Origin of the sequence: Pseudonocardia oceanicola (assembly GCF_047200735.1) — a bacterium.
Classification (GTDB): Bacteria; Actinomycetota; Actinomycetes; order Mycobacteriales; family Pseudonocardiaceae; genus Pseudonocardia.
In genome coordinates this window covers 568,194-623,243 of sequence record NZ_JBJZON010000001.1, presented here as the reverse complement: position 1 = coordinate 623,243, position 55,050 = coordinate 568,194, and the positions used below count along the sequence as shown (strand labels likewise).

Below are 55,050 nucleotides of genomic sequence, written 5' to 3'. Positions count from 1 at the left end.
AACATGGCCACGACCGGCGGGAACCCGCTGCAGCGCACCCGCTGCGCGTACTTCCAGGACGTCACGACCCCGTGCAACAAGCGCGAGCCGGGCTCGGGGTGCTCCGCGATCGGCGGTGCCACGCGCCAGCACGCGCTCCTCGGTGCGTCGGAGCAGTGCATCGCCACGCACCCGTCGGACATGGCGGTGGCGCTGGCCGCGCTCGACGCCCGGGTGCAGGTGCTGGGGCCGGAGGGTGAGCGCACGATCCCCTTCGCCGACCTGCACACCCTGCCCGGGGACACCCCCGAGCGGGACACCGTGCTCGAGCACGGCGAGCTGATCACCGCGATCGACGTCCCGGACGCGCCGATCGCCACCCGCTCCCGGTACCGGAAGGTCCGCGACCGGGCGTCCTACGCCTTCGCGCTGGTGTCGGTGGCCGCGTGCCTCGACGTCGCGGACGGCGAGATCCGCGACGCCCGGATCGCGTTCGGCGGGGTCGCGCACAAGCCGTGGCGTGCACACCGGGCCGAGCAGGCGCTGCGCGGCGCCCCCGCCACCGACGAGTCCTACCGCGCCGCCGCGGAGGCCGAACTGGCCGACGCCCGCCCGCAGGAGGGCTTCGACGGCGGCAACGCGTTCAAGATCCCCCTGCTCACCGGGACGCTGGTCAGCACCCTGCGCGAGCTGGGCCGAGAGGAGGACCGGGCATGACCGCGACCCTGGAACCGCGGGCGATCGGACGCGACCTCGCCCGCCGCGACGGCGGGGCGAAGGTGCGCGGCACCGCCGTGTACGCCGACGAGACACCCGTGCCCGACCCCGTGTACTGCCGGATCGTGCAGGCCACGATCGCCCGCGGACGCGTCCGGTCGGTCGACACCACCGAGGCCGCCACCACCGACGGCGTCGTCGTGGTGCTGACCAGCGCCGACGCCGAGCGCCTGGCTTCGACCGACGACGCCGAGCTCGCCGTCCTGCAGGGCGAGGACGTGGGGTTCCGCGGCCAGATCGTGGCCGCCGTGCTCGCCGAGACCGACGAGGTCGCCCGGGAGGCCGCCGACCTCGTGCGGGTCGAGTACGACGCCGAGGAGACCGACGCGCAGCTCTCCCCCGACCGCGCCGACCTCTACACCCCCGAGTCGGTCAACCCGACCTACCCCCCGGACACCCACGACGGGGACATGGCGGCGGCGATGGCCGAGGCGCCGGTGACCCTCGAGCAGACGTACACGACGCCGATGCTGCACAACAACCCCATGGAGCCGCACGCGACCACCGCCCTCTGGGAGGCGGGCCACGGGGAGTCGGCGCAGGACGGCCACCTCACCTTGTGGGACTCCACCCAGGGCGTGCACCCCGTCCGGCAGACGATCACGCAGGTCTTCGGGCTCGAGCCCGGGCAGGTGCGGGTGGTGTGCCCCTACGTGGGCGGGGGCTTCGGCTCCAAGGGCAACCCGCACCCGAACGTGGTCATGGCCGCGATGGCGGCCCGCGCGGTGCCCGGCCGTGCGGTGCGGCTGGCCCTGACCCGTCAGCAGATGTTCTCGCTGGCCGGCTACCGCACGCCCACGATCCAGCGCATGCAGCTCGCCGCCGAGCGGGACGGGACGTTGCGCGGCATCGCGATCGACGTCGTCGAGCAGACCTCGCGGATCAAGGAGTTCGCCGAGCAGACCGGCGTGCCGACCCGGAACATGTACGCCGCCCCGAACCGGCGGACCACGCACCGGCTCGCGGCGCTCGACGTCCCGGTCCCGTCGTGGATGCGCGCGCCCGGTGAGTGCCCGGGGATGTTCGGGCCCGAGGTCGCGATGGACGAGCTCGCCGCCGAGCTGGGCCTCGACCCGATCGAGCTGCGGATCCGCAACGAGCCGGAGGTCGACCCGGAGACCGGCAAGCCGTTCTCCTCCCGCAACCTCCTCGCCTGCCTGCGGGAGGGCGCGGAGCGGTTCGGCTGGGCGGGCCGCGACCACCGCCCGGGCGTGCGCCTCGAGGACGGGTGGTGGGTCGGCACCGGTGTCGCGGCCTCGATCTACCCGACCATACGCATGCCGAAGTCCACCGCCTCGGTGACCTACGGCGGCGGCCGGTACGTCGCCCGGATCGGCGCCGCCGACCTGGGCACCGGCGCGTGGACCGTGCTGCCCCAGATCGCCGCCGATGCGCTCGGCGTCCCGGTGGAGGACGTCGACGTGCTGATCGGTGACACCGACTACCCCGAGGCCACGGTCGCGGGCGGCTCCTCGGGCACCACGACCTGGGGGTCGGCGCTGGTCGAGGCGGTCCGGGAGTTCCGGGACAAGTACGGCGACCGGCCGCACGACGGCGACGAGGCGTCGGGGTCGGTGAACCCGAACGCCGCGGAGGACGACTTCACGATGTCGGCGTTCGGGGCGCAGTTCGCCGAGGTCCGCGTGCACGCCGACACGGGCGAGGTCCGGGTGCCCCGGCTCCACGGGGTGTTCGCGGCGGGGCGCATCATCAACCCCCGCACGGCCCGCTCGCAGTTCCTCGGCGGGATGACGATGGGGCTGGGCATGGCCCTGCACGAGCACAGCCTGCTCGACCCGCGGACCGGGCACGTCGTCAACCACGACCTGGCCGAGTACCACGTGCCGGCCAACGCCGACGTGGCCGACCTGCAGGCGCACTGGCTCGACGAGGACGACCCCCACGTCAACGCCATGGGGTCGAAGGGCATCGGCGAGATCGGGATCGTCGGGACGGCCGCGGCGGTGGCCAACGCCGCCTGGCACGCCACCGGGGTCCGGGTGCGGGACCTGCCCGTCACCCTCGACCGGGTGCTGCCGGGGCGCTGACCGGCTGCGACCCGCCGTCCGGATCCGTCTCGGCGAGCGCGTCGAGCAGGATCCGGGCGGCGCGGGCCGTGTCCACCACGGGCGTCCAGCCCAGCTCGCGGCGGGCCCGGCCGGTGTCGATCACGGGGGTGTCGACGGCCAGGTCGAACCAGCCCGTCGTCGCGCCGAGGACGCCCAGCCGGTTCGCCAGGCCGAGCACGGCCCGCACCAGCGACCGGGGCACCGGCAGCGGCCGCGCGCCGGCGACCCGCGCGAGCCCGCGGGCACCGAGCGCGTCGGCGGCCACGTTGAAGGTGCCGCCGGCGCGCCGGTCGAGCGCGGCGGCGACGGCCCGGCCCAGGTCGTCGGCGTGGACCAGCTGCAGGACGAGCCCGGCCGGCAACGGCAGCAGCGGGACGCGGCCCGCCCGCAGCGCCCGCAGCAGCACCGAGGGCACGGCCGGACCGAGGAACAGCCGCCGCATCCGGGCCGCGGCGTCCGCGCGGATCACCAGTGCCGCCCGGATCCGGGTCACCGCGACTCCGGGGTGGTCGTCCGCGAACCCGTCCAGCATGGCCTCCGCGGCGACCTTGTCCCGGCTGTACGCGGAGTCCGGATGCGCCCGCACCGGCCACGACTCGTCGACGGGGCGCTCCGGCTCGCCGGGCGCGTGCGGACCGTAGACGGCCTGCGAGGACAGGAACACGAGGTGGCCCACGTCGGCGCGGTCCGCCGCGTCGAGCACCGCGGCGGTGCCGTCAAGGTCCGTGCTGCGCGGGGTCGAGGAGTCCCCGACGGGCTGGATGGCCCACGCCAGGTGGACGACGGCGGCGGCGCCCTCCAGGAGCTCCGCGAGCCGGTCGGCGGCGTCGTCGGCCAGCAGGTCCAGGGCGTGCCAGGTGGCCCGGCCGGGCGTGGAGCCGTTCGCGGGTGGGTGCCGGCACACCGCGCGGACGGCGACGCCGGGGCGTTCGGCGAGCGCCGCGAGCAGCCCCGAGCCGACGGTGCCGGAGGCACCGACGACCACGACCGTGCGCGGGACCCCGGTCATGCGGACGCGCTGCTCCGCCCCGCCTCGCCGTCGAGGCCCCTCCGCAGCTGGGCGAGCGTCCGCGACAGCAGCCGGGAGACGTGCATCTGCGAGATGCCGACGCGCTGGGCTATCTGCGTCTGGGTCATGTCGCCGAAGAAGCGCAGGGTGAGGATCAGCCGCTCGCGCTCGGGCAGCGCGTCGATCAGGGGGCGCAGCGACTCCCGGTACTCGACGTGCTCGAGCGCCTTGTCGACCTCGCCGAGGGTGTCGGCGACCGGCTGGTCGTCCGCGTCCTCGACGGCGGTGAGCGACCCCGCGTGCTGGTTCGCCTTGGCCGCCAGTGCCTCGAGGATCTCCTCGCGGTCCACGCCCAGGTGCCGGGCCAGCTCGCTGGGCCGGGGCGCGCGGCCGAGGGTGTGCGACAGCGGTCCGGAGGCCTTCCCGATGGCCACGCTGAGCTCCTTCAGCCGCCGCGGCACCCGCACCGACCAGGTGCGGTCGCGGAAGTAGCGCAGCATCTCGCCGCGCACGCACGGGATGAGGTAGCCGAGGAAGTCGTCCCCGGCGCGCTCGGGATCCCAGCGGTCGACGGCCGAGATCAACCCGATCGTGCCCACCTGGACCAGGTCCTCGATGCCGGCGCGGTAGCCGGAGCCGTGCCGCTGTGCGAGGTGGCGCACCACCGGCAGGAAGGCCAGGACGAGCTCGGACCGCAGCCGGTCGCGGTCCGGGTGGTCGGCCGGCAGCGCGGCGAAGCGCTGCAGGACGGGCATCTGGTCGGCGTACTCGCTCGGGCCCTGGGGGTTCCCGGTACCGGCGGGCTGCGCGACGGCCGGCGGGGGGTCCGGCACGGCGGTCATGGAGCCTCCTCCACGTCGGGGGACGTCAGAGGCAGCTGGCTGTACCTCGGTCGAGCGGCGCCCGGGGTCGGTCCGGGGGGCCGCCCGTTCGTCGGTCCTGCATCGGTCGTCCCCCGACCGTACAAGCGCCCGCCGGGTGCCGCAGGTCGAGTTCGTGCCGGGCGCATGGCCACCGCGCACCGGGGTATGAGGCGCGACACACGTGTCCGGTAAGACCCCGAGGGAGCAGCTGCGATGACCGCCCGATCCGTCCCCACCGCACACCCGCCCCCGGGCCCCCGGCGCGCCGGGTCGCCCGACGTGGCCGACGTGCTCGGGCCGCTCGTCGCCTGGATGGCGAGCCGCGAGCCGCACGAGGGTCTGCGTCGCCGGCAGGTCCGGGTGGTCGAGCGGTTCCTGCGGTGGGCGGCGGCCGACGGCGGGGACCCGCGGACGCGGCGGGAGCGGTTCGAGGCCGAGCCGGGCATCGCCGGCCCGGCGGAGGCGTACACGGTCTCGGCGGCCCTCGACCGGCTCGCGGAACACCGCCGCATCCTCGCCCTGCCCCCGATCCCGACGCGTGGGGAGCGGACGACGGGTATGCCGCGTGCCCCCGGGACACCACCCCTATCCTCGGCGCACCCGGCGCGTCCGGGCGTGCCGCGGCCGGTCGGCGGCGGCCGGAGAGGAGCGACGTGAACGCCGAGGCCGACCCCGCGCGGGACCCCGCCCGTCCCGGCGACGCGACCCCGGCCCACCTGCCCGCCACGCTCCCCCTGCTGCCCGATCTGCGGCTCGCCGCACTGTGGGTGCCCGCCGCCCCGCTCGGCCCCGCCACCGTCCCCTCGAGCGACGGCGCCGCACCCGCCGGCGACTGGCTCGACGTGGTGCCGCTGGCCGGCGGCCGGCTCGCGCTCGCCGTCGGCGATCTCGTGGGTCCGGCGCCGCGGCCCGGCGCCGTCACCGGGCTGCGCACCGTCCTGCGCCAGGCGCTGCACACCGCGCCGACGCTCACCGAGGCCCTCGAACAGGTCGACCGGGCCGCGAGCGTCGACGAGGCACTGCACGGCGCGGCGCTCACCGTGGTGGTCGTCGGGCCGGACGGGGAGCTCGAGCACGCGCGCGGCGCCCATCCCCCGGCCCTGGTCAGCGGCCCGGGCGGGATGACGCCGCTGCCGGGCCAGGCCTACGGGCCACTGGGGGTCGGGGCCGCGCCCCCGGTGCCCGGGACCGCCCGGCTCGCCCGGGGCGAGACCCTCGTCCTGTACTCGGACGAGCTGCTCGAGGGCCGCGGACGCGGCGGCGCGCCCGGTCGCGGCCTCGCGGTGGCCCCGGACGTCGCGCGGGACGATCCGGCCGCCCTCTGCGCGCTGCTCGCCACGCGCGCCCCCCGGGGCGGGGTCGCCGTGCTGGCCGTGCACCGGCCCGTCGTCCCCGTCGAGCCGCTCCGGCTGGTGCTGCCGGTCGACCCGCACGCGCTGAGCCCGTTGCGCGAGAGCCTCACGCGGTGGCTGGAGGCGGCGGGCGTCGCGCCGCGGACCGTGGTCGCGGCGCCGATGGTGGTCTCCGAGCTCGCCGCGAACGCCATCGAGCACGCGTATCCCGAGGGCGGGTCCGGGGAGATCCGGGTGGGGGCCGAGCTCACCGGGCAGGGCCTGCGGATCACGGTGTCCGACGACGGCGCCTGGCGGTCCGCGGAGACGGACGAGGGGGGCCCGGACCGGGACGACGGTCCCGGGTTCGGGCTCGCCGTCGTCCGGGACCTGTGTGACGACCTCGCCGTGGACCCGGGACCGGGGGGCACCACGGTCACCGCGCTGCTGGCCGTCGGCAGGCCGGTCGTCGTGGGGGAGACACCGCGCCCGGGGCCCGTGGCCGTGCCGGAGGCGTTCGCCGTACGCAGCGGCGACGCACCGGGCGTGGTGCTCGTGCGCGGCGACGTGGACCTGCCGGCCGTGGCCAGCCTGCGGGCCGCGCTGCTCGCCGCGGCCGCGTCGGGGGCGCCGTGCGAGCTGGACCTGTCCGCCGCCACGCTGTTCGCCAGCGCGGGGGTGCGGCTCCTGCACCAGCTCGACGCGGAGACCGACCTGCGCGTGGTGGCGCCGCCCGGTGCCGCCGCGCGTCCGGTCCTGGAGCTGACCGGCCTGGCCCACCTGCTGACCGACCGGGCCGACAGCGCCTGACGCGGCGCCCGTCGCCGCCGGACCCGATCAGGCCCGGACGGATCAGGCCCGCACCACAGCAGGCCCGCACCACAGCAGGCCCGCACCACAGCAGGCCCGCACCACAGCAGGCCCGCACCACAGCAGGCCCGCACCACAGCAGGCCCGGACCGGATCAGGCGCTGCCCTCGGCCGCCCGGTCGGTCCGGCCCGCCGCACGGGCCTCCCGGCGGTTCTCCACGGCCTCGGCGTAGACCTGCTCGACGGCGGCGGCGATCCGCTCGCGCCCGTAGCGGGACACCGCACGGTCCCGGCCCGCGATGCCGAAGGCCATCGGCACCGCGCCCTCCCGGAGCAGCCCGCGCAGGGCGTGCGCCAGGGTGTCGGGCCGGCGGGGCGGGACGAGCACCCCGGTGACCTGGTCGACGACCGTCTCCGCCAGCGCGCCGACGGCCGAGGCGACGACCGCGCGACCGCACGCCATGGCCTCCAGCGCGACCATGCCGAAGCCGGTCCGGTGCGGCACATGGACCAACGCGTCGGCGGAGCGGATCAGCGCCGGCAGGGACTCCCGGCGTACCGCGCCGAGGAAACGGACGCGGCGCTCGACCCGGGCCTCGCGGGCGACGGTGTGCAACCGGGCCAGCTCGCGGTCCCGGGTGAAGTCGACCTCCGGGTCGTCCGTCGGCGGCCCGCCCGCCACCAGCAGCTCGGCGTCCGGGACGGTGCGCAGCGCGCGGATCGTGTCCTGCACGCCGGCCTCGACGTCGAGCCCCGCCACGGCCAGCAGCCGCGGGTGCTCCCCGCGGCGGAGCACCGGCCCGTCCGGCTGGAAGAACGTCGTGTCGACGCCGTAGGGCACCACGCGGACCGCGGAGCGACGGGCGCCGAGCCGGACGAGGCCGAACACGTCGTCCTCCCCGCAGGCCAGCACCCGGTCGGCGCGCCCGACGAGCACGTGTTCGGCCGACGCGCGGCCCCGGCTGTCGACGGACGGGTCGACCGGTCGCCCGCCCACCCCGGGCAGGGTGACCACCAGCGGCAGGCGCAGTTCGCGGGCGGCGGCCGCGGCCGCGAGCCCGGCGGTCCACGAGTACGCGTGCACCACGTCGGGCGGCGTGGCCCGCCACCGCCGCTCCAGCTCCTCGGCCAGGACCGGCACATGGGTGACCAGACGGTCCTCGGGGAGGGGGACGGCCGGTCCCGCGTCGAGGTGCCGGACCTCCAGCCCCTCGCGCGGGCGGGCCACGGCGTCCTGGTGGGGCGAGTCCCGGCGGGCGAGGACGGTGACCTCGTGCCCCGCCTCGGCCAGGCCCGTGCCCAGCTCCGTCAGGTGCTCGCCCAGGCCGCTGTGACCTGGTCGGCCGGGGCCCGCCAGGGGGCTGCACCGGTCACAGACTATGGCGACGTGCACCGCGGCTCCCCTCGTCGACGTCGTGCGGCCGCGACGTCGGGTCGCACCCGTTACTACGCCCCGGACCGTACGGACCAGTGCTGCCACGCGCCAACGCAAGGGCGGACGGAAAGGTGGCCGTAAGGCACGGTGCGCCCACTCGGAGGGATGCGGGGAGCGGGTTCGGAGCAGCAGGCTGGGGGCAGCGGGCCGTCAGCCGCCGCGGACGCCCGGGACGGCGTCGCCCCCGGACGCGGTGTCGGGTGCGCCGGGGTCGTCGAAGCCGTCGGCCCCCGCGGCCACGTGGTCGCGCTCGACGCGGTCGTCCTCGACCCGCTCGTGCCGCCCCGCGCCGTGCCGGCCGGAGGGGCGCGGGCGCGGCTCGTCGACCTGCGCCGTCTCGGTCGGGCCGCCGTGCGGCACGCCGTAGTGATCGAAGAGCGCGGCCTCGGTCCGGGGGCTGAGCGTCCCCTCGGGCACCTCCGGGGCGGTCCGCAGCTGCTCGGCGTCGTAGGGCACGTGCACCGCGCCGTCCTCGAGCACGGCGTCGGCCAGCGGCAGCGCGGCGTGCCGGGAGTGCGACAGGCCGCCGGTGAGCACGACCCACTCCGGCTTCTGCGTCTCGTCGTCGACGTAGACGGCGTCGACCGTGCCGAGCTCGGCGCCGTCCCGGTCCCGCACCGTCAGCCCCTGCACGCGGGCGGGATCGTCGAGGTCCGCCATGGTCTCCTCCTCGGGTCCGGCCGTCCGGTCCTCCCGGTCGGCACGAGCGGGATGCCCACCACCCGACCCCGCACACTCCCCGTGCCGGCCCTCACACGCGGTGTGCCGCGCCGTGTCCTCGCCGACCGGCTCCCCGGTCGGGAATCGCAGGGCCGACGGTGTGCAGGGCCGACGGTGTGCAGGACCGACGGTGTGCAGGACCGACGGGGTGCAGGACCGACGGGGTGCAGGGCCGACGGGGTGCAGGGTGGGTACGAGCCCGTCGCGGACGAGCCTGCGGTGCACCGGCCCGCGCCCACGGCCCGGCGCACCGCGGACAAGTAGGAGCCACGACCCACCTCCGGTCCCACCGGGGTGCGTCGTGGCTCCGACGGGGTGCCGTCAGATGGGGAAGCGCAGGGTGGCGCCCAGCCCGTCGGTCAGCGCACCGTCCGCGAACAGGCCCCGCTCGGGGGCCTCCTCCCCCGCCGCGTCCGCGGCCGCCTCGGCCTGCTCCTCGGCGATGCGGGCGTCGTCGAGCCGGTCCTTGCCCCGCACCACGGCCGGGTCGTCGAGCCGGACGAGCTGGCCGCTCTGGCACGCGACGGCGCGGATCACCGCAGGCACCCCGGGCACCTCCTGCGGGTCGCCGACGTTGAGCGCCTCGAGCTCCTCGCGCTGCACGCCGAGCTGCGTCGGCTCGCCGCCCACCCACACCGCGGCGTCGGTGAGCGTGGCGGGGTCGAGGAACAACGTGTCGACGGCCTCCGCGCGCAGGGCGGCGACGACGTCGGCCAGCCCGGTCACGGCCTGCCCGTCCGGGCGTCCGGCCAGCTGCCGGTAGTGCTCCCAGGCCTGCCGGCGCTCCGCGTCGAGGACGTCCTCGACCGCGGCGGCCACGGTGTCCGGCACGTCGACCGGGGTGGCGCCGGCGGTGTGCTCGACCTCCGCGACGATCTTCGCGGACCGTTCCGGCAGGGCGTCGACGAGCCGGGAGCGCGCCGGGGAGTCGCCGAGGACCACGAGCACGCGCGCCCCGGAGGCGCGCACCCGCGCGTCCACCCGGCCGGCGACCTCGGCGGTGTTCTCCCGCCAGGTCTCCTCGACCCGCTCCTGCATGTTCAGGTGCGAGAGCCCGCCGGCCCGGACCTTGTGCACGGGGTGGTCGCGCCCGCCGACCTCCTCGGGCTCCGCGTCGCCCGGGGCGAGCACCTCACCACCGGTCTCGTCGATCCGGACGACGACCACCGGCACCTCCTCGCGCACGGCCTCGGTGACCGCGGCCAGGTCGGGCAGCGCGGACCAGGTGCTGACGGAGGTCCGGGGCGGCGCCGGCAGCACGGCGTCGACCAGGACGCCCTTGTCGGCCGCGACGAGCACCCTCCCGCCGGTCCCCTCGGGCGGTGGCGCCTCCGCCAGCGCGGCGTCGACGGCGTCGACGACGGACCCCGGCGCGCCCTGCCCCGACAGCTCCTCGCGCACACCGCGCCGCCGGAGCTCGTCCTGGCGCGCCGCGTCCTCGGTGTCGTGGGTGACGTCGAGCAGCACGGTCGCGAAAGGGCCGGGCGCGGCGCAGGCGTCGCGCAGCCAGTCGAGTCGCACGGGTTCCTCCGTTCCGGGCCCGCGTCCGCGGGCCCCGTCGAGGACGGACACGGTCGGGAGCGGCGATACCCGGTGGACCCGGTGCGAAACGGCGGGCCGCTCGCGGGAGGGCCCCGACAGCGGGCTCCTGCACCCGGGCGGGTGATGTCCGGTCCCGGCGGGTCCGCGCCACCCGGGACCGTAACGACCTGCGCGGACGTGACGAGTCCGACAACGACCAGCGGAGCGTGAACCGGGTCGTGGTCAGCCGGGCGCCGGGAGGAGCGAGGTGGGCGGTCTCTCGCTCGTCGACGGCTGGCTGCCGGTGGCGTTGCTGGTCCTCGCCGGGGTGGCGATGTTCGGCCTGCTCACCCGCTGGGGGCGCGGTGCGGCCGGCACCGCCGTCGTCGCCGTCCTCGTCGCGGCGCTGGTCCTCGTCGGGCTGAACCCGCTCGTGGTCGACGGGCTGGACCTCCTGCCCGAGCCGCTGCCGCGGCAGGTGCTGATCTGGATCGCGATCGGCCTCGGCGGCCTCGTGCTCGCGCTGGGCTCCCTGGTCGGCACCCGGCCCGGCCGGAAGGTCCTCGCGCTCGGGTGCGGGCTGCTGGTGCTCGTCGGCGCCGCCGCACAGGTCAACGTCTACTACGAGCAGTACCCGACCGTCGCCGCCCTGGCCGGGACCGGGGACGAGCGCTCCTTCACCGGCGGGCACGGCGCCCCGTCCCGGCCCATGACCACCCCGGTCGCCTCCCGCTGGCGGGGCCCGGCCACCGCGCCGTCGAGCATCGAGAGCGCGCCGATCCCCGGCACGGTCAGCGGGTTCACCGGCCGCGACGCGCAGCTCTACCTCCCGGCCGCCTACAACTCCCCGAACCCGCCGCTGCTGCCGGTCCTCGTGCTCGTCGCCGGCCAACCGGGGGGTCCCCAGGACTGGGTGGTCGGGGGCAGGCTACAGGCGCTGATGGACGACGTGGCCCGGCAGCACGGCGGGCTGGCGCCGGTGACCGTCGTCGTCGACCCGAACGGGGCGGACGGGAACAACACGATGTGCATGGACTCGGACATCGCGAAGGCCGACACCTACCTGTCGGTCGACGTGCCGCGGTGGATCGAGGCCACGCTCGGGATCGACTCCGACCACGCGCACTGGGCCTTCGGCGGCTGGTCCTTCGGCGGCACCTGCGCGTTGCAGATGGCCACCCGGCACCCGGACCTGTACCCGAACGTCGTCGACATGGCGGGCGAGCGCGAGCCCGCGATCAGCGCCGACCGCACACAGACCGTCCAGATCGCCTTCCACGGCGACACCGCGGCGTTCGACGCGCTGACGCCGCTGACCCTGCTGGCGCAGCGGACGTACCCGGGCGTGTGGGCCTACTTCGCCTGCGGCGGGGACGAACAGGAGGTGGGGACATGGCAGACCGAGGTCTCGACGGCGGCGCAGCGGGCCGGGATGACCGTCCGGACGCAGGTCGTGCCGGGTCAGGGGCACTCGTGGGCGGTGCCGCACGCGTCGCTCCCGCCGGCCCTGGGCTTCCTGGGCCCGAGGCTGGGGCTGACGGCGGGGACCGGGTCGTGAGCCCGGCGGGGGTGGGGACGTCCGGCGGACCTCCCGCCGACCCCGTCCCGTCCGCGCCCGACGCCACCGACCCCGCCCCGTCCGCGCCCGACGCCGCCGAGCCCGCCCCGCCGACGGCCGAGCGGGCGGAGCGGGAGGCCGGTGGTCCGCCGCGTGCGGCGAAGGCGCCCGGCCCGCCCCCGGCCGGCCCGGTGACCGCGGAGGCCGCCCGGTCCGCGTCGGCGCCCCTGCCGGCGGCCGCCGGGCGGACGGCACCGTTCGAGGTGTGGGCCTCCCGGCTGACCGCCGCGCTGCCCCAGGCCTGGCACCGGATCCCGTTCACGATCGCGGTGATCGCGGTGACCGTGGTCGTCGGGCTCGTCGGGCGCACGATCTGGCGGCCGCTCTGGCAGGAGGGGTGGTTCCCGCAGGTCGCCTACGGCGTGCCCGCCCTGCAGGAGGGCCGGCTCTGGACGCTGTTCACCGGCTGGTTCTTCGCCATCACGCCCGGCCAGTACGTCAGCGGGCTGCTGCTGTTCGCGGTCGTCGTGGGTGCCTGCGAGATCCGGATGGGAACGAGGGTCGTCGCGGTCACGGCCCTGGTCGGGGAGATCGGCGGGGTGCTGCTGGCGTCCCTGCTCGTCTGGGCGCTGTCGCACACGTCGTGGCCGTGGGCCGTGCACCTCGCGACCGTGCGCGACGCCGGGTTCACGACCGGCGCCCTCACCGTCCTCGCGGTCACCACCGCGGCGCTCCACTCCCCCTGGCGGCTACGGATCCGGGCCCTGCTCGGCTTCTACGTCCTGGTGGCCTTCCTGTTCGAGGGCACCCTGTCCGACGTCGCCCACCTCCTCGCCGTCGCGGTCGGGTTCGCGGTGGGCCAGCGCCTGTTCGGGGTGGAACCGGGCTTCGGGCCGCGCACCCGGCGAGAGACCCGGCTGCTGGCCTTCGCCGGGCTCCTCGCGATCGCCCTGACCGAACTCGTGGTGCTGCTCTTCCCCGGCGCCGGACCCTTCGGCGCGACGGGCGGGGCCGCGACCTCGCTGCTCGACGTGCTGATCGACGTCGTGGTCGTCGGGATCGTCGCCAACGCGCTGCGGCTCGGCAAGCGGTGGGCCTGGTGGGTCACCGTGGTCCTGGGCGGGCTCAACGCGCTGGTGGCGGTGGCCGCCGTCGTCATCCTCGTCGCGGGCGGGGTGGTGACCGACGAGGCGATCACGTTGGGCACCGGGGTGCTCTGGATCGCCGTACTGGTGGTCCTGCTGTCGAACCGGCGGGCCTTCCGGGTCCCGATCCGGCGCCGGCTCCCGGGCGGACTGGCCGCGAGCGAGGGCGACGCGCTCGAGCGGGCCCGCACCCTGCTGCAGTCCGTGGGCGGCTCGACGATGTCCTGGATGACGCTGTGGCCGGAGATGCACTTCTACTTCCTGCGCGACGGGCGCGGGTACGTCGGCTACCAGCGGCACGCGGGGATCGCGCTCGCCCTGGCCGACCCGGTCGCCCCGCCCGGCACGATCGCCGCGGCGGTCACCGAGTTCACCGAGGACGCCGAACGGGGTGGTCTCACCCCGTGCCTGTTCTCCGTCACCGACACCGCGGCCGAGGCGGCACGGTCCGCGGGCTGGCGGACGGTGCAGATCGCCGAGGACACGCTCATCGACCTGCCCGGGCTCGCCTTCACGGGCAAGAAGTGGCAGGCCGTCCGCACCGCGCTGAACAAGGCGAAGCGGGAGGGCATCGAGTTCCGGATCGTCACGCTCGCCGAGGAGTCCTTCGCCGTCCTCGCCCAGGTGCGCGCGATCTCCGAGGAGTGGGTGGGCGACAAGGGGCTGCCCGAGATGGGCTTCACCCTCGGCGGGGTCGACGAGGCGCTCGACCCCGCGGTGAAGGTCGGGCTGGCGATCGACGCCGGCGGCAGCATCCACGGCGTGACCTCCTGGCTCCCGGTCTACGCCGAGGGTGGCCGGGTCCGCGGCTGGACCCTGGACGTCATGCGGCGGCGGACGGACGGGTTCCGCTCGGCCATGGAGTTCATGATCGCGTCGGCCTGCCTCGCCTTCGGCCAGGAGGGCTACGAGTTCGTCTCCCTGTCGGGGGCGCCGCTGGCCCGGGGCGAGGGGTCGACGGATCTCGACCGCACCGACCGGCTGCTCGACAAACTCGGCGGGGCGCTCGAACCGTTCTACGGCTTCCGGTCGCTGCACGCGTTCAAGGCCAAGTTCTCGCCGCGCTACGAACCCGTGCACCTCGCATTCCGTGACGAGGCGGATCTCCCCCGTATCGGAATCGCGCTCACCCGGGCGTATCTGCCCGACGCCACGCCTCGACAGCTGATCGCGGCGGGTTTCTCCGCGGGCGGCAAGGAGCCGGAGGGCCACTGAGGAGACCGCCGGAATCTCGTTTCCTCGTCGTTGTCGATGGTTCCGGCGAAACGGGTCTTGTGGCGGAAGAAAGGGGTGCGCTACCTTTCTTCCCGCACGGGGGATGCGCACCTGGGGCGCCCTGTCAGGTTCAATTCCTGTGTCCTCCACCACCGTCCGGACGGGGGCCGATCGCCGCGCGCGATCGGCCCCCGTCCGTGTCCCGGGCGTCCCTCAGTTCGGCGGACGTGGCCGGCTGCTCCTCGGCCGGCGCCGGCCCCCTGTGGACCCGTACGCGGAGGCCGACGCGACCAGCTTCCACACGGACATGTACCGATGATCCGTGCGAACCGGGCCGCCGGGGTCAGACCGCGGCGCGCGACCGGTCCCGCTGGGCGTCCATCAGCGAGTCGAACGTGTACCGCCAGTCCTCGGCCAGCGGGTAGCCCCTGCGGCCCGCCTCCTCCAGGCTCAGCTCGATCGGCATGCCGAACGTGTCGTGCAGTTCGAACAGGTGCGCGCCCGTCACGATCTCGCCCTGCCGGTGGAGCCGGCGCAGCATCGACAGACCCTTGCGCAGGGTCCGGGCGAACTGCTTCTCCTCCTTCTGCAGCACGGCGACGATCTGTGCCTCCTGCTCGGCCACCTCGGGGTAGACGTCGGCGAACAGCGTGGCGATGATCGGGACGACGTCCACGGCGACGCCTGCGGTGAGCTCCAGGTCCAGCCCGAAGCGCAGCGCCCGTCGGACGAGCCGGCGCATCACGTATCCCTGCTTGGAGTTGCCCGGCTTCACCCCGTCCGCGGCGAGGAACGCCGCGCCGCGGAGATGGTCGGCCACGACGCGCATGGCGTGCACGACCTCGGGGGCGCCGCCGTCGTAGGACTTCCCGGAGAGCTCCTGCAGCTTCTCGACGATCGGCCACAGCAGGCTGACCCGGTAGACGTCCGGGCTGTCGATCGAGGCCGCCGCGATCCGCTCCAGCCCGCCGCCGAAGTCGACGTTGTGCCGGGGCAGCTCGGCGATGCCGCCGGTCCCGGTCCTGCGGTAGATCATGAAGACCGAGTTGCCGATCTCCATGTACTGCCCGCCGTCGGAGTTCTGGTGCGGGAACCGGCCGTAACGGGTGTCGTGCTCGACCTGCGGGAAGTGGTAGAAGACCTCGGAGTCGGGGCCGCCGGGGTCGCCGACCGGCATCTCGTCCGGCCCGCCGAACCGGCTCCACCAGTTCTTGTGGCCGTAGAACGCGATCCGCGCGCCCCGGCTGCCGTGCTCGTTGCCGTACTCCTCGGTGTCGAGGTCGATGCGCCGGCACTCGATGCCGCGCTCGGCGAACAGCCGCTCCCAGATCTGCGCGCTCTCCTCGTCGCGCGGGATGCCGTGCTCGGGATCGCCGAGGAAACACGTCACGTAGAGCCGGTCCGGGTCGAGGCCCACGACGTCGACCAGGAAATGGAACACCCGCGAGATCTGCTCGGCCTTCCCGTAGTCGCCGAGGCTCCAGTTGCCGAGCATCTCGAAGAAGGTGGTGTGCCGGTTGTCGCCGACCTCGTCCATGTCCTGGGCCCGCAGGCAGGGCTGGACGTCGACGAGTCGGGGGCCCTGCGGGTTGTCCGCGCCGAGCAGGTAGGGCAGCAGCGGCTGCATCCCCGACCCGGTGAACAGGGTGGTGGGGTCGTCGCGCAGGACGATCGGTGCGCGCGTCACCACGGCGTGGCGGTCCTGGGCGAGCATGTCCAGGAACGACCGGCGGATGTCCTGTGCGTCCATTCCGCCGACCCTGCCAGGCCGATCATCGGCACCATAAGGCCAGAATGAGGTAACGGCTCACGCGGCGACGCGGAAATGTCACTCGTGGTCGCGCAGGAAACGCGTTCGGTAGCGGGTCGCGGCCACCAGGAGGAGCAGTTCCACCACCACGGCGACCACCACGAGTTCCGCGTCGAGGTAGCCGAGGGCCACGTTCACCCCGGCCAACGCGATCACCAGACCGGCCCGGCAGAGCGTCGTCCCGGCCCGGTCCCGGCCGACCAGCAGGGCGAGGGCGGCCAGGACGAGCAGGACGCCGACCACGGCCTCCCCCGCCGAGGCGACGACGAGGGCCGGCGGCCGGGTGCCCGGGGCGACGGTCCGGTCGTCGAGCACGATCTGCACGTCCGGCGAAGCGCTGAGCAGCGCGATCAGCACGGCGAGGCCGACCAGCGAGAGCAGGCCGAGCACGGCCGCGCCCGCCGCCAGCAGCAGCCGGTGGGCCCAGCGCGGGAGGAGCACGTGCTCGAGCCGGACCAGCGCGGTCCGCACCCTCCCGACGCGGTCCGAGGGCGCCTCGACGGGCGCGGCCTCGATCACCGGGCGCACGGCGTCGGCGAAGGCGGCCAGGTCGGGGCGGGTGCGCTGACCGCCCAACGCGTCGAGATCGCGGAGGAGCGCGGTGCGCGTGCTCGGCCGCAGCGGGCCGTCGGCCAGATCCTTCAACCGGGCGGCCGCGGCATGGGCCAGCTCGCGGGGGCGGCCGCGCGGCACGCGGCGGGCCAGCACCACCACGCCGAGCACGGCCAGGAACGTGCTGTAGATGATGGGTGCGGCGAGTGGGGTGAAGTAGTCGTTGCGACGGGTGATGAACTTGCCGACCTCGTCGACGAACAGCCCCGACCCGACACCGACGCAGACCGCGGTCGCCGGGTGCACCCAGCGGTTGCTCCACAGCACCGCCACCACACCGCCGGCGAGCAGGAGTAGCCCGCCCCACAGGGCGTGGGCGAGGTGGTACTCGCCGCCGCCGATCTGCGGGTAGCCGGTGAGCGCCAGGTACAGCCGCGTCACCACCACGGTCACACCGAACGCCACCGCCAGCAGCCGCACACTCCGCACCGCGTCGGGCCGCACCACCGGACCGCGGCGGAGGGTGGCAGCCGTTCCGGGTGGGTCGTCGGGGAGCACGACACAGGCTCCCGGCACGGCCGCTGCGGGGGCGGGACCCGGAGGGGGCGGGGGTGCGGCTGTCGGTGTGGGGCCGGCCGTCGATGCGGGATTCACCGTCGCCCCGGAGCCCGTCGCCGACCCAGGACCCACCGCCCCGGGCCCCACCGCGGAGGTGGAGCCCGCCGCCGAGGTCGGGCCCACCGCCGATGTGAGGCCCGCCGCCGATGTGGGCCCCACCATCGATGTGGGGCCCGCCGCCGAGGTCGGGCCCGCCGATGTGGGGCCCGCCGATGTGGGGCCCGCCGATGTGGGGCCCGCCGATGTGGGGCCCGCCGTCGGCGCGGCGACGTCGTGAGACGCGGACGAGGCCGGCTCGACGCGCTCAGGACCGGAGTCCCCCGGCTCCGTCGTCGCCGTCATCGCACCTCCCTCGGCCTGCGGGCCGTGTGCGCGACGACGGTAGCGATCGACGGCCGGGCGCGACACCCCATCGGCGGACGTCCGAGCAGGTCACTCACCGCCCCGTGACCTGTGATCACCGACAAGGACCGACCACGGCCGCGGACGGCCGCATCCGGTCCCGTCCGGTGATCATGGATCCGGCACGACCGCGAGCTGGATCAGCGTCCCCGACGGCGGCCGCCGCGGCGCTGGTGAGCAGGACCAGGCGGTGCCGGTCCCGGACGTCGGCCAGGGTGCCGCCGAGCGTGCCGAGCGCGGCGATCGGCACACCCGTCGCGGAGCCCGACCACGCCGACGAGCGCCGGACTCGCCGTCAGCTCCCAGACCTGGGCGAGCACGGCCACCACGGCGACCTGCCCGCTGAAGGCCGACGCCGTCGACCCGATCCAGAGCCGCCGGAAGCCGGGGTGTCCGCGCAGCGGGCGGGTGTCGAGGACCCGGTCGAACGCGCTCACCGGTCCTCGGGCAGATGGGCCCGGATGCGGTCGAGGAAGGGCCGCTCGCGCAGAGCGGCGGCGGCGTCGGAGATCACCCGGGTCATCGGGTACGGCAGGGCCACGTCGAGCTCGGCGAACGCCGCCTCGGTGGCCCGCCACTCCGCTTCCAGGAAAGGCACGAGCGCGCTCCCCCGCCCGGTCAGCGCGACCTGGCGGGTGCGGGCGTCGGCGCCGGGCGTGGTCTCGACCAGCCCGGCCCTGCGCATCTCGGTGACGGTCTGGCTCATCGCCGAGTGCGTGACGTCGATCTGCGCCGCCAGCTCCTTGAGCGGCATCGGGCCGAGGTGCTGCAGCCGGATCAGCGCCATGCCGAACCGGGTGCGCACTCCCCGGACCCCGTGCTCCGCGTAGAGCTCCGCGATCGCGGCGTCCATCGTCGCGAGCAGGTCCTTGAGCGGCCGCAACCAGCTCTCGAGCGTCGGGTCGGGAGACGCCACAGCGCTGATATCACAGCGCTGTCACACGGCCCGGTTCCGTGCGGAACCGCGGCCCGCATCCTCGATCACCCGGCGGCCGAGCCGTCTCGGCCCGACCCGCGGTACCGACCGGAGCGTCGACCGCTGGGAACCCGTCTCAGCCCGCGGGCGGGGCGAAGAACTCCAGCGCGATGTTGTCGGGGTCGCGGAAGGACACTCCGGAGCCGTAGTGGGCGTCGACGATCCCGCCGTGCCGGATCCCGAGCTCGTCGAGCCGGGCCACCCAGCGCTCCAGCTCGGCCCGGTCGGCGCAGGCGAAGGCGACGTGGTCCAGACCGGTCCGGCGCTCGTCGAAGGCGCCGCCGGGCTCGCTGCCCGGGTGGGTGTGCAACCCGAAGAGATGACCGCCGCCCAGGGCGAAGACGGTGTGGTGGAAGCCCCCGGTCGTCTCGTCCTCGTCGAGCACGGGATCGGACCCGAACAGGGTGGAGTACCAGCGGGTGCTCCGCTCGAGGTCGGTCACCGTGACGGCGGCGTGGGCGAGCGGCGGGAACTGGGCCATGACGACCTCCTCGATCGGCGATGATCGCTCCCGAGCATCCCAGGGTGCGCCACCGCGGGCGTCCTTCCTGCGGACGGTTCCCTCCCGCTCGGGGATCGACCGGCGGGGACCGACCGGCAGGGACCGACCGGCGGGGAGGAGTCAGGAGCAGGCCGGGGCCGCCCGGCGGGCGGCCCGGGCCAGCGCCAGCCGCAGGACCAGGGCGGTGGCGGTGAGCGCCACGATGACCAGCGCGTAGACCTCGGCGGTGACCCGCAGGCCGAACGCGGTGCCGGCGAACCCCGCCGCCACCGCGGGGACGCTGAAGGCGAGGTAGGAGATCACGTACGCGACGGCGAACAGCGCCCCGCGCTCGTGCGGCGCGGCGATCCGGGCGAACGTCCCGAAGGTCGCCAGCGCCGCCGCCCCGAACCCGACGCCCGCGATCACGGTGCCGAGCGCGGCGACGGCGACGAGCCCGGCCGTCACGCCGCCCAGCGTCACCAGGGTGCCCAGGCCGAGCAACGCGGCGGCGGGGGCCAGCAGGCGCACCGCCGGGCGGCGGCGCAGCAGGAACGCGGTGGCCGAGCCGATGCCGCACAGCAGCGTCACCACGAACCCGCCCACCAGGTGGTTGCGCAGGTCGAACAGCCCGGCCGTGACCGACGGACCCAGCGAGAGGTACAGCCCGCCGAGCACCCAGCTGGCGATCATCACCGGCACCACCGGCACCACCTCGGCCCGCAGTCGCGCCGGCACACCCACCTTCGGGCGCAACGAGGCCAGCGCACCCGGGCTGCGGGTCGCGGTCTCGGGCATCAGTGCGACGACCACCGCCGCCAGCGCCATCCCGGCCAGCAGCAGTGCGTAGACGAACCGGGTCGGGGCGGGCCCGAACTCGACGAGCGCACCGCAGCCCAGCGCGCCCAGCGCGAGCCCGCTCGTCGGGGCGACGGAGTTCACCACACCCGCCCGGCCCCGCGCGCTCGGGGACTCCAGGTCGACCAGCGCCGCGCCGAGCGTCGTCATCGCGGCGCCGGTGGCGATCCCCTGCAGGAGGCGCGCGACCGAGAGCACGACCACGTCCCCCGCCAGCACGAACAGGACGAGCGCGACGATCTCCACCAGGATCGCGCCCAGGAGGACCGGGCGGCGGCCCACGTGGTCGGACAGCCCGCCCACGATCAGCAGCGCCGCGAGCAACCCGACCACGTACACGGCGAAGACCACCGTGAGCACGGTCGGGGTGAAGCCCCACAGCTGCTGGTAGACGACGTAGAGCGGGGACGGCGCGCTCGACGCCGCCAGGAACAGCACCACGATCGCGGCGACCGCCGCGAAGTACGGCCCCCGCAGCCGCGTGCCCACGGCCGCTCCGTCCGTCCTGACCGACATGCTCGCCTCGCAAGGTGTGCAACGATCTGTGCGTTAACTCCGACGACCGTAGCATGAACGCACAGATCACTGCGTTAGCTTGTCGCAGCGATCGGTGCCATACTCGCCGGCATGGCTGCCTCCACACCGGTCACGCGCCCCGGGGGCCCGGGTGCGGCCGCCGGGTCCCGCCCCGGGGGCCGCTCGGCCCGCGTGCGGGCGGCCGTCCACCGGGCCGTCGAGGAGCTGCTCGCCGAGGAGATCGGCGGCGGCCTGACGATCCCCGCCGTGGCCGCCCGCGCGGGCGTGCACGCGACCACCCTCTACCGCCGGTGGGGCTCCGTCGGCGAGCTGCTGGCCGACGTCGCGAGCAGCCGGTTCTCCGGCGACGTCGTCGTGCCCGACACCGGGTCCCTGCGCGAGGACCTGCAGCGCTGGGCGGCCGACGTCGCGACCGACCTCGCCGACCCGGACGTCCTCGCCCTGATGCGCGCCACGCTCGGCGCGGGCGGCGAGCCGGGCGCCTGTGCCTGCCGCGGTGACCGGGAGGAGCAGCTCGCGGCGATGCTCGACCGCGAGCAGGCGCGGGGCGGCGCGGTCCCGACGGTCGAGCGCGCCGCCGACGCGCTGCTCGGGCCGCTGTACTACCGGGCGGTCTTCACCGGCGAGCCCGGTTCACCGGACTGGGCCCGGGGGCTCGTCGAGCTGCTGCTGCCCACCTGACGCGGGCGCGCCGACCGGGGCGACCTGCTCCGTCGGCTGCGCTGAGGAGATCGAGTAGCCGTCCGCCCGGCTCGGGACGCGGACGTCGGCGCGGCAGCGGCGCGGCTGCCGCAGGCGCTCGCTCGGGCGCCCCGTGCCGCGGCTGCCGGGCCTGCGGTTCCTCCCGCCCGCGCATCCGGCCGAGCCGGGCACCCGCACCGTCCGAGGGGTGCTGGCCACACCCGGGAAGGCCCGGTGGCGCGGTCGTCGCGGGACCCCGCCCGGCGGGAGTCTTCGGTCACCGGGCCGAGCACCGCTTCCGGTGTCCGACCGACCACCGCGCAGAACACCGCGCCGACCACCGCGCCGCTCCCCCGCGGCCCGACATCCCGGGAGACCCCGATGACGACCGGCACCCCCCTCGACGCCGCCCGCCCCGCCGACCTCGCGGCCCTCGCCGCCGCCGTCGCCGGACCCGTCCTGCAGCCCGGGGAGGCCGGGTTCGCGGAGGAGGTCGCCGGCTTCAACGTCGCCTACACCCCGGCCGCCGCCGTCGTGGTGGGCGCGACGAGCACGGCCGACGTGGCCGCGGCCGTCCGCCACGCCGCCGCCACCGGTCGCAAGGTCGCCGTCCAGGCCACCGGGCACGGGCTCACCGGCGAGCTGTTCGGCACGGTCCTGGTCACGACGACGCGGATGGACGACGTGCGGATCGACCCGCTGCGCCGCCGCGCGGTCGTGGGTGCCGGGGTGCGGTGGCGCGCGGTGATCGACGCCGCCGCGCCGTACGGGCTCGCCCCGCTCAACGGCTCGTCGTCGCACGTCGGGGTGGTCGGCTACACCACCGGTGGCGGCCTCGGCCCGCTGGCCCGCCGGTACGGCTTCGCCGCCGACCACGTCCGGAGGTTCACGATCGTCACCGCCGACGGGACCGTCCGGGAGGTGTCGGAGAACAGCCAGGGCCCCGACGCGGACCTGTTCTGGGCCGTGCGGGGCGGCAAGGGCAACTTCGGGATCGTCACCGAGCTGGAGTTCGACCTGGTCCCGGTCGCACGCTTCTTCGGCGGCGCCCTGTTCTTCGGCGCCCGCGACGCGGCGGCCGTCCTGCACGCCTGGCGCGAGTGGGCCCCCGGCCTGCCCGAGGACGCCACCACGTCGGTCGCGATGCTGCGCACCCCGCCGGACCCCGCGCTGCCGGAGCCGGTGCGCGGGCGGTTCGTCGTCGCCGTCCGGTTCACCCACCTCGGCCCGGCCGAGGAGGGCGCCGCGCTGCTCGCGCCGATGCGGGCCGTGGCCGAGCCGGTGCTCGACGGCGTCGCGGAGATGCCCTACCCCGCGATCGACGCGGTGCACCGGGACCCGACCGAGCCGATGCCGATGTGGGACCGCGGCACCGCGGTGGCCGAGCTGCCCGCCGAGGCCGTCGACGCGCTCCTCGCCGTCGCCGGTCCGCAGGCCGGGGTCCCGCTGGCGATGGTGGAGATCCGGCTGCTCGGCGGCGCGATCGCGCGCGGGCCCGAGGTGCCCAACGCGGTCACCGGGCGCGACGCCGCGTTCAGCGTCTTCACCGTCGGGGTGCTCGCCGGCCCGCCCGTGGAGGTGGTCGTCGCGTCGGCCGCCGCGGTGGTCGACAGCGTCGGGCCGTGGGTGTGCGGGGGGCTCGTCAACCTCCTCGGCCAGGCCGGACCGGCGCGCGTCGGGGCCCTGTGGTCCGCCGCCGACCGCGCCCGGCTGCTCGCGACCGCCCGGCGGTTCGACCCGACCGGTGTGTTCGCGACCAACGTGGTCATCGGCTGATCGACGCCACGGCGCCCCGCAGGGCCGGAGGAGCCTCTCCCCCGGTTCCGCGGGCGTCCTGTCCGGACCCGGGTGTGAGCTGCGGCGGACGTGAATCGATCCCCCCGGAACCGGGTACAGTGGCGCATGGCCACACCGAGCGACGAACGCGCCGTAGGTCACCGGACGCACGGCAAGGACCCCGAAGCGGCCTCCCCACCCGACGTGCCCGCCGCGCGGACACCCATCCGGGGCCGTCCGGTCCTCGGGATCGGCGGCCCCAACTCCGGCAGCGGCTCGCACGACGGGCAGAGCGCGCTCAAGCTGCACCGGGGCATCTCGGTGCTGGCGTTCCTGCTCTGCGTGCTGGTCACGGTGGTCTTCCTGATGGACGGCGCGCTGATCCCCGCGATCGTGTTCGCCGTCGTCGCGCTGGGCTGCGTCGGGGTCTTCGCCTGGACCAGCGTGCAGCTGCGGCGGGCCACCGGGACACCCGACCCGAACCGGGAGCCCTACGTGACCTGACCGGTCCACCCCGTCGTCGCCCACTGCCGACGACGGGGTCCGGGCGGTTCCGCCGCCGATGCCGGCCGGCTGTGGTCGGGCGGCCTCGGCACCCCGCTGATCGCGGTGCCCGCCGGCCTGGTCGTGCGGGTCGTCGCCGGGGGTCGTCCCGGGGCGCCGCCGTCGCCGTCGTCCTGCCCTTCGTCACCGCGTCCGCCCGCGGAGGCCCTGCCGATCTCCCCTTGTCACACTGGTGGCATGGCGCCTGATCCCAGCCCCGTCCCCGGGTCCACCGACCTGCTCGTCGTCGGGGCCGGACCGGCGGGATCCGCGGCCGCCGCCTGGGCCGCCCGGCAGGGGCTGGACGTCGTCCTGGCCGACGCCGCGGTCTTCCCGCGGGACAAGACCTGCGGGGACGGGCTCACCCCGCGCGCCGTGGCGGAGCTGGACCGGCTCGGGCTGGGCACCTGGGTGCGCGGGCACGGCGCGAACCGGGGCCTGCGGGCCGCGGGGTTCGGGCAGGAGCTGCTGCTGGCCTGGCCCGGCGGGTCGCTGCCGTCGGAGGGCAGCGCGGTCGCCCGCACCGAGCTCGACGCGCGGATCCGCGAGGTCGCCCTCGAGGCCGGCGCCGTGCCGGTGCAGGGCGCGAAGGCCGTCGGGGTGGAGCGCGACGGCGAGCGGGTCTGCGGTGTCACGTTCGCGCTGGCCGAGGGCGGGAGCGCCACGATCCGCTGCGAGCGCCTGGTCGTCGCCGACGGGGCCCGCTCGACGCTCGGGCGGGTGCTCGGCCGGGAGTGGCACAAGGACACCGCCTACGGGGTGGCGGCCCGCGGCTACATCCGCTCCGGCCGGCACGACGACCCCTGGATCTCCTCCCACCTGGAGCTGCGGGGCACGCAGAACGAGGTCCTCGCGGGGTACGGCTGGGTGTTCCCGCTGCACACCGGCGAGGTCAACATCGGCGTCGGCACCCTCGCGACCGACAAGCGGCCCGCCGGCGTCCAGCTCAGATCGCTCATCGAGCACTACGCGACCCTGCGCCGCGAGGACTGGCAGCTCGACGGGCCGGTGCGGCTGGTCCGCTCCGCGCTGCTGCCCATGGGCGGGGCGGTGTCCGGGGTGGGCGGCCCGAACTGGGCGCTGATCGGCGACGCCGCGGGCTGCGTCAACCCGCTCAACGGCGAGGGCATCGACTACGGCCTGGAGACCGGGCGGCTGGTGGCCGAGCTCATGGCGACGGACAAGGACCTCGACCCGGCCTGGCCGGCCACCCTGCGCCGGCACTACGGCCAGGCATTCTCGATCGCGCGCCGGCTCGCCGGACTGCTGACGATCCCGCGGCTGCTGCCGCTCGCGGGCCCGGTCGGAATGCGCTCGACCCCGCTGATGCGGGTCGCGCTGCGGGTCATGGGAAACCTGGTGACCGACGAGGACACGGACCTGGTCGCCCGGGCCTGGCGCGCGGCGGGCCGGCTGTCGCTGCGGTTCGACGAGCGCCGGCCGTTCCCCGCGGCCGATCTCCGGGGCTAGCCTGCTCCTCGGGTCGCCGGGTCGGGGTGTCCGGCGAGCCGACGCCGGCTCAGCGCAGGGCGGCGGCGTAGAGGTCGGCGAGGGCGGCCCAGTGCCGTGTCGCGGCGTCGCTGTCGTGGGTGGGGTTGTCCGGCACCGCGAAGCCGTGGGCGGCGGGGTAGGTCTCCAGGTTGTGCCGGACGTCGGCGGCGGTGAGGGCCTCGTCGAGCAACGCGAACTGGTCCGGGCCGAAGGAGTCGTCGTCCTGGGCACCCGCCACGTACACGGTCGCCCGGATGTCCGCCGCGCGGTGGTGCGGGCTGTCCGGGTCGTCGGCGACCGCCAGCCGCCCGCCGTGGAACGACGCCGCGGCCGCCACCCGGTGGCCGAGGGCCCCCGCCGCCGTCAGCGAGGCCCGGCCGCCCATGCAGTACCCGGTGACGCCGACGGCCGCGCCGCGGACCTCGGGCCGGCCGAGCAGCGCGTCGACGTACGCGGCGGCGTCGGCTCCGATCGCCGCCGCGGTGAGCGGCCGGACCAGCTCGGCCAGCCGCGCCCGTTCGGCGGGGTCGTCGAAGAGGCTCGCGAGGTCGAAGGGCTCGAACCCGCCCGACCGGTAGTAGACGTCGGGCAGCAGCACCGCGTAGCCGAGATCCGCGAGGTGGTCGGCCATCCCGAGGAAGGTCTCGCGCACCCCGCCCGCGTCGGGGTACATCAGCACGCCCGGCCAGGGCCCCTCCCCCGCCGGGGTGTGCACGGTGGCGGCGCACGCGCCGTCGGGGGCCTGGATGGTCAGCGGGGTGCGGGGCATGCGGGCTCCGGTGTGGTCGAGCGGGACGACGGTGCCGACTCTAGGACGACTCCCGGTCGGCCACCCGCGTCTCCAGGGACCACAGACAGCTGGTCGTGGTGGCGGTGACGTCGGCGAGGAAGCGCTCGACCGTGGCCATCTCGCCGGCGCCGAAGCCGCGCGCGGCGCCGTCGGTACAAGCGCCGAGCAGGGCGTCGAACTCGAGGGCGACGTCGGCTCCGGCCGGCGTGGTCCGCAACCGCACGCGCCTCCGGTCGGACTCGTCGGGCTCCCGGACCACGTGGCCGGCACGCACCAGCCGGTCGACCAGCCCGGTGACGGCACCCGAGGTCAGCATCAGCCCCTGGGAGAGGACGCCCGGGGTCACCGGCTCGTCCTGCTCCTCCCCGCTCCGGACGGCGAGCAGCGCCTCGACGTCGCTGGCGCGCAGGCTCTTGGTGCGGGCGAACACCTCCACCAGCCTGGTGGTGTCGGCGCCCAGGCGGTGCAGCAGCTCGCTCAGCTGCGCGGTACGGACCGGGCCGTCCGGCTCACGCCGGCGAGGGGCCGGCACCGTTGCGTGGTCGGCGCGGCCGGCCGTGCCCGCGCCGTCCCACCCGTCGCCGTCCGGGAGCTCCGGTCCGCGAGCCGGATCCGCCTCACGGATCACCTGAGGTTCTCCCGGAGCACCTCCATGACCGCCGGAACCGCCTGGCGCACCGCGAGGTGCAGCCGCGCGAGGGTGGTGCCCTCGTTGCCGAACAGCACCAGGACCCCGTGCCCGGGCAGCTCCTGCACGGCCACGCAGCCGCGGGCCCCGTCGACCACGGTCGCGACCGTGTCACCCAACGTCAGCAGGTGCGCGAAGCGGATCGCGACACCGGCCGCCGCGGCGGCAAGGGCGGCGACCGCCTCGGGCTGATAGGCCGCCGGCTGGGGGGCACCGCCCCGGAGCTCGGCGGCGACGAGCATGCCGTCGGCCGTACAGACCACCGCCCCCGACACCCCGATGGCGTCGTCGAGGATCCGGCGGAGGACGGCGCGCAGGGGTTCCACCGGGGCCGCCGGACCGAGCAGGTCGTGGACCGGACCGCTCGTCACGACCGCGTCCCCGGGCCGGCGCTCCGTGCCTCGGAAACCGTGTCCCCGGCCGCGGCCGTGACCGGGCGGGCCCGCCGCCGGGCGAGGAGCGACACCACCCGCCGTTCGGGCGGCCGGATCGACGGCGGCCCGATCGTGCCGATCGCACGCTGCCCGGGGACGGTCACCGGCGGCGTGACCGGGCGTTCCGGCTCCGGCGTGGCGCACACGTCGAGCTCGAGTACACCCGCACCCGCTCCGTAGAGCGCGTCCACCACGACGCCGAAGACCGGGCGGTCGACCAGGAACGCGATGTCGCGGAGGGTCAGCCCGCCGTCGGCGAGCCCGCACACCGCCTCCTCCCCGGCAGTCAACAGAGCCCGTACGCGCGACCCGACCAACCGCGGGCGGGTCTCCTCCGGCGGCACCGCGCGCCCCGATCGGGCCACCACCGCCAGCCTCCGCCGCACCTCGGGCAGCGCCCGACCCAGGGCCAGACCGGGGCCGGGGAGGTCGTCCGGTGGCCCGGCCTCCGCGCGCACGGCGCGCACCCGACCCGCCGCCATCACATAGAGGGCGTCAGCGACCGCGGCGGCCGCCAGGGACGTGGCCGTCCGGCCGGGCCGCCGTCCCGGCGACGGGCTCGCGAGCGGGGTGCCGGACGTCCACACCCCGACGATTCGGTCCCCGTGGAGGCGGACGAGGCCGCCCGGGCGCCCCCCGACGTGTACCGCCCACGGCCCCCTCGGGGTGTCGGCGGCGCAGGCTGCGAGCGTCCCCTCGACCGTCGCCCAGTCCACCGTCGCCCAGTCCACCGTCGCCCGGTCCACCGTCGCCCGGTCCACCGTCGCCCGGTCCGGGACCTCGTCCACACGCGCCACGTGCCCGTCCGTCGACACCTCTCGCACCCCCTCCCGACGACCGGCCGGCGCCCGTCGCCCTTCTTCCCGAAAAGTGGCCCGACATCTCCTCGACCGTCGTTCCCGTGCGGTTGTCGGAGCCACCGAAACAGTCGGACCACACTCTACGACAAGGCCTCCGAATTCCCGTCGGGAGGCCCGCTCCGGCCATTTACGAGAGCCGTCGTCGTGCTAACGTCGCGCCGTCCGGAAATTCTCCCGACCACACACCCGAGGACACCGATGAACATGGAGACCGCGCTCAAGAGCGCCATGGAGATCGACGGCGCCGTGGGCGTCGCACTGGTCGACTACGAGAGCGGCATGGCGCTGGGGGCGATGGGGGGCGGACGGCACCTCGACCTGGAGCTCGCGGCGGCCGGCAACACCGAGGTGGTGCGCGCCAAGATGCGCACCGTGGCCTCGCTCCAGCTCGGTGACGAGATCGAGGACATCCTCATCACGCTGGGCAAACAGTACCACCTGATCCGCCTCCTCACCTCCGACCGCAGTGGCTCGCTGTTCCTCTACCTGGCCCTTGACCGAGGGCGCGCGAACCTCGCCCTGGCCCGCCACGAACTGCGCCGGCTCGCGGCGCAGCTCACCGTCTGAGCGGTCGCGGCGGCCGCCCGAGCGGCCGTCGCGACCCCGGCCGCCCTCAGCGCGACGCGATTCCGTGCCCCCGCGCCGCGGGCCTTCCGCGATGCGCACCCGGCACTTCCCCGCCGTTCTCCGGATACCGCGCCCGAAGGAATGGCGCAACCCGCTCCATCGCTTTTCCCTCACCCGCCGAGAATGTCTCCGGACGAGCAATTCCGATCCGTACGAGCGTGTATCCGCACACCACCGCCTCCGTGATCCCGCAGCCGGCGACCGGCGCCAGGGAACGCGGCGTCGCCGCCATTCCGAGCGCCGCCACGAAACGCCATCGGAGGCCGCTCAGGGTGACCTGCCGGGGCGCGATCCGGACCACCTTGGCGAGCCGGGTCTCCGGACCGAGCACCGGAGCCAGCGTCGTCAGCAGGGCCCGCCGCCGCGTGGCCTCCGCGACGACCCGCCGCGCATCCGTCCAGCGGCCCGCCATCGTGCCCTCCCCGGACCGGCCCTCCGGACGCTGCGCGGCGCGCCAAGGATCCGTGGTCCATCCCTGCGCCGCTCCCAGGGTCTCTCGCGGCGCGAACGCGGTCCGGGCGTCGGCGCGCCCGAGGAGCTCGGACACCGCATCGAGCAACGACTCCCGGAGGATCCGCTCCCGGGTCGCGGCGGACGGTGCCGGCGGAGCGCGCCCGCCCGCGAGGCCGGACCTCGGCTCGGCCGCCGACCCGGTCACGCCCGGGGAGACCGGACCGGCCGCGGCGCACGCGATCTCCGCCGGACCCGGTACCGGCCCCGCAATCGCGGCGGTGAGCCGGCCGGCGACGAGTGCGATGCCCTCGACCGCGCCCTCGTCCGCGCTCTCCACGAGGCGCTCCGCGGGCCCGGCCGCCGCATCGACCGGGTCCTCACCCTCTCCGGCCGACCGCCGCGAGAAGTACAGGACGCCGGTCGCGCCGGCCTGGGCGAGCGCCAGCAGCTCGTCGGCCGCGGGTGCGCGCGACCGGTTCGGATCAGCATGCACCGCGCACTCCCGCATCCCGGAGCTCGCGGAGCGCAACCGCGAGCCGGCACCGGGACCGGTCCAGCGTCACCACGAGCAGGCGCGTCTCGTCCGGGGCGGGCTCCAGCACCCGGACGAGGTGCAGGTGCCGCGCCGTCGTCACGACGACGTCCTCGACCTCGGCCTCGACGGCGAGCTGCGCGTCCATCACGGTGAGGACGTGCATCAGATCGGCCGCACCGGCGGCGAGTGCACCGAGGTCCTCGGTGCCGGACGGCGGGCGAGAGTCGAGCACGGTTCCGGACCCCGGATCCACGAGGCAGGCGGCGAGGAACCCCTCGGCGCGGGCCACGGCGGCCAGGGCCGCACCGCCGAGGCCGGTCCCGCCCCGGACGGTCGGGGCGTCGGACGAGCCGGGCTCTCGTCCCGGCAGGGTCTCCCCGTTCGCGGCGGCCGTGTCCTCGCCGGCCTGGCGGTGCGTTCCCATGGTGTTCCGGGGTGTGGTCAGAGTCCGGAGAGCGCGGTGAGGAGCCTGCGCATCGTCGGCACGTCGGGGGTCTCGAAGGGACGTCCCTCGGGGTCGAGGGCCGGCAGGCCCGGGAGGTCGAGGTGCGGGCCGGGGCTCGCCCCGGGTTCGCGGCGGGGTAGCGCGTGCGGGAGCGGCACCGGGCCCGCCGACACCCCGTGCCGGGACTGCGGGGTGCGGGGCTGCGGGGTGCAGGGCTGCGCGTTGCGAGGCTCTGCGGTGCGGGGCTCAGGGGTGCGGGGTTCTGCGGTGCGGAGCTCTGCGGTGCGGGGCTCTGCGGTGCGGGGCTCTGCGGTGCGGGGCTCTGCGGTGCGGGGCGCCGGCACGAGAGCCCCGCTGCGCGGTCCCGACCCGCGGTCGGGCACCACGCGGGTGGTTGTTCCTCTCCCACTCGCGCGCACGCCGTCCGCGAGGACACAGACGCCCGACTCGAGGAGGGGCACCACGGCGACGACAGCCTCGTGCACAGCCTGGCCGGCGCTCCGCGCCAGTGCCGCGACGGTCTTCGGCCGATCCAGGCGCGCGGCGAGCGCCCAGCCCACTCGGCCGAGGGTGATCGGACCGTGGACCGTGCCCGGCTCGACCACGGTGGCGGGCACGACGCCGTGAGCCGCTGCCGCCGCCGTCGCCGCGAGCAGGGCCACCGCTCGGTCCGTCGCGGTCCGCAGGTCCAGCCCCACCGGCATCCCCACCCGGTCCACCGTCGACGACGACCAGGTCGTGACCGTGCCCTCCGCGAGCCCGCCGGCGAGCGCGGCCAGGGCGTCGACGGTCACCGAGTCGACCACCGCGGCCAGGACGGTGGGGTCGACGGCGCCGGCCGACACCAGGGCCGCACCCACGGGCAAGCCCGTGTCCAGCGCCTCCTGCCACACCGGCGCCGGCAGCACCTCACCGTTCACCAGGCGCTCACCGAGCGACGGGACCGCCTCGGTCTCCGCGAAGGAGATCCGCCCGCCCGCCAGGTGCACCGTCACCGGCACGGTGGCGCCGCCCGCAACGCGGAGCGTGCCCCCGGGCCCGCCCACGGCGGCGAACAGTTCGGCGAGGGCCTCCCGGACGTCCCGCCGCGCCGTCATTGCGCGTCGAGCCCGCGCATGACGTGGCGCGCCTGAGCGAAGAGCATGCCGAGATTGACCTCGCGACGGCAGACGACCGCAGCGACGATCTCCGGGCTCGACCGGCTCCGCAGGAAGAGGTGGGCGAGGGTGTCACTGTGGGTGAGGATCTCCTGGAACCAGTGCACCTCGGCCTCGACGCCCAGAGCCAGCCGGCGCTCGTGCCAGAGCGACTCGATCTGGGTGACGGTGCGCCCACGGAAGAGGTCCGCCGTGGCCGCGGCCAGGATGTCGAGGATCTCCCGCGGATGGTCGTCCACCGTGTCCGCGTCGAGGAGCATGCCGGTCGACAGGTCCACGACCGCCGAGGCGAGGTACTCGGGCACCTCGGCACGAAAAGACTTCAGCGTGGTATCGACGACCTGGGTCAGATTCACGGGGACCTCGAATTGTCTCGCGCGGCGGACTGGGGAGCGTTCCGCACGGCCAACGACAGTTTCACCACACCCCACCTCCGCAGTCAAGACGGCACATCGAGAAATCGGTGCGCATTTCTTCTCGTCGCTCGACAGAATGAGCAACTGAACCTTTCATCGACTGAGAGGTTCGCGGAACCCGACCGAGCGGGGCGACCCCGGAACCCGCATCGCGCGGCCCCGACTAGTGCGGTGACCGCATAGGTTCACCGGGTCATGCGGCGGCGGGTCTGCCCCAGCGGCGGTGGTGTTCGCTGCGGACTCGGGCGCGTTCGCGGCGTTGGGCCGCGAGGACGTCGGGATGACGGGCGTTGGCGTTGCGCCAGCGCAGACAGGCCTGCAGTCGCCGGGCGGGTGTCGGGGTTCGATGCGCCCATCACGAAGTTGCGCAGGGGCCCGAACTGGGCCTCGATCGGGTTGGCCCAGGACGCGTAGGTCGGGGTGAAGCACCGCTCGACGTTGTGGGCGCGCGCCCAGGCGCGGATCTTCGGGGTCTTGTTCGCCGAGAGGTCGTCCACGATGACGCAGAACGGTGCGCCGTCCGGACACGCCGCCCGGACGCTCCGCCCGGACGCTCCCCGGGCGCGGCCAGGGTGTGATCGCCGCCCTTGCGACGCCGGTCACGCCCCACAGCTGGTCGTCGCCGAGGCTGTAGCAGCCGTGGAAGTAGCGGATGCCGTGCGTGCGGGTGTAGGTCGCCGGCAGACGGTACGGTCTCGACTCCCGCGCCCAGGTCGACCCGTGGCAGGGCCGGATCGATAGCGGCCCGACCTGGTCGAAGGCGAAGCAGCGGTCCGGGAATCGGCTGGTCACCTCCTCGGCCCGGTCGCGCTTGGTGTTCTTGCCCGGGCGGGTGCTGGCCGGCGCGACGACGAACGCGATGTCGGTGTCACTGATCAGGCGGGGACGGCCTCCCGCCCACTGAGGGTCCAGCGCGGCCAGGCCCTTCTCGTCGAACGCGTGGATCACATCGCGCACGGTGTCCTCGTCCCCGGCGACCAGCCGGGCGATCGCCGGGACCGGAGGCCCCGGCGACGAGGCCATGATGATCGTCGCTCGCCGGACCCGGATCGGGTTGCCCCGTCCGCAGCCCACGATCTGGGTCAGCCGCCGACCTTCCTCATCGGTCAACCGTCGCGCTCGTAGCCCACAACCTGGTCAAGATCGCCGCCCTCGCCGCCTGATCGAGCGCCGAACAGAGATCAACGCCCTCTCCGCGGCAGCGGCCCCCATCGCCCATCAGCGAGACGAGGCCTTCTTCAGGTCGAAGTAGCTAGAGCTGTTCCCCCGCAGTTCGCGCCTGCGGGGAGAGCAGGTAAGCGGTGAGGGCCGTCGCCAACTCGTCGAAGACCCGGTCGATGATCGCGAGCTCGTCCGGAGCGAGCGAGGTCAGGACGCCCGACGCGTGGTTCCCCAGGGTGCCCAGGAGTTCGGCGGTCACCTCGCGACCCGCCTCCCGGCAGGCCAGCCGGACCCGACGGCGGTCCGCCCCGTCGGGGTGGCGGCGGACGTGCCCGGCACGGACGAGCCGGTCGACGATGCCGGTGATCGCGCCCGTGGTCAGCCGCAGGGCCTGCGCGAGGTCGCCGGGCGTCGCCGCGTCGCCGCCGGACTCGGCGGCAGCGATGACGAGGAGCGCGTGGAGCTCGGTGGAACGCATCCGCCGCCGCCGGGCGATCACCTCGATCACCCGCTCGACACCGGCGCCGAGCAGGTGCACGCGCGCCCCCAACGCGGCAACCGCGTCGTCGCGCACCCGCAGCGTCGTCTTGCGATCATGGGCGTGGACGATCCGGGCGGCCCGTTGCTCGGGAGCACGCTCGGCACAGGAGGTGTCGCTCAACCGCGCCCACCGTCCATACGCGACCCGGCGTCGTCTCGCATTTCCCGTCCTCCTCGCGGCACCGTTCCACTCACCCATCAGGATCCTCACACAGCCGCCGGAGAAGGGCGCGTCGCCGGTTTCCGTGAATGCAGGGAAGGCTGTTATCGCCACGATAAGGAAGGGGATGATCACTTGCGGTGAGCCACGTCGTGCGCCCAGCGCAGCCGCTCGCGCACGGTCCGTACAGGGGCCGAACGGCGTTCCCGACACCCCTCGGACGCGATTCCGTTGTGGACCAGCGGTATCCTCTCCGGTGCGGCCCGAAAGGACGGGCCCGGTCCCCCACGTCGTCATCCGCCGCGCGGCCGCCCGGATTTCGTCGGCGTGAAAGTGGTCACGGAGCGCGTCCGGGGCAACGGTCCTCGTCCCTGCGGCCCTCGCCGACCCCGCACGTGATCCACGGCCGGACCAGGACGGTCGCCATCCGACCGCTCCTGTCCAGGGCCGGCGATCGCGCGCGAGGGCGAGACGGCGCCGAGGGCGTGCCGCGCCCGGTCCTCCCCGATGCGGTGCCCGCGTCCCGCCACGCCGCCGCCCGGTGGGTGCGAGGGAGTGCGCCGTCCACCGCGACCGGGTCACTCCCGGAAACCGTGGACGACGGCCGCCATGTCCTCGTCGGTGTGTCCCTGCGCGGCGGAGGCGGCGAAGCGGTCGTGGGCGGCCCGCATCACCGCGTCCGCCACGCCGGAGGAGGCGAGCGCCTCGGCGATCAGGGCGGTGTCCTTGACCGCGCCGCCGAGGGTGAACGCGGGCGGGAACTCGTCGGCGATCATCGCCTTGCCCTTGACCTGTGCGTAGCCGCAATCGAGCGGGCCGCCGGAGATCGAGTCGAGCCACAGCTGCGGGTCGACGCCCAGCGCCTGTGCCAGCGCGACGGCCTGCCCGGTCGCGGTGACGAGGGACAACACCCAGGAGTTCGCCACCAGCTTCAGCCGGTGCCCGTCGCCGGGCTTCTCGCCGACCCACACGGTGCGCGAGCCGACGGCGTCGAACACCGGCGCGACCGCCTCGCGGACCTCCTCCGGTCCGCCGGCCAGGACCACGAGCTGTCCGGCCTCGGCGGGCTGGCGGGTGCCGAGCACGGGTGCGTCGACGAAGGCGACGCCGTGCTCGCGGGCGAGCGCGGCCAGCCGCTCGGTGCCGTCGAGCCCGACGGTCGCCGTCTGCACCCAGACCGCCCGGTCCTTCGCCGCGGGGAGGGCCCGCGCCATCACGTCGGCGACCGAGTCGGCGTCGAACAGCATCGTGACGATCACGTCCGCCCCGGAGACGGCGTCGGCGGGGTCCTCCGCGACCCGGGCGCCCGTGTCGGCGAGCGGGCGGGCCTTCTCGGTGGTGCGGTTCCAGACGGTGGTGTCCAGCCCGGCCTTCGCGAGATTGGTGGCCATCCCGGCTCCCATGATCCCCGTTCCCAGCACGGTCACTGCGGTCATTCGGTCCTCCCCGGTCCTTCGGTCAGGGGGCGAGCACGCGCCACGAGTGCGGCGGGAGCACCAGCGCGTCCTCCGGCGTGCCGCCCTCGGCGTCCTCCAGCGTCTGCCCCGCGAGCTCCGCGGGGAAACGCCGGGGCTCGTCGTCGACCGAGAGGAGGGTCACCAGCTCCCCGCCCTCCCCGCGGGACCGCACCGCCATCGTGGTGTTGGTGAGGTGCTCGACGGTCGTGCGGGCGCGGACCAGCCAGGGGTGCCGGCGGCGCAGCCCGATCAGCCGCTGGTGCATCTCCTGCACCGGGGCGCCGAACGGGGCGAGCCCCTCGGGGGTGTCCGGGAAGGGCGGGCGCACCGCGTCGTCGCCGAACTCGCGCTCCTCCTTCACCCCGGTGAAGGCCTGTTCGTCCCCCGCGTACACGCTCGGCACCCCGCCGACGGTCATCAGCACCGCCACCGCGTGCCCGATGTGCTCCTGCCGGTCGAGCCGGCTCGCCAGCCGGGTGACGTCGTGGTTGCCGACGAACGTCGCGGGCGCGAACGCCTCCACCATGGTCGAGTGCCGCTCCAGCGCGTGGGCGAGCTCGAACAGGTTGCGGTCGTTCAGCGCGCTCCAGATCGCCTTCCACAGCTCGTACTGGGTGACCGAGTCCAGCCCCGACCCGGCGACGATCGCGGCGTAGTCGCCGTGGATGACCTCGCCGACGAACCAGGCCTCGGGGAACTCCCGGCGAACGTCCGGCAGGACGGCCCGCCAGAACGACGTCGGCACCTCGTACGCGGCGTCGAGGCGCCAGCCGTCCGCCCCGCGGTCGAGCCAGTGCCGCAGCACGGCGGAGACGTGGTCGCGTACCGCGGGCTCGTCGTGGTTCAGCGCCACCAGCCGGCCGTGCCCCTCGAAGGTCGCGGGCCCACCGTCCTCCCAGCGGAACCAGCGGCGGGCCTCGGCGTCGCCCTGCTCCGCGGCCCGGAACCGCTCGAACCCCCGCCCGACGTGGTTGAACACCCCGTCGAGCAGCAGCCGCACCCCGCGGGAGCGCGCGGCCGCGACCAGCGCGTCGAAGTCGCGGTCGTCGCCGAGGCGGGCGTCGATGCGGAAGTGGTCCACGGTGTCGTAGCCGTGGGTCTCGGAGGCGAAGACCGGGCCCAGCGCCAGACCCGAACAGCCGAGCTCGACGAGGTGGTCGAGCCACGGCTCGAACCGGCCGAGGCGGTGCGCGGGCGGGCTGCCCGGTGGCAGCGCGTCGCGCTCGGCACCGAGGAACCCGAGCGGGTACGCGTGCCACCAGATCGCGTGGTCGATCCACCGGTCGTGCATGCGGCCAGCCTTCCCCACCGCGGCGGAACCCGCTGGGCCGGGCGGCCGCGGGAACCTACGGTCGGGGCATGACCGGCATCGCGACGTTCACCCTGGCCGCCCTCGACACCCGGGACCCGCTGGGCCTCGCCCGGTTCTACTCCGCGCTGACCGGCTGGCCGATCCGGGCGGGTGACGAGGCGCCCGGGGGTCACTGGGTGCAGCTCGACGCCGGCGGCGGTGCCACGATCGCCTGCCAGCTCGCGCCCGGGCACACCCCGCCGGACTGGCCCGGCGACGACCGGCCGCAGCAGGTGCACCTCGACTTCGACGTGCCGGACCTCGACGAGGGCGAGACCCGGGTCCTCGCCCTCGGCGCCCGCAAGCACGAGGTGCAGCCCGGGGGGACCGCGTTCCGGGTGTACCTCGACCCGGCGGGGCACCCGTTCTGCCTGGTGCGCAACCCCTGACCGGCGCGGCGCGGGTCCGCGCATGAGCTGGGCCCGCGGGTCGCGGGCCCGTCACCGTCCGGCGCCACTCCTCCGGCACGGCCACGTCGCCCGGGTCTCCGTGATCGCCCGCTCGGTCGTCACAGCTCCTGACGGCGTACAAGCGGTCCGGTGCCGCGCGCCGCCACGGTGATCAGCGCGGGCCGGGATGGTGCCGGACGGGGCCGACGCGCAGATACGGTGTGGGCGGCGGGGTGTGCCGGCGAACCCGGACCGGGATGCCACGGCCGCCGGCGGGGCGGGTCTCGGGGCGGGTCTCGGGGCGGGTCTCGGGGCGGCGCTGATGCTCGGAGGGCCGATCAGCGAGCTGATCGCGCACGCGGCGATAGGCGGCGATGACGGCCGCGAGCCGGTCGCGGTCAGGGTGCGGCGCATCGGGGTGGCAGTCCCGTACGGCGCGTCGGTAGGCGGCCGTGACCTCCGCGGCGGTGGCGTCGGCGGTCAGCCCGAGCACGGTGTACGGCTCGGGTGGGTCATGCGGCTGTCCGGTGTTCATCCGTCCGGTCTTCGTTGCTGTCCGGTGTTCGTTGCTGTCCGGTGTTCGTAGCTGTCCGGTGTTCGTTGCTGTCCGGAACTCGTTGCTGTCCGGTGTTCACTGCGGCTGCGGGGTGGTGGCGTCTGCTCGCTCGTCGTGGTGCGGTGACGGTGCGCGAGCGTGGCCCCGCCCGGGCGTCCGTCCGCCCGGGCGGGGTCGAGCCCGGTCGGGCCCGCGTGCTCAGGCGTTGATCTGCTCAGCCTCGCTCCGCCGCTGACGGCGATCGGGCGGGGCTCGGCCCGCTCGGCGTTCTTCCGATCGCAGCGTTCTCCTGACCGTGCGTGCTCCTGATCGGTGCGTGCTCCTGATCGGTGCGTGCTCCTGAGCACGGACGACGTCCGGCGTCGGAGGGGAACGCTGCCGGCCCCCACCCCGCACCGCCCGCGCCACCTCCGTCGACCGGGCAGCGGCAGCCTCGCGGTCCGGGACGCGGCGGTCCGCTCGACGCGGCCCTGCGGCGGCCGGTCGCGGCCTGGGGAGACGCGGTGGGGGGAGACGCGGCGGGGGGACGCACGCAGAAAGGCCTTCGAAGTTCGCGGCCATGATCGCGTCGAACTCGGCGCGCAGCCAGGCCCGATCCGTGCAGACCAGCTCGACGAACTCGCTGGTCACTCTCGCGTGACTGGTGTTCGGCATGGTCGATTCACTCCCCGGCGACGTCATCGTCGGTACCAGGTCATGTTCCGCGTCCTGCTCATATCTATAGCTGTAGGTGGAGTTTCTGTCAAGCAAATGAGGGAGTCTTCCCTCTGCCGCCGGGGCCGGATCGACGCCGTGGTGTACGCGGTGGTGTTCGTGTCGTGGCCGGCGGTCCGAGTCCGCGGAGGGCATGGAGGACGGCCGCGCTCCGCCCGCCAGGACAGCCGGACCGCCCCGGGTGGGACCGGGAGAGCGGAGCTCGCGCCCCGAGCGCCGGACCCATACCGCCGAAACGTGGAACCGCCGGGCGCCGAGTGCAAGGGTGCGGCGAACGTCGGCTGCTCGGGACGGCAGGGGGAACGGATGCTCGCGCTCGTCGTCATCATGCTGATCCTGCTCGGGTGGGCGCTGGTCGCCGGCCGCCTCGCCCGGTTCAGCGTCACGATGCCCTTCGCGATGCTCGCCGCCGGGATCGTCCTCACCGCGGGCCCGGACCCGGTGTTCGTCTTCGACATCGAGTTCGAGTCCGCCGAGCACGTCGTGGAGGGGATCCTGGCGATCCTGCTGTTCACCGACGCGACGGAGGTCCCGGGCGGGATCCTCGGGCGCCAGCCCCGGCTCACCCTGCGCCTGCTCCTGATCGCCCTCCCCCTGTCGCTCGCGCTCGCCTGGCTCGCCGGCGCCGTGCTCCTCGGCGGGGCCGGTGTGTGGCTGCTCCTGGTGCTGGCCACCGTCGTGATGCCGGTCGACCTCGCACCGGCCATCGCCGTCGTCCGCGACCGGCGGATCCCCGAACGGCTGCGCCAGGTCGTGAACGCGGAGAGCGGGCTCAACGACGGCCTGGTCGCGCCGGTCTTCCTGTTCGCCCTGGCCGGCGCGACCGCGGCCGGCGGCGACGGGCTGACCGAGGCCGCGGCCAACGCGCTGCCGTCGATGGTGATCGCCATCGCGGTGGGAGCGCTGGTCGGCGTCGTGGCCGCCCGCGTCCTGCGCCGGGCGCTCGACCGCGGCTGGACCCAGCCGTCCGCCCTGCGGATCGGCGTGCTCGCCCTCCCCCTGCTGGCCTACGGGGGCGCGGCCGTCTTCGGTGCGAACGGCTTCGTCGCGGCGTTCGTCGCCGGGGTGTTCTTCGAGCCGGAGGCGCGCCGGCTGCCGCCGGGGACACTGCACCTCGTCGAGGACGTGGGCACCCTGCTCTCGCTGGCGTTGTGGTTCATCTTCGGCGCGCTCGTCAACCAGACCCTCGCACGCGGCGCGATCACCTGGCAGGTCGTGCTGTACGCCCTCGTGGCGTTGACGCTGGCCCGGATGCTGCCGGTCGCCGTGTCGCTGGTCCGCACGGACGTCGGGCGCCGGGACCGGCTGGTCCTGGGCTGGGCGGGGCCGCGCGGCATCGCCACCCTGGTGTTCGGGATGCTCGCGTTCATCGACCTGCCCGCGGGGCCGCAGCAGGAGCTCGTCCTCGCGGTCGCCGTGGTCACGATCGTCGCCAGCATCGTGATCCACGGCCTGTCGACCGGGCTGGTGGCCCGCTCCTACGGCCGCACCGTCACCCCCGCCGGGACGGACGAGGTGGGCGGGGCGAGCGAGCTCCCCGAGTCCGCCCCGCGCGGCGGGCCGGGCCCCGCCGCCGCACCGGCCGGCCGGGTCCGCGACCGGGGCCGGGGCCGGGGCCGGGGCCGGTGGCGGCGGTGACCGGCCGCCACCGGCGACGGCTCAGTGGCTCGCCGGACGGGGCTTGTCGACGAACCGGTGGAAGGCCTTCATGCCGTACCGGTCCACCGCCGTCTTGATCAGGCCGAAGATCGCGCCCTGCACGGTCGCCGCGATCAGGACCTCCTTGGTGCCGTAGTCGCGCGACAACGGCTGCGGGGTCTCCGGCTCGTCCGAGACCCGCTTCCACACCTGGTTGAACACCTGGCTGGCGATCAGGCCGCCGAGGAGACCGGAGAGGATGCCGACGGGCCGGTACGCCAGCTTGAGGGGTGCCGGCAGGTCGTCGCCCAGCTCGGCGGGCTTCGCCTTCTTCTTGCCGCTCATGCCGGCCACGTACCCGGGCGCGGCGACGGCCACACGCTCGACCGCGGCGGCGGAGGACACGGTGAGCGGGCACGGCGGGGGTGAGCACACACGACGGCGGCCCGTCCACACTGGACGGGTCGCCGGGGTCGTGCGCGTGCGCGCTCACGCGGGCGGGGTGGTCACGCGGGCGGGGCCGGTGTCTCCCCGCGCTGCGGCGTCCGGTCCACGTCGCCGCGCCAGGCGCCATCCTCGGCGCCGCGCGACTCGACGAACTCCTTGAACCGGCCCAGGTCGCCCTTCGCCTGCTTGCCGACGACGCCGAGCGCGTCCCCGGCCTTCTCGACCACACCCTCGGGCTCGAAGTCGAGCTGGAGCGTGACTCGCGTGTGCTTGTCGTCGAGCCGGTGGAAGGTGACGACCCCGGCCTGGTCCGGCCCGCTCACCGACTTCCAGGCGACCCGCTCGTCCGGGTGCTGCTCGGTGATCTCGGCGTCGAACTCACGCTTGACGCCCGCGATCTTGGTGACCCAGTGCGTCCGGGTCGCGTCGACCTGCTCGATCCGCTCGACCCCGCCCATGAACCGGGGGAACGACTCGAACTGCGTCCACTGGTTGTAGGCGGTGCTCACGGGCACCTCGACGTCGATGCTCTCCTGAACGTTGGTGGGCATGTCCGGCGGATACCTCGGCCGGTTCCCGCGAAACGGGGCGCCACTCGGGAGGGCTACGGTGCCGGGTCGGAGAGGACGGGCGCGGCGCAGGAGTCGCGGCGCAGGCCGAGCGGCACCAGCACCCAGAGCACCAGCGTGCCGCTCAGCAGCACGGTCACGCCGATGATGCTCGCCACGCGTCCGACGGCGATGTCCAGCACCAGCATCAGTCCGGCGGCCAGGGTCAGGGCCAGGAAGCCGAGCCCCGCCATGGCCAGGCAGTGCCCCGCCCGGACGAGCTCGCGCTTGCGGTTGCGCCGGAAGAGGAAGCGGTGGGCGGCCACGGGCGCGACCAGCAGCGTCGAGGTGGCCGCGGCGCCCGCCAGGGTGGTGACGAACATGCCGTGCTGGAAGTCGTCGAGCTCCTTGAACCGCTCGCTCACCGACATCGTGAGCAGGAAACCGAAGAGGACCTGCACGCCCGTGAACACCACCCGCAGCTCCTGGAGCAGCTCGGCGAAGTTCCGGTCGGCGCGGTTGAGCGGGCCCTCGGCGCGGTGCCGCGTGTTCCAGTCCTCGGTCTCGTCGGTCATCGTCGTCGGGGTGGACATCCGCCGCTCCTTCCTCCTCCGCCGCCGGATCGGGGTCGACGTCGAGTACCCGTTCCCGCACGTCTCACGCGAACGGGTGAGTACGGCGTTCGTCCGGAGCAGGGACGCGCGGTGACAAGTCGGTCTCGTCGGGTGCGTATGCCGCGGGGGGCCAGGGGGTACGCCGGATTCGACGCCGACGGCGGGAAGGGGGTGCGGGATGTTCCCGAGCGACGTGGCGACGAACGGGGACGGCACCGCCGACGACCTCGTGTGCTGGAACTACCGGCCGGCGCCCGACGTGCCCGCGTGCCTGCGCAGGCGGCTCGCCCCCCTGCTCGAGGCCTGGCACGTGGAGGGTGAGGACGCCGAGGACGTGCTGCTCGTCGTCACCGAGCTGGCGGCGAACGTGGTCGACCACGCGGGCACGCCCTTCGAGATCACGTTGCACCGCGAACCGGGGGCGCTGCACGTGTCGGTGCGGGACGAGTGCACCACCCCGCCGGTGCCGCGCGGGCAGGACCCGCACGCCTCCCGCGGGCGCGGGCTGCTCGTCGTGCAGGCGGTGAGCCGCGACTGGGGCTACGAGGTGCACGGCGGGTCCGGCACCGAGCGGCCGGGGAAGACCATCCGTGCCGAGCTCGGGGCCTGAGCCGCCCGCGGTTCGCCGCCCGTGCAGGGGGTACCCGGGGCGATGACCGAGTTCGTGCGCCCCGGCCCCCTGCGCTGGCTGGCCTACGCGTTCGGGGCCGGGCTGCCCGCCCGTCACCGGACCTGGGTGCTGCACGACGTCACCGCTCGGACCTGGGTGCTCCGGCACCTGACCCGCGCGGTCGTGCAGATCGCCCCGTTCGGCGTCGCCGTGTACCTGGTCGTCCCGGGATCGCCGGGGATACGGGTCACCGCCGTCGTGATGGGCGCGGTGATCGGCCTGGTCTACTCGGTGGCGTTCGTGGAGGCCGCCGCGGAACACCGGGCGATCAAGGCCGGGTACCCCGAGGGCACCGCGGCCGCGACCCGCCGGGAACGGCGCCGCCGGGGCACCGGCCCCCACTCCGGCCCCTCCCGCGGACCCACCCCCCGCACCCCCGCTCCCCCTCTCCGCACCCCGACGAACGGAGGCACGCGATGACAGGGCGTCCCGAGGACCCCACCGACCCGACCCGGACCGAGGAGTCCGTCGACCCGACCCGGACCGAGGAGACCGTCGACCGGCTCGAGGAGGAGGTGGTCGGGCACCGGGTGGACCAGCGCCGCGACGAGGAGGAGGACCCGCGCCCGGCCCACCGCCAGGACGTCGATCCCGGCGGCGGGGCGACCGACGGTCCCGGCGCCGAGCCGTCCGACTGACCACCCGTCGCACCGCCTTCAGGAGAGCGCGATGATCCCGACCCTGTCGGACCCCGGCAACGTCCCCGGTCGCCACGAGGACCAGGACCCGCACGCCGGTTTCCACCCCCACGACCGGCACGACGCCCTGCGCCTCGCGCCGCCGGAGGAGACGCCGGCCCCGCCGGAGGAGCCGCCGGCCGGGCCGACGGAGACGCCGGCCGCGGCGCTGGTCGTCGGGGTGGACGGCTCGCCGCAGTCCCGCGCCGCCCTGCGCTGGGCCGTGACCGAGGCCCGGACGAGTGGTGGCGCCATCGCCGTGGTCCCGCTCGCCGAGGACCGCGAGGGCTGGCTGGACGAGGCGGTCGGCGCCACGGGCGACGACGTCGAGGTGCGGGTGGTGACCGCGGGCGGCGATCCGGCCACCCTGCTGCTCGGGCAGGCGACGGCGGCCCGGCTGCTCGTGCTGGGGCACGTCGGCGGCCGGCTCGACGACGTCGCACGCCGCTGCGCCGAGCACGCACGTTGCCCGGTCGTGCTCGTCCCGGCGGCCGGTGGCTGACCCGTGGCCCGTTCCGACGCCACCGACCGCGACGCCGCGAACCACGGGTCCACCGATCACGGGGACGCGAGCCCCGACGCCCCGGAATCCGGGGCCGGGACCGACACGGACACGGGCGATGCGGGCGCGAGGTCCGGTGACACGTCCGGTTCCCCGCCCCGGCGCCGCCCGCCCCTCCCCCTGATCGCCGCGGTGGTCGTGGCGCTGCCCGGCCTCTACCTGGGGGCGGCGACGCTCCTCGGCCTCCCGCACCCCGAACTGCCGCCGGTGGCCGCCGTCGCGGTGTACGGGCTGGCGATCGTCGGGGCGGCGTTCGTGCTGTCCTGGGCGGGTGAGGCCGCGCAGGTCGACATGAGCGCCGGACTCGCCCTGGCGATCCTCGCCCTGCTGGCGGTCCTGCCCGAGTACGCCGTCGACTTCGTCTTCACCTTCCGGGCCGGCGAGGTCTTCGCCGCGCAGGGCGCGTGTGTGCCCGGGCCCGACGGCACCAACCCCTGCTCGCTGGCCCTGGCCAACATGACCGGGGCGAACCGGGTCCTGGTCGGTGTCGGGTGGCCGCTGGTCGTGCTCGTCGCGCTCCTCGCCGCCCGTCGTCGCCGCCGGCAGGACGGCGGCAGGCCGCCCGAGGACGACGGCGGGCAGCGCGCGGGCGACCGGGCCGGGGTGCGGCTGCCCCGCACGCTCTCCGCCGAGGTCGTGTTCCTCGGTATCGCCACGCTCTACTCCCTGACGCTGCCGCTGCGCAGCTCCCTGACGCTGATCGACCTGGTGGTGCTCGTCGCCGTGTTCGTCGGTTACGCGATCCGCCTCGCCCAGGGACCGGCCGAGGAGCCCGACCTGCACGGGAGCGCCCAGTGGGTCGCCGAGCGCCGGGCCCGCTCCCGGCGGTGGCTCTACGGGGTCCTCTTCGCGATCGCCGCGGTGATCATCCTCGCCACCGCGGAGCACTTCGCCGACGGCCTGGTGGAGACGGGTTCGCAACTGGGCATCGACCGGTTCGTGCTGGTCCAGTGGGTGGCGCCGCTGGCGAGCGAGGCTCCCGAGCTGATCGTCGCGTGCCTCTACGCGAAGCGCCTGCGAGCCGGCGACTCCCTCGGCACCCTGCTGTCCAGCAAGGTCAACCAGTGGACACTGCTCGTCGGCACGCTACCGCTGGTGTTCGCACTGTCCTCCGGCTCCCTGCACGGGCTGCCGCTCGACCACCAGCAGCGGGTGGAGCTGTTGCTCACCGGCGCCCAGTCCTTCTTCGCCATCAGCATCCTGATGACGCTCGCACTGAGCTGGCGCGGGGCGATCGCGCTCGTCGCGCTGTTCGCGGTCCAGTTCACGACCTCGATCACCCTGCCCACCGAGACCTCGAACACCGTGTCGCTGATCCTGTCCGGGGTGTACGGGGTGCTGGGCCTGGCGCAACTGGTGCGGCACCGCCGCGAGCTGCCGCGGCTGCTGCGCGACGGCCTGCGGACCGACCCGCACCGGCTGGCGGAGGAGCCGGCCTGAGCTCCGGACCGGGCCGATCGGCGGCCCGGTCCGTGTGCGGCCGTCCGGCGGGGGCGCCGCGTCAGGCGGTGATCTTGTGCGGGGTGCCGCGGAAGGAGCACCAGAAGGCCGCGACCTCGGGCTCCGCCGCGGGGCGCGCCTTCGCCGTCGCCGCCTTGCCCATCATCCGCTTCACCGCGCGCTCGGCCGACCGTTCCACCGCCGCGACCAGCTCCTCGGCGCACGCCCGCCGCCCGCCGCGCAGGACCGCGACGAACACGAACCGGCGCTTCTCCGCCCGGGCGGCCGGCTTCCAGGCCGGGACCCACTCCAGCTCGGCGGTGAGCGGACGATCCGTGTCCGTGCAGATCGCGCGGGTGAGCGCGGCCTCCAGCACGTGCGGGTCCACGTCGGCAGACGCCTTGACCCGCAGCACGGCCATGACGGGTTCGGTCACGGGTTCGGTCACGGTGCGCACGTCGACCCCTTCGTCGGTGGACCCACGGCTCGCGCGGGCGGCTCCTTGCGACGCTGCCTGCTCAACGCGCGTGTTCCCACCATGACATACCGCGTGAGCTCCTGTGGGGTGTAGCGACCGGCCACCGGGGTATCGCCGGTCACGGGCCGTGCCGATCCGCGGTCCGGGAAAGGAGAGCCACGATGGGTGCACTGGACGGCAAGCGCATCGCGATCCTCGCGACCGACGGCGTCGAGGAGGTCGAGCTGACCGAGCCGCGCAAGGCGGTCGAGGACGCCGGGGCCACCACCGAGATCGTGTCGATCTCCGAGGACGCCATCCAGGCGATGAACTCCGACATCTCGCCGAGCGGGACCTACCCGGTCGACAAGCTGGCGTCGCGGGTCTCGGCCTCGGACTACGACGCGCTGATCATGCCGGGCGGCACGGTCAACGCCGACCGCCTGCGCATGGACCAGGACGTCCTGACCTTCGTCAAGGACGTGTTCGCGGCCGGCAAACCGGTGGGCGTGATCTGCCACGGCCCGTGGACGCTGGTCGAGGCGGACCTGGTGAAGGGCCGCACGCTGACGTCGTTCCCGAGCCTGCGCACCGACATCCGCAACGCGGGCGGGAACCCGGTCGACGAGGAGGTCGTCACCGACCAGGGTCTGGTCAGCAGCCGCAACCCCGGCGACCTGGAGGCCTTCTGCGCGAAGATCGTCGAGGAGTTCGCCGAGGGCGAGCACTCCGTCCACCCGGAGGGCGCCACGGCGTGACCCCGGCGGGGAGCCGGGTCATGATGACCGCATGACGGCGAGCGAGGAACGGGCGGGCGTCGCGCTCTCGAGCCTGGACTCCCCCCTCGTCGACGGGGAGCCCGCCACCAAGCGGGACCTCGTCGACTACCTCGACGCCGTCGCCGACCGGATGGTCCCGGTCCTGGCCGACCGGCCGCTCTCGGTGGTCCGGGTGCGGCCGGGCCAGGAACCGTTCATGCAGAAGAACCTCCCCCGCCACACCCCGGAGTGGGTGCGCAGCACGGTCATCCGCTCGCAGACCGGCCGCGAGGTCCGCTACGCGCTCTGCGACGACCGGCGCACCCTGCTCTGGCTGGCCAACCAGCGGGCCGTCGAGTACCACCCGGCCCTGTTCACGGTCGGGGCCACACGGGCCTCCCAGCTCGTGCTCGACCTGGACCCGCCCGAGGGCGCGGGCTTCCCGGCCGTGGTCGCGGTGGCCCACCTGGTGCGCGAGGCGCTCTCCGGGGCCGGACTGCGCGGCGCGGTCAAGACGAGCGGGGCGAAGGGGGTCCACGTCGTCGTCCCGCTGGCCCCCACCCCGTTCGACGACGCCGCGGCCGCCACCCGCGCCCTGGCCGCGCGGACCGAGCGGCTCGATCCCGCCCTCGCCACCACGGCCTTCCTCCGGGAGGACCGCGAGGGGAAGGTCTTCGTCGACTCCACCCGCGCCGGCGGCGCGACCGTGGTCGCGGCCTACAGCCCGCGCATCCGCCCCGGGCTGCCGGTGTCCTTCCCGCTCGCCTGGGAGGAGCTCGACACCGCGTCCCCCACCGACTTCACCCTGTGGACCGCGCCGGGACTGCTGGCGGGGCGACCCTCCTGGACCCGGGCGCTGCCGGCCCCGCAGCGGCTCCCGGCCGGCCTCGTCGAGGAGGGGCACGCGATTCCCGTCGCCCGCGTGCAGGCGATGCACGAGGGCAAGCGGCGCAAGCGCGCGGCCCGCGAGGGCTGACCCACGCGCGGGCGCGTCCCCGCACCCGACGGGGCCGGGGCCGCGCGTCCCCGCGCGCGGGCCGGCTCCCGGTCCCCGTCCCGTCAGCCGGTGACGGGCAGGTTCTTCCGCACGATCTCCGGCCGCGGCGCCTCGCCCGGCTCCGGCTCGTACGCGTTCACCACGGGCTCGGCCTCCGGCTCGTCGGCGTGCTCGTCCTCCAGCACGCAGGTCGCGGAGCCGACCGTGATCTCCAGCAGGTCGCCCTTCGGCGAGAGGGCCGTCAGCAGGTCGTCGACCGTCCTCAGCGGGGTCCGCTGCAGGTCCGGCAGCGCGCCCCGGACCAGCCCGATCAGGTCGGGGGCGAGCTGCCTCTCCTCGTCGGTGAGGTCCCGGTGGCGGTCCTGGCCCGGCAACAGGGTGACGGTGAGCCCGGTGACCGTGATCGAGTCGTCGTCGCGGTCCTGCTGGTTCAGGGCGATCTTCACCAGCGGTGAGACGTCGACGGTCTGGTCCTCGAGCGGCGCGCTCACCGGGGTACCGAGGATCGACGCGTCGACGAGGTCGACGCCGGCGGAGCCGCCGTCCGCCCCGTCGCACCAGGTCCGCATGGTCTGCGCCCGCAGGAGGCCCAGCACGTCCACCTTCGCCACGGTGGCCTCGGCCCGGTGCCCCTCGGCCTCGGCGACCAGCGCGGACAGGCCGATACCCGGCCTGCCGTGCAGGGGGAGCGCGGTCACGTCGGCCACGCTCTGCCGGTCGTGCTCCCCGTCCCGGGACTCGGCGTAGGGGCTCGGGCTGGTCGACAGCAGGCCGTCGGTCGCGAACACGTACGCGGACGAGTCGAGGGAGGGCTCGGCGGAGGCGGCGGTGGAGCCCAGCAGCAGCACCGCCGCGGCGGTGGCCGCACCCACCGCGGCCGCACCGGCACCGGCGAACTTGGAGGTCTTCACGCGTCGGGTCCCTTCGGTGATCATGCTTCGTCGATCGTCACGAGCGTGCCCAGCGGCACCTCGGTGAGCCGGCGCAGCGCGTCCGCGGGGACGCGGATGCAGCCGTCGCTGGTGGCGGTGCCGAACACGTCGTCGGTCGGCCAGGTGTGGATGGCGACGGTGCCCGGGCCGCCGCCGAAGGTGTCGTGCGTGGGGCTGTGCGTGCCCAGCGGGAGGATCACCGGCGAGTACCGCTGCTGGTCGTCGGTGAACGCTCCGAGCAGGAAGGTCCGCCCCACGGGAGTCGGCGCCTCCGGCTTGCCGACCCCGACCGTCCACTCCGCGAGCTTCGCGCCGTCCTCGTACAGGGCGAGCGTCCGGGAGCCCAGGTGGACGGCGATGCGGTACGGCGTCGTCTTCACCTCGAGGTCGGCCAGCGGCAGCCAGCCCGTCGACGAGCTGGGCCGCGAGGGCAGCAGGACCTGCACCCAGGCACCCTGCCGGGCGATCACCGGGAGCCAGGTGTCGCCGATCTGCGTCACCGGCATGCGGGCGATCGGCGTGCCGCCGGGCGCGTCGTGCACCACGGCCTCGCGGACGGGGTGGGCGACCCGGCCGTCCGTCGTGTCCTGCGGGGCGGGGTCGGACACCGTTGCCTGCAGGGTCGTGTAGGTCGTGCTCTCCTGCAGGGACGCGGGGTCGAGGGCCGCCGCGACCGCGCCCGTGCCGGAGGACCCGCCGCCCCGGGGCGCGACCGGCGAGGGCGACCCGCCGACGAGCAGCCCCACGACCAGGGCGATCGCCAGCACGGCCACGACGCCGAAGCCGGCCCGCAGGAGGAGTCCGGAGCGCGAGGGACCGCGGCGCTCCGCGCGCCGTCCGGTCCGCGGGGGAAGGGTGTGGTTGGCCATCACGCGCCCCACGACCGGTTGACGGCGGGGACGGGGACCGGGGAGACGTCGGACGCGCTGTGCACGATCGAATGAACGAGGGCTTCCCGATCAGGTGACGGCCGTCGCCCCGGTGATCGCTCTGCGTCCAGACGGACGGAGTCGATCACGCGACGGGCGGTCGCGTCCCACCGCTCAACGACGCTCGACGCGGTGAACGGTGCCGACGCCGTGCCACGGAGGGTTACGATCGCTCGGGCAGATATGACGGAGCGTGACAGGAGACGACGTGCTGCTGGCGGACGAGCGGGTGCGGATCGTGGAGTGCTGCCGGCGGATGGCCGCGGCGGGGCTCACGGTCGGCACCTCGGGCAACGTGAGCGAGCGACGCGGCGACCTGGTCGCGATCACGCCGACGGGCGTCGACTACGGAGCCCTGACGCCGGCGGGTGTGTGCGTGGTCGACCTCGCGGGCCGCGCGGTCGAGGAGGGGCCGCTGCCCTCCTCCGAGCTGCCCATGCACCTGGCCGTCTACGCCGGGACCGCGGCGCGGGCCGTCGTCCACACGCACCCGCTGTACGCCACGGCGCTGTCCACGGTCGTCGACGAGCTGCCCGCCGTCCACTACCTGGTCATGCAGCTGGGCGGGCCGGTGCGGGTCGCGCCGTACGCGCGCTACGGATCGGCCGAGCTCGCCGAGGCGAGCGTGCGGGCGATGGCCGGGCGCAGCGCGGTCCTGCTGCGCAACCACGGCGCCACGACCTGCGGCGACACGCTCGACCGGGCGTACGACCGGGCCGTCACGCTGGAGTGGCTGTGCCGGCTCTACCACCAGGCGCGGCTGCTCGGGCAGCCCACGCTCCTCGCCGAGGACGAGCTCGCCGCCGTCGGCGAGCAGCTGCGGTCGTACGGCCAGCCACCCACGTGAGTGGCGATGACCGCCCAGGCGACCATCGCCACTCGCGGGGCGGAGAGCCGTCAGGTCGGGCGGGTGCGGCGGGTCGGGCGGGTGCGGCGGGTCGGGCGGGTGCGGCGGGTCGCGAACCGGCGGTGCAGCGACGCCGGCGGCGATCCCCGTCCGGGAGCAGGCCGCGCTCGCGGGTCAGAGCGCCACGAAGGAGGCCAGCCCGTCGAGGAGGCGGTCGACGTCCGTGTCGTCCGTGTACGGCGACAGCCCGATCCGCAGCGAGCCGGCGTCGCCCAGCCCGAGCCGGCGGCTGGCCTCGAGGGCGTAGAAGGAGCTGGCGGGGGCGTTGATCCGGCGCTCGGCGAGGTAGCGGTAGGCGTCCCCCGGGTTCCTGCCGGTGAACTCGACGAGCAGGGTCGGCGTCCGGTGCGCGGCGCGGGACCGCACCTGCACGCCGGGCAGCTCGGCGAGCGCCTGCTCGATCCGGATCCGCAGCGGCTCCTCGTGGGCCCGGATCGCCGCCATCGCGTCGAGCAGGGCCGTGCGGCGGTCGGCCGGGGAGCCCGTGAGCCCGGCGAGGAAGTCGACCGCGGCCGTGGTGCCGGCCAGCAGCTCGTAGGGCAGCGTGCCCAGCTCGAACCGCTCGGGGACGTCGTCGCTGCTCGGCGCCGGCTTCGCGGGGCGCAGCTCCTCCAGCAGCTCCGGCCGGGCCGCGAGCACCCCGCAGTGCGGGCCCAGGAACTTGTAGGGCGAGCAGGCGAAGAAGTCCGCGCCGAGCTCGGAGACGTCGACCGCGGCGTGCGCGGCGAGGTGCACGCCGTCGACCATCGTCAGCGCCCCGGCCTCGTGCGCGAGTGCGGTGATCTCGGCGACCGGCGGGATCGTCCCGAGCAGGTTCGACGCACCCGTCACCGCGACCAGGCGGGTGCGGCGCGACAGCACGGCCGCGACGTCGGCCGCGGTGAGCTCGGCGGTCTCCGGGTCGAAGTCCGCCCAGCGCACCGTGGCGCCCACCGCCTCCGCGGCGAGCACCCAGGGCCGGATGTTGGCGTCGTGGTCCAGCCGCGTGACGACGACCTCGTCGCCCGGCCGCCAGGTCTGCGCCAGCGTCCGCGCCAGGTCGAAGGTCAGCTGGGTCATGCTGCGCCCGAACACGATCCCGCGCGGATCGGCGTCGAGCAGGTCCCCCATCGCCGCCCGGGCACGCAGCACGATCCCGTCCGCGTGCCGCTCGGCCCGCGTGACCGAGCCGCGGTTGGCGATCGGCGAGACGAGCGCGTCGTGGACGGCCCGGGCCACGGGCTCGGGCGTCTGCGTGCCGCCGGGCCCGTCGAAGTGCGCGGACCCCGCCGCCAGTGCGGGGAACCGGCTGCGGAGCGCGGCGACGTCGTACCTCGTGGGATCAGTCACGGCCCCACCCTGACACGCGCGCGCCCGCAGCAGGCCCGGCGCGACGCTCAGGAGCCGGCGAGGGCGGGCAGCGGGATCGTCGGTCCGTCCGGGACCGGCACGACGGGCGTCGGGAGCCGGACGGTGAAGGCGGTCCGGGCGGGCCGGCCGGCCACCGTGACGGTGCCGCCGTGCGCGGCCACCACCGCCTGCACGATCGCCAGGCCCAGGCCGGTGCTGCCCCGGGCGCGCGAGCGCGAGCCGTCGCCACGGGCGAAGCGCTCGAAGACGTGTGCGGCGAGCGCGGGCGGGATCCCCGGACCACCGTCGGTGACGGTCAGCAGCACGGCCTGATCGGCCGGGGGCGCTCCGCCGGTGGCCAGCAGGTTCGTGCCGGTGGTGGTGCCCGGCGACACCCTGCGGCTCACCCGGGTCGTGGACGTCCGCTCGGCCTGCGAGGTGATGCGGGAGAGCGAGTGCGCGACGGGCGGGGGCAGGGCGCGGTCGCGGGCGGTCAGCTCCGCATAGCCGCGGATCGCCGTGGTGCGGGGTGCGTGAGGACGTCCTGTGCCTCGGCTGTCAGGGGGCCCGGCGCCCGCCCGCGGCCGAGACCCCGCCCGGACGGCTCGGGAGTGGCAGGCTCGTCGGGTGACGCCGCGCTCCCGCCAGCTGCTCGAGACCGTGCTCGACGACGGGACCTTCCGGTCCTGGGACACCACGCCCGCCCCGGTCCCACTGGTGGCCGACACGCCGGAGTACCGCGCCGAGCTCGCGGCGGCCCACGAGCGCAGCGGCGTCGACGAGGCCGTGGTCACCGGGGAGGGCGCGATCGCGGGCCGCCGGGTCGCGGTGGTGTGCAGCGAGTTCGCCTTCCTCGCCGGTTCGATCGGCGTCGCCACCGCCGAGCGGCTGATCCGCGCGATCGAGCGGGCGACGGACGAGCGCCTGCCGCTGCTGGCCGCGACGGCCTCGGGCGGGACCCGGATGCAGGAGGGCGCGATCGCGTTCCTGCGCATGGCGGCGATCTCGGCGGCGGTCACCGCGCACAAGGCCGCGGGCCTGCCGTACCTGGTCTACCTGCGGCACCCGACGACCGGCGGGGTGTTCGCCTCCTGGGGCTCGCTGGGCAACGTGACCGTGGCCGAGCCCGGCGCGCTCGTCGGGTTCCTGGGGCCGAAGGTGTACTCCGCGCTCCACGACGAGCAGTTCCCCGAGGGCGTGCAGAAGGCCGAGAACCTGCACCGGCACGGCCTCGTCGACGCGGTGCTCCCGGCGGAGCGGCTCGCCGGGGTCGCCGCCCGGGTGCTCGCGATGCTCGACCCCGTCGACCCGATGCGGCTGCCGCCCGCCGCACCGGTGCGCGGCGAGCCCGACGGCCCGGACGAGGACGCGTGGGCCTCGATCGAGCGATCCCGGCGGCCGGACCGGCCCGGCGTGCGGGACGTGCTGCGGCTGGCGGCCACGGACGTCGTCCCGCTGGCCGGGACGGGCGAGGGCGAGGCCGGGCGCGGCCTGCTGCTGGCGCTGGTGCGGTTCGGCAGCGTGGCCTGCGTGTTGCTCGGGCAGGACCGGCGGGCGCAGGCGGCGGAACCGCTCGGCCCCGGGGCGCTGCGGACCGCGCGGCGCGGGATGCGGCTGGCCGCCGAACTGGGGCTGCCGGTCGTCTCGGTGATCGACACGACCGGCGCCGCGCTGTCGGTCGACGCCGAGGAGGGCGGGCTCGCCGGCGAGATCGCGCGCTGCCTCGGCGAGCTCACCGAGCTCCCCGTCCCGACGGTCTCGGTGCTGCTCGGGCAGGGCACCGGCGGCGCCGCGCTCGCGCTGCTGCCGACGGACCGGGTGATCGCCGCCCGGCACGGCTGGCTCACCCCGTTGCCGCCCGAAGGGGCGAGCACGATCGTGCACGGCACCCCGGAGAAGGCGGCGGAGGTCGCGGCGCATCAGCACGTGCGGGCCGTCGACCTGCTGCGCGCGGGGGCGGTCGACACCATCGTCGACGAGCGGCCCGACGCCGCCGACGAGCCCGAGGCCTTCGCCCGCCGGGTCGCCGACGCCGTGGAGTCCGAGCTGCGCGCCCTGCTGCCGCTCTCCCCCGTCGACCGCCTGGTCCGGCGGCGGCGGCGCTACCGCACCCTGGGCCTGCGCTGAGCGGGCGGCACTGCTGCGGGCCGGGCCCGATCATTCCGTCACGACCGGCGATCAGCCGGACACACACGGTCAAGGGGTGAATGCGCAGTCCGGGTCGCCCTCCCGGACCGACGTGCAGGTGACGGCCATCCCGAACGGGTGATTCCGGCGCCACACCCGGCGCCGGAAAGGGGGCCGGACGCATTCCCTGGGCCGTTCGGGTGGTTCCCCTTTCGCAATCGAATCGCAACGACTCTCCGCTCCGAATCCGCACGACGCTTGGCATGATGATCGTGGGGTCGTTGTGACGCGAGGGGGAAGAGTGAAGTCCGTGCAGTGGCGTGCCGTGCGCCGGGTCCTGGCGGGCGCCGTCGCACTCGGCCTGTCCGCGGGACTCGTGGCCGCCTGTGCGAGCGCCAACGCGGAAGCCGGGCAGGCCGGGCAGGCCGGGCAGGCCGCGACCGCACCGCAGGCGGAGCGGGCACCCGCGACCATCCTGCCGAGGCTCGATCTCCAACCCGCCGCCGGGACGACGGACGTCCACCCCCTCGGTGCCGTCCGCGCCTCCGCCACCGCCGGCACGCTGCAGGACGTCGCGCTCACCGACTCGGACGGCGAGGCGCTGCCGGGCACCTACTCCGCCGACCGGGCGCAGTGGACCGCCACCGCGCCGCTGGCCTACCGCGAGACCTACACCTGGAGCGGCGCGATGGTCGCCCCCGGCGGTGCGGTCACCCCGCTGGCCGGATCGTTCACCACCGTCGCCCCGTCGCGGCTGGTCAGGGCGTCCACGAACATCGGGGACGGGGCGACCGTCGGCATCGCCGCGCCCATCGTCGTCCGGTTCGACCGCGATCTCTCCGACGAGGCCAAGGCCGAGGTGGAGCGCGGGCTACGGGTCACGACGTCCACCCCGGTGGAGGGCGCGTGGGCGTGGCTGCCGGACGACGCCAGGGGCTCACGGGTGCACTGGCGACCGAAGGAGTACTGGCCGGTCGGCACCCAGGTGTCGATGGTCGCCCCGCTGTACGGCAAGGACCTCGGCAGCGCCGGCTACGGCTCCGCCGACCTCACCACCCACTTCACCATCGGCCGCAGCCAGATCGTGCGGGCCGACGAGGACAGCCACCGCATCGTCGTCGTCCGCGACGGGCAGCAGGTGATGGACCTCCCGGCAAGCTACGGCCTGGAGTCCGACCCCCGCCGCGTCACCCGCAGCGGGATCCACATCGTGATGGCGAAGTCCGAGAAGGTCCTGATGTCGAACCCGGACTACGGCTACGTGAACATGCCGGAGTACTGGGCGGTGCGGATCTCGAACAACGGCGAGTTCATCCACGCCAACCCGGCGTCGCAGTCGGCGCAGGGCCGCCGCAACGTCTCGCACGGCTGCATCAACCTGTCGCTGGCGAACGCCAGGGCCTACTTCGAGACCGCGATGTACGGCGACCCGGTCGAGGTCACCGGCAGCAGCGTCCCGCTGTCGGCCCGGGACGGCGACATCTACGACTGGGCGGTGCCGTGGGACGAGTGGAAGGCGATGAGCAAGCTCAGCATCTGAGACCGCGTGCCTGCACGAACGGCACTCTTGTGCGGTAGGTCCGCACAAGAGTGCCGTTCGTGCGACTCACTGGATCCGCCGCTCCACCCCGGCCCACGCCTCGTCCCGCAGCACGAACTTCTGGATCTTCCCGGTGGAGGTCTTGGGCAGCTCGCCGAAGGTCACCGACTTGGGCGCCTTGAACCGCGCCAGCCGCCCCCGCACGTGCTCGACGATCTCCTCCTCCGTCGCCGACGCGCCCTCCTGCAGCGTCACGTAGGCCGCAGGGACCTCGCCCCATCGCTCGTCCGGCACCGCGATCACCGCCGCCTCCAGCACCGCCGGATGGTCCATGATCGCCTGCTCGACCTCCACCGAGGCGATGTTCTCCCCGCCGGAGATGATCACGTCCTTCGACCGGTCCCGCAGCTCCACGTACCCGTCCGGATGCAGGACGCCGATGTCCCCGGTCCGGAACCAGCCGTCCGGCGCGGCCTTCGCGGTCGCCTCCGGATCGTCGAGGTAACCGAGCATCAGGTTGTTGCCGCGCAGGGCGATCTGTCCGGTGGTCGTGCCGTCGGCCGGGACGTCGGCCCCGTCCTCGCCGAT

At 75.2% G+C, this 55,050-nt stretch carries 56 protein-coding genes (2 of these 56 running past the window's edge); 23 read left to right on the top strand and 33 right to left on the bottom strand.

Features of this window, described 5'->3' with window-relative positions; all coding sequences use genetic code 11:
• Positions 1–696, top strand: the 3' portion of a protein-coding gene (locus ACL02T_RS02915; protein WP_412829051.1) for an FAD binding domain-containing protein. Its footprint begins 312 nt before the window's first position; the window shows 696 of its 1,008 coding nt (coding positions 313–1,008); the start codon falls outside the window, past its left edge; the stop codon is at positions 694–696.
• Complete coding sequence (locus tag ACL02T_RS02910; RefSeq protein ID WP_412829050.1) at positions 693–2,804, top strand: xanthine dehydrogenase family protein molybdopterin-binding subunit; 2,112 nt, start codon at positions 693–695, stop codon at positions 2,802–2,804. Before ACL02T_RS02915 ends, ACL02T_RS02910 begins: the two co-directional genes overlap by 4 nt.
• Here the strand turns inward: ACL02T_RS02910 and ACL02T_RS02905 are convergent.
• Together ACL02T_RS02905 and ACL02T_RS02900 are read right to left on the bottom strand one after the other, a co-directional pair.
• Complete coding sequence (locus ACL02T_RS02905) at positions 2,773–3,834, bottom strand: NAD-dependent epimerase/dehydratase family protein (protein ID WP_412829049.1); 1,062 nt, start codon at positions 3,832–3,834, stop codon at positions 2,773–2,775. The two genes, ACL02T_RS02910 and ACL02T_RS02905, sit on opposite strands and share 32 nt — an antisense overlap.
• Entirely contained in the window at positions 3,831–4,676 is an 846-nt protein-coding gene (locus ACL02T_RS02900) for a SigB/SigF/SigG family RNA polymerase sigma factor (RefSeq protein WP_412829048.1), read from the bottom strand. The genes ACL02T_RS02905 and ACL02T_RS02900 overlap by 4 nt, the downstream gene beginning before the upstream one ends.
• A 234-nt stretch (positions 4,677–4,910) precedes the next feature.
• On the opposite strand from ACL02T_RS02900, the gene ACL02T_RS02895 reads away from it, so the two are divergent.
• The gene (locus ACL02T_RS02895) at positions 4,911–5,354 is read left to right on the top strand and encodes a hypothetical protein (RefSeq protein ID WP_412829047.1); all 444 of its coding nucleotides are present in this window, start codon (positions 4,911–4,913) and stop codon (positions 5,352–5,354) included.
• On the top strand, positions 5,351–6,838 hold the full coding sequence (locus tag ACL02T_RS02890; protein ID WP_412829046.1) for an ATP-binding SpoIIE family protein phosphatase: 1,488 nt from the start codon (positions 5,351–5,353) through the stop codon (positions 6,836–6,838). The genes ACL02T_RS02895 and ACL02T_RS02890 overlap by 4 nt, the downstream gene beginning before the upstream one ends.
• A 154-nt stretch (positions 6,839–6,992) precedes the next feature.
• On the opposite strand, the gene ACL02T_RS02885 is transcribed toward ACL02T_RS02890, so the two are convergent.
• The 3 genes from ACL02T_RS02885 to ACL02T_RS02875 all read right to left on the bottom strand — a co-directional run bounded on the left by ACL02T_RS02885 (position 6,993) and on the right by ACL02T_RS02875 (position 10,514).
• On the bottom strand, positions 6,993–8,231 hold the full coding sequence (locus ACL02T_RS02885; RefSeq protein ID WP_412829045.1) for a glycosyltransferase: 1,239 nt from the start codon (positions 8,229–8,231) through the stop codon (positions 6,993–6,995).
• 192 nt (positions 8,232–8,423) lie between these two features.
• The gene (locus ACL02T_RS02880) at positions 8,424–8,933 is read right to left on the bottom strand and encodes a PRC-barrel domain-containing protein (RefSeq protein ID WP_412829044.1); all 510 of its coding nucleotides are present in this window, start codon (positions 8,931–8,933) and stop codon (positions 8,424–8,426) included.
• Positions 8,934–9,314: 381 nt separating this feature from the next.
• Positions 9,315–10,514, bottom strand: a complete 1,200-nt coding sequence (locus ACL02T_RS02875; protein WP_412829043.1) for a baeRF2 domain-containing protein — start codon at positions 10,512–10,514, stop codon at positions 9,315–9,317.
• Between the two features lie 268 nt (positions 10,515–10,782).
• Between ACL02T_RS02875 and ACL02T_RS02870 the strand changes: the two genes are divergently transcribed.
• Both ACL02T_RS02870 and ACL02T_RS02865 read left to right on the top strand, forming a co-directional pair.
• Complete coding sequence (locus ACL02T_RS02870; protein WP_412829042.1) at positions 10,783–12,072, top strand: alpha/beta hydrolase; 1,290 nt, start codon at positions 10,783–10,785, stop codon at positions 12,070–12,072.
• Positions 12,069–14,432, top strand: coding sequence for a bifunctional lysylphosphatidylglycerol flippase/synthetase MprF (locus ACL02T_RS02865; protein ID WP_412829041.1), 2,364 nt, complete (start codon positions 12,069–12,071; stop codon positions 14,430–14,432). The genes ACL02T_RS02870 and ACL02T_RS02865 overlap by 4 nt, the downstream gene beginning before the upstream one ends.
• A gap of 343 nt (positions 14,433–14,775) precedes the next feature.
• Here ACL02T_RS02865 and ACL02T_RS02860 read toward each other — a convergent pair whose 3' ends face one another.
• The 6 genes from ACL02T_RS02860 to ACL02T_RS02835 all read right to left on the bottom strand — a co-directional run bounded on the left by ACL02T_RS02860 (position 14,776) and on the right by ACL02T_RS02835 (position 20,618).
• Positions 14,776–16,182, bottom strand: coding sequence for an alanine--tRNA ligase-related protein (locus ACL02T_RS02860; protein WP_412829040.1), 1,407 nt, complete (start codon positions 16,180–16,182; stop codon positions 14,776–14,778).
• Positions 16,183–16,260: 78 nt separating this feature from the next.
• Positions 16,261–17,301 (bottom strand): hypothetical protein, encoded by a 1,041-nt coding sequence (locus ACL02T_RS02855; protein ID WP_412829039.1) that lies wholly within the window; start codon positions 17,299–17,301, stop codon positions 16,261–16,263.
• A gap of 568 nt (positions 17,302–17,869) precedes the next feature.
• Entirely contained in the window at positions 17,870–18,064 is a 195-nt protein-coding gene (locus ACL02T_RS02850; protein ID WP_412829038.1) for a hypothetical protein, read from the bottom strand.
• A 183-nt stretch (positions 18,065–18,247) separates the two neighbouring features.
• Entirely contained in the window at positions 18,248–18,730 is a 483-nt protein-coding gene (locus ACL02T_RS02845; RefSeq protein WP_412829037.1) for a MarR family winged helix-turn-helix transcriptional regulator, read from the bottom strand.
• A 136-nt stretch (positions 18,731–18,866) separates the two neighbouring features.
• On the bottom strand, positions 18,867–19,271 hold the full coding sequence (locus ACL02T_RS02840) for a VOC family protein (RefSeq protein WP_412829036.1): 405 nt from the start codon (positions 19,269–19,271) through the stop codon (positions 18,867–18,869).
• A gap of 141 nt (positions 19,272–19,412) precedes the next feature.
• Positions 19,413–20,618, bottom strand: coding sequence for an MFS transporter (locus tag ACL02T_RS02835; RefSeq protein WP_412829035.1), 1,206 nt, complete (start codon positions 20,616–20,618; stop codon positions 19,413–19,415).
• 138 nt (positions 20,619–20,756) lie between these two features.
• On the opposite strand from ACL02T_RS02835, the gene ACL02T_RS02830 reads away from it, so the two are divergent.
• From ACL02T_RS02830 to ACL02T_RS02815, 4 genes are all read left to right on the top strand, one after another.
• Entirely contained in the window at positions 20,757–21,347 is a 591-nt protein-coding gene (locus ACL02T_RS02830; protein ID WP_412829034.1) for a TetR/AcrR family transcriptional regulator, read from the top strand.
• Positions 21,348–21,728: 381 nt separating this feature from the next.
• Entirely contained in the window at positions 21,729–23,123 is a 1,395-nt protein-coding gene (locus ACL02T_RS02825; RefSeq protein ID WP_412829033.1) for an FAD-binding oxidoreductase, read from the top strand.
• Positions 23,124–23,249: 126 nt separating this feature from the next.
• Complete coding sequence (locus ACL02T_RS02820) at positions 23,250–23,627, top strand: hypothetical protein (protein WP_412829032.1); 378 nt, start codon at positions 23,250–23,252, stop codon at positions 23,625–23,627.
• A gap of 237 nt (positions 23,628–23,864) precedes the next feature.
• Positions 23,865–25,136: a geranylgeranyl reductase family protein gene (locus ACL02T_RS02815; RefSeq protein ID WP_412829031.1), complete on the top strand. Its 1,272-nt coding sequence runs from the start codon at positions 23,865–23,867 to the stop codon at positions 25,134–25,136.
• 49 nt (positions 25,137–25,185) lie between these two features.
• Here ACL02T_RS02815 and ACL02T_RS02810 read toward each other — a convergent pair whose 3' ends face one another.
• From ACL02T_RS02810 to ACL02T_RS02795, 4 genes are read right to left on the bottom strand one after another with little or no spacing between them, the layout of a single operon-like run.
• Positions 25,186–25,926, bottom strand: coding sequence for a dienelactone hydrolase family protein (locus ACL02T_RS02810; RefSeq protein ID WP_412829030.1), 741 nt, complete (start codon positions 25,924–25,926; stop codon positions 25,186–25,188).
• Positions 25,927–25,966: 40 nt separating this feature from the next.
• A complete protein-coding gene (locus tag ACL02T_RS02805; protein ID WP_412829029.1) occupies positions 25,967–26,575 on the bottom strand; it encodes a MarR family winged helix-turn-helix transcriptional regulator in 609 nt (202 codons plus the stop codon).
• Positions 26,572–27,006: a roadblock/LC7 domain-containing protein gene (locus ACL02T_RS02800; protein ID WP_412829028.1), complete on the bottom strand. Its 435-nt coding sequence runs from the start codon at positions 27,004–27,006 to the stop codon at positions 26,572–26,574. Before ACL02T_RS02800 ends, ACL02T_RS02805 begins: the two co-directional genes overlap by 4 nt.
• Positions 27,003–27,866, bottom strand: coding sequence for a hypothetical protein (locus tag ACL02T_RS02795; protein WP_412829027.1), 864 nt, complete (start codon positions 27,864–27,866; stop codon positions 27,003–27,005). Before ACL02T_RS02795 ends, ACL02T_RS02800 begins: the two co-directional genes overlap by 4 nt.
• Before the next feature lie 261 nt (positions 27,867–28,127).
• Here ACL02T_RS02795 and ACL02T_RS02790 point away from each other — a divergent pair, with 261 nt between their 5' ends.
• Positions 28,128–28,496 carry a hypothetical protein gene (locus ACL02T_RS02790; protein ID WP_412829026.1) on the top strand — a complete coding sequence of 123 codons (369 nt, stop codon included), beginning with the start codon at positions 28,128–28,130 and terminating at the stop codon, positions 28,494–28,496.
• 46 nt (positions 28,497–28,542) lie between these two features.
• On the opposite strand, the gene ACL02T_RS02785 is transcribed toward ACL02T_RS02790, so the two are convergent.
• From ACL02T_RS02785 to ACL02T_RS02745, 8 genes are all read right to left on the bottom strand, one after another.
• Positions 28,543–29,502: a hypothetical protein gene (locus ACL02T_RS02785; protein WP_412829025.1), complete on the bottom strand. Its 960-nt coding sequence runs from the start codon at positions 29,500–29,502 to the stop codon at positions 28,543–28,545.
• A complete protein-coding gene (locus ACL02T_RS02780) occupies positions 29,492–29,968 on the bottom strand; it encodes a hypothetical protein (protein ID WP_412829024.1) in 477 nt (158 codons plus the stop codon). The genes ACL02T_RS02785 and ACL02T_RS02780 overlap by 11 nt, the downstream gene beginning before the upstream one ends.
• Before the next feature lie 17 nt (positions 29,969–29,985).
• Complete coding sequence (locus ACL02T_RS02775) at positions 29,986–31,086, bottom strand: hypothetical protein (protein ID WP_412829023.1); 1,101 nt, start codon at positions 31,084–31,086, stop codon at positions 29,986–29,988.
• On the bottom strand, positions 31,083–31,502 hold the full coding sequence (locus ACL02T_RS02770; protein WP_412829022.1) for a hypothetical protein: 420 nt from the start codon (positions 31,500–31,502) through the stop codon (positions 31,083–31,085). Before ACL02T_RS02770 ends, ACL02T_RS02775 begins: the two co-directional genes overlap by 4 nt.
• Before the next feature lie 153 nt (positions 31,503–31,655).
• Positions 31,656–32,672, bottom strand: coding sequence for a helix-turn-helix domain-containing protein (locus tag ACL02T_RS35130; protein ID WP_503129079.1), 1,017 nt, complete (start codon positions 32,670–32,672; stop codon positions 31,656–31,658).
• 142 nt (positions 32,673–32,814) lie between these two features.
• Positions 32,815–33,384, bottom strand: a complete 570-nt coding sequence (locus tag ACL02T_RS02755) for a MarR family winged helix-turn-helix transcriptional regulator (RefSeq protein WP_412829021.1) — start codon at positions 33,382–33,384, stop codon at positions 32,815–32,817.
• 617 nt (positions 33,385–34,001) lie between these two features.
• A complete protein-coding gene (locus tag ACL02T_RS02750; RefSeq protein WP_412829020.1) occupies positions 34,002–34,859 on the bottom strand; it encodes an NAD(P)-dependent oxidoreductase in 858 nt (285 codons plus the stop codon).
• Between the two features lie 22 nt (positions 34,860–34,881).
• The gene (locus tag ACL02T_RS02745) at positions 34,882–36,171 is read right to left on the bottom strand and encodes an alpha-amylase family glycosyl hydrolase (RefSeq protein WP_412829019.1); all 1,290 of its coding nucleotides are present in this window, start codon (positions 36,169–36,171) and stop codon (positions 34,882–34,884) included.
• Positions 36,172–36,239: 68 nt separating this feature from the next.
• On the opposite strand from ACL02T_RS02745, the gene ACL02T_RS02740 reads away from it, so the two are divergent.
• Positions 36,240–36,620 carry a VOC family protein gene (locus ACL02T_RS02740; RefSeq protein WP_412829018.1) on the top strand — a complete coding sequence of 127 codons (381 nt, stop codon included), beginning with the start codon at positions 36,240–36,242 and terminating at the stop codon, positions 36,618–36,620.
• A 172-nt stretch (positions 36,621–36,792) separates the two neighbouring features.
• On the opposite strand, the gene ACL02T_RS02735 is transcribed toward ACL02T_RS02740, so the two are convergent.
• Positions 36,793–37,155 (bottom strand): J domain-containing protein, encoded by a 363-nt coding sequence (locus ACL02T_RS02735; RefSeq protein WP_412829017.1) that lies wholly within the window; start codon positions 37,153–37,155, stop codon positions 36,793–36,795.
• Positions 37,156–38,127: 972 nt separating this feature from the next.
• On the opposite strand from ACL02T_RS02735, the gene ACL02T_RS02730 reads away from it, so the two are divergent.
• The gene (locus ACL02T_RS02730) at positions 38,128–39,528 is read left to right on the top strand and encodes a cation:proton antiporter (RefSeq protein WP_412829016.1); all 1,401 of its coding nucleotides are present in this window, start codon (positions 38,128–38,130) and stop codon (positions 39,526–39,528) included.
• Positions 39,529–39,549: 21 nt separating this feature from the next.
• On the opposite strand, the gene ACL02T_RS02725 is transcribed toward ACL02T_RS02730, so the two are convergent.
• From ACL02T_RS02725 to ACL02T_RS02715, 3 genes are all read right to left on the bottom strand, one after another.
• The gene (locus ACL02T_RS02725; protein ID WP_412829015.1) at positions 39,550–39,933 is read right to left on the bottom strand and encodes a DUF4235 domain-containing protein; all 384 of its coding nucleotides are present in this window, start codon (positions 39,931–39,933) and stop codon (positions 39,550–39,552) included.
• Between the two features lie 101 nt (positions 39,934–40,034).
• Positions 40,035–40,526 carry an SRPBCC family protein gene (locus ACL02T_RS02720; RefSeq protein WP_412829014.1) on the bottom strand — a complete coding sequence of 164 codons (492 nt, stop codon included), beginning with the start codon at positions 40,524–40,526 and terminating at the stop codon, positions 40,035–40,037.
• 53 nt (positions 40,527–40,579) lie between these two features.
• Positions 40,580–41,116, bottom strand: coding sequence for a DUF6328 family protein (locus ACL02T_RS02715; RefSeq protein WP_412829013.1), 537 nt, complete (start codon positions 41,114–41,116; stop codon positions 40,580–40,582).
• Between the two features lie 199 nt (positions 41,117–41,315).
• Between ACL02T_RS02715 and ACL02T_RS02710 the strand changes: the two genes are divergently transcribed.
• The 5 genes from ACL02T_RS02710 to ACL02T_RS02690 all read left to right on the top strand — a co-directional run bounded on the left by ACL02T_RS02710 (position 41,316) and on the right by ACL02T_RS02690 (position 44,486).
• Entirely contained in the window at positions 41,316–41,747 is a 432-nt protein-coding gene (locus ACL02T_RS02710) for an ATP-binding protein (protein WP_412829012.1), read from the top strand.
• A 42-nt stretch (positions 41,748–41,789) separates the two neighbouring features.
• Positions 41,790–42,227: a DUF5313 family protein gene (locus ACL02T_RS02705; RefSeq protein ID WP_412829011.1), complete on the top strand. Its 438-nt coding sequence runs from the start codon at positions 41,790–41,792 to the stop codon at positions 42,225–42,227.
• Positions 42,224–42,445: a hypothetical protein gene (locus ACL02T_RS02700; protein WP_412829010.1), complete on the top strand. Its 222-nt coding sequence runs from the start codon at positions 42,224–42,226 to the stop codon at positions 42,443–42,445. Before ACL02T_RS02705 ends, ACL02T_RS02700 begins: the two co-directional genes overlap by 4 nt.
• A 31-nt stretch (positions 42,446–42,476) precedes the next feature.
• Complete coding sequence (locus ACL02T_RS02695) at positions 42,477–42,986, top strand: universal stress protein (RefSeq protein ID WP_412829009.1); 510 nt, start codon at positions 42,477–42,479, stop codon at positions 42,984–42,986.
• A 180-nt stretch (positions 42,987–43,166) separates the two neighbouring features.
• On the top strand, positions 43,167–44,486 hold the full coding sequence (locus tag ACL02T_RS02690; RefSeq protein ID WP_412829325.1) for a sodium/calcium exchanger protein: 1,320 nt from the start codon (positions 43,167–43,169) through the stop codon (positions 44,484–44,486).
• Between the two features lie 61 nt (positions 44,487–44,547).
• Here the strand turns inward: ACL02T_RS02690 and ACL02T_RS02685 are convergent, their stop codons facing one another.
• Positions 44,548–44,934 carry a hypothetical protein gene (locus ACL02T_RS02685; RefSeq protein WP_412829008.1) on the bottom strand — a complete coding sequence of 129 codons (387 nt, stop codon included), beginning with the start codon at positions 44,932–44,934 and terminating at the stop codon, positions 44,548–44,550.
• A 191-nt stretch (positions 44,935–45,125) separates the two neighbouring features.
• Here ACL02T_RS02685 and ACL02T_RS02680 point away from each other — a divergent pair, with 191 nt between their 5' ends.
• Together ACL02T_RS02680 and ACL02T_RS02675 are read left to right on the top strand one after the other, a co-directional pair.
• Positions 45,126–45,701 (top strand): type 1 glutamine amidotransferase domain-containing protein, encoded by a 576-nt coding sequence (locus ACL02T_RS02680; protein WP_412829007.1) that lies wholly within the window; start codon positions 45,126–45,128, stop codon positions 45,699–45,701.
• Between the two features lie 31 nt (positions 45,702–45,732).
• Complete coding sequence (locus tag ACL02T_RS02675; protein WP_412829006.1) at positions 45,733–46,677, top strand: DNA polymerase domain-containing protein; 945 nt, start codon at positions 45,733–45,735, stop codon at positions 46,675–46,677.
• 83 nt (positions 46,678–46,760) lie between these two features.
• Here ACL02T_RS02675 and ACL02T_RS02670 read toward each other — a convergent pair whose 3' ends face one another.
• Both ACL02T_RS02670 and ACL02T_RS02665 read right to left on the bottom strand, forming a co-directional pair.
• Positions 46,761–47,609, bottom strand: a complete 849-nt coding sequence (locus ACL02T_RS02670) for a hypothetical protein (RefSeq protein WP_412829005.1) — start codon at positions 47,607–47,609, stop codon at positions 46,761–46,763.
• Between the two features lie 20 nt (positions 47,610–47,629).
• On the bottom strand, positions 47,630–48,499 hold the full coding sequence (locus ACL02T_RS02665; RefSeq protein ID WP_412829004.1) for a L,D-transpeptidase: 870 nt from the start codon (positions 48,497–48,499) through the stop codon (positions 47,630–47,632).
• 268 nt (positions 48,500–48,767) lie between these two features.
• Between ACL02T_RS02665 and ACL02T_RS02660 the strand changes: the two genes are divergently transcribed.
• Complete coding sequence (locus ACL02T_RS02660; RefSeq protein ID WP_412829003.1) at positions 48,768–49,406, top strand: class II aldolase/adducin family protein; 639 nt, start codon at positions 48,768–48,770, stop codon at positions 49,404–49,406.
• Between the two features lie 174 nt (positions 49,407–49,580).
• Here ACL02T_RS02660 and ACL02T_RS02655 read toward each other — a convergent pair whose 3' ends face one another.
• Both ACL02T_RS02655 and ACL02T_RS02650 read right to left on the bottom strand, forming a co-directional pair.
• On the bottom strand, positions 49,581–50,795 hold the full coding sequence (locus ACL02T_RS02655) for a cysteine desulfurase-like protein (protein ID WP_412829002.1): 1,215 nt from the start codon (positions 50,793–50,795) through the stop codon (positions 49,581–49,583).
• 47 nt (positions 50,796–50,842) lie between these two features.
• On the bottom strand, positions 50,843–51,202 hold the full coding sequence (locus ACL02T_RS02650) for an ATP-binding protein (protein ID WP_412829001.1): 360 nt from the start codon (positions 51,200–51,202) through the stop codon (positions 50,843–50,845).
• 220 nt (positions 51,203–51,422) lie between these two features.
• Here ACL02T_RS02650 and ACL02T_RS02645 point away from each other — a divergent pair, with 220 nt between their 5' ends.
• Together ACL02T_RS02645 and ACL02T_RS02640 are read left to right on the top strand one after the other, a co-directional pair.
• Positions 51,423–52,922, top strand: a complete 1,500-nt coding sequence (locus ACL02T_RS02645; protein WP_412829000.1) for a carboxyl transferase domain-containing protein — start codon at positions 51,423–51,425, stop codon at positions 52,920–52,922.
• A 301-nt stretch (positions 52,923–53,223) separates the two neighbouring features.
• On the top strand, positions 53,224–54,462 hold the full coding sequence (locus tag ACL02T_RS02640; RefSeq protein ID WP_412828999.1) for a L,D-transpeptidase: 1,239 nt from the start codon (positions 53,224–53,226) through the stop codon (positions 54,460–54,462).
• A gap of 66 nt (positions 54,463–54,528) precedes the next feature.
• Here the strand turns inward: ACL02T_RS02640 and ACL02T_RS02635 are convergent, their stop codons facing one another.
• Positions 54,529–55,050, bottom strand: partial view of an acyl--CoA ligase family protein gene (locus ACL02T_RS02635; RefSeq protein WP_412828998.1) — the 3' portion only. It continues 1,101 nt past the right edge of the window; 522 of the gene's 1,623 nt are visible here — the last part of the coding sequence; its start codon lies off the right edge, out of view; its stop codon occupies positions 54,529–54,531.

Excerpts from the sequence above, each read along its gene's own strand:
- ACL02T_RS02910 (WP_412829050.1), top strand. The coding sequence starts at position 693 with ATGACCGCGACCCTGGAACCGCGGGCGATCGGACGCGACCTCGCCCGC.
- ACL02T_RS02905 (WP_412829049.1), bottom strand. The coding sequence starts at position 3,834 with ATGACCGGGGTCCCGCGCACGGTCGTGGTCGTCGGTGCCTCCGGCACC.
- ACL02T_RS02900 (WP_412829048.1), bottom strand. The coding sequence starts at position 4,676 with ATGACCGCCGTGCCGGACCCCCCGCCGGCCGTCGCGCAGCCCGCCGGT.
- ACL02T_RS02895 (WP_412829047.1), top strand. The coding sequence starts at position 4,911 with ATGACCGCCCGATCCGTCCCCACCGCACACCCGCCCCCGGGCCCCCGG.
- ACL02T_RS02880 (WP_412829044.1), bottom strand. The coding sequence starts at position 8,933 with ATGGCGGACCTCGACGATCCCGCCCGCGTGCAGGGGCTGACGGTGCGG.
- ACL02T_RS02860 (WP_412829040.1), bottom strand. The coding sequence starts at position 16,182 with ATGGACGCACAGGACATCCGCCGGTCGTTCCTGGACATGCTCGCCCAG.
- ACL02T_RS02840 (WP_412829036.1), bottom strand. The coding sequence starts at position 19,271 with ATGGCCCAGTTCCCGCCGCTCGCCCACGCCGCCGTCACGGTGACCGAC.
- ACL02T_RS02830 (WP_412829034.1), top strand. The coding sequence starts at position 20,757 with ATGGCTGCCTCCACACCGGTCACGCGCCCCGGGGGCCCGGGTGCGGCC.
- ACL02T_RS02825 (WP_412829033.1), top strand. The coding sequence starts at position 21,729 with ATGACGACCGGCACCCCCCTCGACGCCGCCCGCCCCGCCGACCTCGCG.
- ACL02T_RS02820 (WP_412829032.1), top strand. The coding sequence starts at position 23,250 with ATGGCCACACCGAGCGACGAACGCGCCGTAGGTCACCGGACGCACGGC.
- ACL02T_RS02815 (WP_412829031.1), top strand. The coding sequence starts at position 23,865 with ATGGCGCCTGATCCCAGCCCCGTCCCCGGGTCCACCGACCTGCTCGTC.
- ACL02T_RS02810 (WP_412829030.1), bottom strand. The coding sequence starts at position 25,926 with ATGCCCCGCACCCCGCTGACCATCCAGGCCCCCGACGGCGCGTGCGCC.
- ACL02T_RS02790 (WP_412829026.1), top strand. The coding sequence starts at position 28,128 with ATGAACATGGAGACCGCGCTCAAGAGCGCCATGGAGATCGACGGCGCC.
- ACL02T_RS02780 (WP_412829024.1), bottom strand. The coding sequence starts at position 29,968 with ATGGGAACGCACCGCCAGGCCGGCGAGGACACGGCCGCCGCGAACGGG.
- ACL02T_RS02775 (WP_412829023.1), bottom strand. The coding sequence starts at position 31,086 with ATGACGGCGCGGCGGGACGTCCGGGAGGCCCTCGCCGAACTGTTCGCC.
- ACL02T_RS02750 (WP_412829020.1), bottom strand. The coding sequence starts at position 34,859 with ATGACCGCAGTGACCGTGCTGGGAACGGGGATCATGGGAGCCGGGATG.
- ACL02T_RS02745 (WP_412829019.1), bottom strand. The coding sequence starts at position 36,171 with ATGCACGACCGGTGGATCGACCACGCGATCTGGTGGCACGCGTACCCG.
- ACL02T_RS02740 (WP_412829018.1), top strand. The coding sequence starts at position 36,240 with ATGACCGGCATCGCGACGTTCACCCTGGCCGCCCTCGACACCCGGGAC.
- ACL02T_RS02735 (WP_412829017.1), bottom strand. The coding sequence starts at position 37,155 with ATGAACACCGGACAGCCGCATGACCCACCCGAGCCGTACACCGTGCTC.
- ACL02T_RS02720 (WP_412829014.1), bottom strand. The coding sequence starts at position 40,526 with ATGCCCACCAACGTTCAGGAGAGCATCGACGTCGAGGTGCCCGTGAGC.
- ACL02T_RS02715 (WP_412829013.1), bottom strand. The coding sequence starts at position 41,116 with ATGTCCACCCCGACGACGATGACCGACGAGACCGAGGACTGGAACACG.
- ACL02T_RS02710 (WP_412829012.1), top strand. The coding sequence starts at position 41,316 with ATGTTCCCGAGCGACGTGGCGACGAACGGGGACGGCACCGCCGACGAC.
- ACL02T_RS02705 (WP_412829011.1), top strand. The coding sequence starts at position 41,790 with ATGACCGAGTTCGTGCGCCCCGGCCCCCTGCGCTGGCTGGCCTACGCG.
- ACL02T_RS02700 (WP_412829010.1), top strand. The coding sequence starts at position 42,224 with ATGACAGGGCGTCCCGAGGACCCCACCGACCCGACCCGGACCGAGGAG.
- ACL02T_RS02695 (WP_412829009.1), top strand. The coding sequence starts at position 42,477 with ATGATCCCGACCCTGTCGGACCCCGGCAACGTCCCCGGTCGCCACGAG.
- ACL02T_RS02680 (WP_412829007.1), top strand. The coding sequence starts at position 45,126 with ATGGGTGCACTGGACGGCAAGCGCATCGCGATCCTCGCGACCGACGGC.
- ACL02T_RS02675 (WP_412829006.1), top strand. The coding sequence starts at position 45,733 with ATGACGGCGAGCGAGGAACGGGCGGGCGTCGCGCTCTCGAGCCTGGAC.
- ACL02T_RS02665 (WP_412829004.1), bottom strand. The coding sequence starts at position 48,499 with ATGGCCAACCACACCCTTCCCCCGCGGACCGGACGGCGCGCGGAGCGC.